This window comes from Leptospiraceae bacterium, assembly GCA_016708435.1.
Taxonomy (GTDB): Bacteria; Spirochaetota; Leptospiria; order Leptospirales; family Leptospiraceae; genus UBA2033.
Genome location: JADJFV010000014.1, coordinates 57,672 through 111,711 on the forward strand (window position 1 = coordinate 57,672; position 54,040 = coordinate 111,711).

The window sequence follows — 54,040 nt, forward strand, 5'->3', positions numbered from 1 at the left end:
AGACTGCGTCGAAATTTTACAGCAGCTCACTTTCCGATTGAGAAACAATTTGAAACTTTTGAATTCAATCGAATAAAAGGAATTTCTAAGATAGAGATTAACAATCTTTTAGATTGTGGATGGCTTGATAGAAAACAAAATATTCTTTTATTCGGTCCTCCTGGAATTGGAAAAACTCATATCGGTATCGCACTTGGATTCGTTGCTCTGAATAAAGGATACACTGTTTGCTTTGAGCGGGTAACGAGTCTTATGCACCTATTCAAAGTTTCTTCCATTCAAAAGCAAGCAGAACATAGAATTAAAAAAATCATGAAAGCAAATCTTATCATCATTGATGAAATCGGATACACCCCCATTGATAAAAAAGAAGCAAATCTCTTCTTTAATCTCATCTCAGAAGTCTATGAAAAATCTTCTATAATTCTCACCTCAAACAAGTCATTCGAAAACTGGGCGGAAATGCTTGGTGACACGACAATGACCGCAGCTTTACTTGATAGACTTTTACACCATGCGAAAATATTTAACTTACAAGGGATTCTTATCGCCTAAATAACAAAAATTTAAATAAGGAGGTCAATACTATTTCTTAAAATCTTCCCACCTTTTCTTTCCAACGAATGTCCGTTTCTGTTTTCCGAGCAATGGGTAATTCTACTTTCCATTCACAAGTTATTGTAAAACATTCAGTGCTTATGACAGCATTGAGTGCCTCTACCTAGGTTGAAGTTTTTTTAACACAAAGGGCACAAGGGTTTTCACAAAGAGCACAATGTTTACAATTTTTCTTTGTGATCCTTGTGTGTTTTTTAACTTAGTGTTCCTTGTGGTTAATTCTTTAATGAAAGAGAAAATCGATCAGAGTCTTAAATCTTATGACTTCTTGCTTAGACTCTATCCCTACTAAGATGTTAGATGCTCTATACTTGTCGATATACCAAGAATACTAAGTGGAATACTGTTAAGGATATTATCAAAGATACTCAATTTTCATTTTTCAGTATGTTTGATAGTATCATTGAGAGTATGTTTGATAGTATCTTTGAGCTATAGGATGCTTATAGGAATGTAAGGATTGGTGTTTTGTCTTGGGAATAAAAAGAGGTTTTTTACTAAAACTCTTCGTGCACTTCGTGTCCTTCGTGGTAAAATATCTTTTACCGAATGATGTTAAGCGATAATTGTTTTATAGAAAAAATATTTTCTCTAATCGAATCTTTAATTCTGTTTTTGTTTGGTTGAATAAATCCAAAAGAGGTAGGTTCTCATCTAGAGCTTTCATGAATACTTCTCTATTGATAATCGGGAGTTGAAATACTTTGATTAAAATCTTCGCGTCATTTGCAAATCTATCCGGAATCGTAAATTGACTTATAGACTCCGTGTAATTAGAAATTGTATTGGGGTAAAAGAGTATTATCTCCTGAATTTTAAATCGGATTGCATACGAGATCATTTGATACAAATCAGATTGGGAAACTCCCTTCTTGGGATTACTCTCTTCTGAAAAAATTATTTTATACTTTGTATCAGCTAGAATTTCTCTAGAGCCAATTTGTAGATGAATGTCGGGCTTAAGAGTAAAGGCATTCTCTTCATCTAAATATACAGAGGATATTTGCGATTTTGCGGTAATGCCTTTTATTTCTTTGTCTATAAAACCAAATACGAAATCTTCAAAGATAGATTCCATCGGCAATAAAAATGCAAATAGTTTTAGATTATTTTTATAATTAAAAGAAATACTATGATTCAAAAATAGATAACAATAATCCCTTACCGTTTCAAATTCTCCAAACATGGGATTGAATTTTACTTGCAGACAATCTTCTCGAGTGACAGCCACATCTTTTACTTCTTCTAAGATAAACAAAATCTCTCGCAGAAACTTCTTATTATCCGAATTTTCTGTAACATTCAAAAGTAGCTTTGCGACATACTTGATAATCCGATTAAACAAGTTATCAAATACAAAAGCATCGAAGGTGCAATTTAATTTATGCCAATTCCCCCGCGCAATATTTTCGTGGAGGTATTCATTTGTATTTAAACGACCTTTTATAAAGGGAAGCTCCTGGTTGATTTCCTCGTATTGTTGATAAACAGAATTTGACAAAAGCTCTCTTGTATACTTGGAAAATAAATAAATTAGGATTTCAAAGAAGTCACTCTTTTTTCCACCTAGAGAAGTTTGATAGTTTGGAAATTTAATCTTTCTACAGTAAGACAGCCACCATAGAATATGACTCTGCATTGCATTTATGTCATTTTCTGAATACTCACGATTATCCTCATAAAATATTTTTGGAAGTAGATTTATCTTTTCTCCCTCAAAATGAATTACACCTATATATTTATTGGATTTTATATGATTGGTTTTGCGTAAGAATTGAAGAAAGGGTTGAGCTTCTTGTTTAGAAGGTTCAGTGTCCGAATAAAAAGAATTCTTTTCTCTCCTACTCCAAATCACATCTAGAAATATTTCTAAATCAGTAAAAGAGCCATCAAAGGTTTCTTTGTTTTGGTATTCGAAGAGGTTTATCATGATTAACCTTCTATTTCTAAAGGCCAAATATCTTTCTTAACAACTAAGCCAGCTTTTGTTAGAATTTCTTTGACTTCTTTTTCATCATTCATGAAGTATTCTAATAGAGTGGAATTACTTTTCGATTCATTATCTCCGGTAAATCTTTGTTATCTCCCATGAAATAAGAATGTCCAATTTGAAAATCATGTCCCTTCCGATTCACAATCTCAGCATTTAGCTTCCTCAAAACTTCCTTGTGAAAGATTTCTTCTCCTACAATTTCATACAGCGGATACATGGCTTCAAATACAAAGCGTCTTCTAAGTGCTATATCCAAAAGAGCAATCGACTTATCTGCTGTATTCATCGCTCCAATGATAAATAAATTAGAAGGCACAATAAATTCTTCCCCAGAAGGCAATGTGCATTTAAGAGGAATCTTTCCATGTGATCGTTTATCAGGCTCGATTAAAGTAATCAACTCTCCAAAGACCCGAGAAATATTCGCCCGATTGATTTCATCAATGATGATAACATAACTTGGAACATCAAAAGATTTTACTTCCTTAAAATTTTCAAAATCTAAATTGGCTAATAATTTTTCTTTGTATCATAAGATACTTCCTCATCCACTTCATCAGCAAGTTCTATCTCAGGATTTTTTTTATAGGTATTATAGAATTGAATAAATTCACGCAAAGCCACCCAATACACAGTAGTATTACAACCACCAATTGCATCTCGAATATCTTCATGAACATTCTTAATCTTTTGCATAGTAGGGAAAATTTCAAAAGTTTTAAAAGCCTATTTCCAGAAACAGTATAACCTCGACTTCTATTTTCATGTTTAAATTCAATATTATCATTTTTTGTGAATGAACTTATAGTTATCACAGAACCGGTTGAAGTCTTAAACTCTTTTGACTTTAAAGATTTTAAATGTTCAACAAAGTCTAGGTAAATTTCATTTTCATCGAGTTTTTGTTCTTTGTCTTTCTTACTTGCGCTTTGTTTTTTTCGGACTTTATAATATTCAAATAAAGCGTTTACTGCAATCCTTTTAAACACTCCATCCTTTCTTTCAAAACTCAAATTACCTTCAGACTCTACGTTAGGTCTTAGCCCCTGTATAAAATCTTCATAGCCATAATTTTGATGAAAGGTAATAAACTCAATTCGATCTCCAAGATTTGCATTGAATATTCTTTGTGCTTCTTTATAATCAGAAATTTTTTTATTCTCAATGATCTCGGCTGCTCTCAGAATTGTATGATAGGTCTTGCCTGTTCCCGGTGGTCCGTAAAAGATTGTATTGAGTGATTGAGGTTTCATGTTGTTATCCTTTGCTTGGGTTGGGTTCATGTTTGTATTCATTTCGTATGAGGCATTTTCAAAATTAGTATCATGAAATCTTCGGAAACTAGATTTTGATGTTCGTTTTAATTCTTTATCAATGGCATCAAAGATTGTAGGTTTATAGGATTCAACCATACCAATATCATGAAAGCGATTGAAATAAGGTTGTGGTGGATTCCCATCAAATGGTTCAGAATGCTTAATTCCTATTATTTTTTCTGATGTGATTACTCCGTATTTGCCCCTTGAGTCTCCGTAAAAAAGAATCAATCCATATCTTTGAACAACGATAAAGCTTAAGCGATCTCGCTTGCAACTAAAAGAAAGTCTTTCATCACCTATCTTTAATTGAAAATGATTTAGGATTTCTTTTAAAAATTTAAAATAGAAATCGATATCTTCTTTTGGATAAATAGCAAGCGCTTTTGCAAAGGCATTTTTACCTTGTTCGATTAGATCAAGGATTGCAATATATTCGTCTTCTGTCGCAGAGAAATTGGTTCCTTGACTCCCGACGTTTAATTCTGATAATTCAGGATTGGAATCAATCTGTGCTTTTAAAATGGGAGAATCTACAAGATTGTGGGTTACTTGCAATTTGACTCTAGAAGAAATTTCATCACCACTTTTATCAGTATAGTATTTCGTTTGACTTCTTTCATCCCGTCCTTCATAGACAGTTGAGGTTACTTCTGCTAATGCGTAACATCCTTGGGAGGCGCCTGTAACCCAGAGAATTACTTTATCGTCTTTTTTAATTTCGGTCTTGTGTGCACTTACTCTCCAAGTTTCAATCTCATTGTTTTTAAGTGCATCCACTATATTAAAAATTTTTGGATTGCCTTGAAATATCCAATAGTTTGGTTTATCAGCTTTATTCATATACCCAATCCATGCTGTAAAACAGAAAGTCTCTTTTCACTTCCAAATTTATAAATATAGGAAAAAAAAGTAAATGGATCGATTTCAATTAAATCTATATCCTTTCCACTTGCATCTTTATCATTAAAATTTGTGATTCCAACTTTCTTTAAGAGATCAATCAATTCTTTCTGATTGTTTTGTTTCGTTGCTAAAAACTGAACTAACTCTTTATGAGTAGCCACCCATGAAAAACGAATTGGTTCATTGCTCATTTACAAAAAGCCTCTACCTTAGTTACTAAAGCACCACCATTAGTTACATAGAGTAAAGAGTCAAATAGAATAAATTTGCGGTCAGCCCTTCCGTCAAAAAAATCACAGTTCATACAATGATCCACAACCACAAAAGAATCAGCAAATCAGTTTTTGTTTTCATACTCCCCCGTTTTTTTATACGTTGTGTCTAATATACATTTGGCACATTTTACTTTTAATACTAGATATAGTAAAACAACAATAGACTTCGAAAAATAAAGCAAGTCTGTATAAAATAGCAATTGGAAGATTGATTTCTATGCAACAAGATATAGAGTTAAAACAGAATTAACCACAAGGTCACAATGGATGAAAATGATTTATCAAAATTAGTTTTTGATTTGGGATTAAAGATTCACAAAATTTTAGGTCCAGGTCTTTTAGAAAGTGCTTATGAAGAGTGCTTGTATTATGAAATAGTAAAGCAAGGCATTGAAGTTGAAAAACAGAAAAAGCTGCCTTTGATTTATGAAGAAGTTGAGTTAGAGGTTGGATATAGAGTTGATTTATTAGTTCAGAAAAAATTAATCATTGAAGTAAAAGCTGTCGAATCATTGAATAGCTTACATATGGCTCAACTATTGACTTACTTAAAACTCTCCGATTGCAAGCTAGGGCTATTAATCAATTTTAACACTACGCTATTTAAAAAAGGCGTCAAAAGAGTTATCAATGGATCTTTAGAATGATAATACCAAAACCCTTGTGCTCTTTGTGAAAACTTTGTGTCCTTTGTGGTAAAAAAAAGATTTAACACAAGGCTCACAAAGAAGGCACTAAGGACACTAGGAAAAGAATAAGAACAACAAACACAAATTACCCGCAACCACCATACCCTTGTGACCTTTGTGCGAACTTTGTGTCCTTTGTGGTAAAAAAAATGATTTAACACAAGGCTCACTAAGAAGGCACTAAGGACACAAAGGTTTTTTAAATAGAAAAGGATAACATTTTTTTCCTTTTCTAAAATCAAAGAGTAAATACAATGAATTAACAAAGGAATAATTATGATAATAGATAATATGCAAATTTATATAGCAGAGCTAAAAGGAAAGATTGCATTTGTAAATGAGAGCAACACTGCATTTAAAGAAATTAGTTATAGCACGGGAAGTTTTTTTTCGGATGGGGATACTATCATACAATCTGCTGTTCCTAGGTTTAGATTACAAGATATCCCCGCAAAGAGTCATGTTATTATTGAAGATGTGGATGTATTTGAAGATGGAAGAATCAGTTACACAAATGCAAAATTTGTTGAGACAAATGGAGAAGTTACAGAAGTAAGAAGTCTTAAAAAAAGAGAAATTCTTCATAGTGATCCCTTTCCTGGAAAACGAATCGAAAGAGAGCTAGAAGAAATAAGTTAATTTTTAATCTTAACCAAATCTATATTCTAGAATCATAAAAAAAACTCATCTCATATTGAAGCTTGCATAGCTTGGCTGCTGTTGAGTGCAGTGAAGGGGTGGAAGCGAAGTCGAAGTGCAATTGAATTATCCCCTTCCCTTTAGGGAAGGGGATAATTCGGAGTATCTGACACTGCTGTAGAATGTGGGGTTAGGTCAAAAGTCCGACAACAATCAATCCAAGTCCACAAGTCCCGTCTTCACAAGTCTATCTATTTTGAGTAAATTCGTGAGTAGCCTCTCCGTTTTACTTAGATAGAATTGAGTTGTAGAATCTGATTTTGCAGAAGGAGGATCGGGATGCACTTCCATGAATAGACCTTCGATACCTAGTGAGACTGCACCGGTCATTAGATCAGGGATAAATTCCCGTTGTCCGCCTGTTATATTTCCTGCTCCACCGGGGAGTTGAGCAGAATGAGTTCCATCAAAGATAACAGGAATATCCATACTGTGGAGAATGGGTATTACCCTTAAGTCAAAGACAAGGTTATTGTAACCAAAGCTTGCACCGCGCTCTGTCACTAAGTATTTTTCTGATCCACATTCACGGATTTTTTCTTTGATATGCTTACAGTCTGCCGGTGCTAAGAATTGACCCTTCTTTACGTTCACCCATTTACCTGTCTTTGCAGCTGCTTCTAGTAAGTCAGTTTGTCTGGATAAAAAGGCTGGTATCTGGTAAACGTCGATTACATCTTTAAGTGCATTGATTTGTTCTACTTCATGAACGTCGGTTAATACCGGTAAGCCGTATTTAGATTTGATAAACTCTAAATTCTTAATCCCTTCCTTAAGTCCCGGACCACGGTAAGAGTGGATGGAAGACCGATTCGCTTTATCAAAACTACTCTTAAAAATAAAGAAGATTCCCAGTCTTTTTGTAATATCTACCATCACAGCAGCTACTTGATCTAGAAGTTCTCTCGACTCCATCACACAAGGACCTGCAATTAAAAAGAAAGGCTTGTCACCTCCAATTGTAGTTCCATTTAAAAATTCTCTTTCCGTTGAACGTTTACTCATGATTAACCTCTTTTTATTTTGCTATCTTCACTGCTGCGCGAATAAATCCCGCGAAGAGTGGATGTGGATTGATTGGTTTTGATTTGAATTCAGGATGGTATTGCACACCGATAAACCAGGGATGATCTTTAATTTCAACAATCTCCATTAATTTCTCGTCAGGTGAGTATCCCGAAAAATCCATTCCCGCTTTCATAAACTGTTCTTTGTAGCGGAGGGTAAATTCAAACCTATGCCGATGACGCTCAGAAATTTTTTCTAGTTTGTATTCACTGAATGCAAGAGTTCCTTTCTTAACAATGCAAGGATATGCGCCTAACCGCATTGTGCCGCCCATTTGTTCAATCTCCATTTGCTCTTCAATGAGAGAAATCACAGGATGCTCGGTTGATGGATTAAACTCGGTGGAATGTGCACTTTTTAAACCTACTACATTTCTTCCGAATTCAATTACCGCACATTGCATTCCCAAACAAATTCCAAAGAAAGGAATCTTTTTGGTTCTTGCATAATTAATTGCGAGAACTTTTCCTTCGATTCCTCTTTCTCCGAATCCGCCGGGAACTAAAATTCCATGCACGTCTTTGAGTAATTCTTTTACATTGTCTTTGTTTAACTCTTCGGGGTTAATCTTTGTAAACTCCACGATTGCATCATTTGCAATTCCCCCATGAGAGAGAGATTCGTAAATGGAGCGATAGGCGTCTTGGAGGCTAATGTATTTACCCACAATTGCAATATTTACTTTCTTAGTAGCATTTAATATACGTTTGACCATCTTCTCCCATTCACCGAAGTTGGATTTACCAATTTCCATATTAAACATTTTTAGAACTACTTCATCTAGCTTTTCGTCTTTATACATCTTAGGAACTTCGTAAATAGAAGAAGTAATATCACTGGCTGAAATTACATTTTCTTCTTTCACATTACAAAAAAGAGAAATTTTAGATTTCATTTCTTTTGTCATCGGGTTTGCGATTCTACAAACTAAAATGTCCGGTTGAATTCCTAAGGCTAATAGCTCTTTAACGGAATGTTGCGTTGGTTTGGTCTTAGCCTCACCTGCTGCCGTAATCGTAGGCACTAGCGTCAAGTGGATAAACAATACTTGCCCTGCTCCGTGCTCATAACGCATTTGACGAATTGCTTCTAGAAATGGAACGGACTCTATATCGCCTACCGTTCCACCTATTTCCACAATTACAAAATCAGGCTCTTGCTCTTTAGCTAAGAGATGAATTCGATTGCGAATTTCATTAGTGATATGAGGAACTACTTGCACCGTGCGCCCGAGGTAATCTCCCTTGCGCTCTCTTTCAATCACAGAATAATAAATCTGCCCTGTAGTCACAGAATTTTTACGTGAGAATTGAGACGTGGTAAAACGCTCGTAATACCCTAGATCCAAGTCGGTCTCAGCTCCATCGTTTGTTACAAAGACTTCCCCATGCTGGTAAGGACTCATCGTTCCGGGATCAATATTGATATAGGGATCCATTTTTTGCAATGCCACTTTATAACCACGTGCTTCGAGTAAACACCCTAGCCCTGCAACCGTAACACCTTTACCAAGAGAAGAAGCAACTCCACCAGTTATAAAAATATATTTTGACTTAACCAAATCTTACACCTTTTTTAATTTGTATATTTTAAAGCTCTTTAAACTATAATTTAATGATGACTATTTAAGGTAAGAATTAATAAAGTCAATTTTGTAAAGGAAATCAGTTTTTTTGCAGACCTTATGAAAAAATATGAACCACTCACTTATATTCTAATGGGAGTTGCATTTGCACTCATCATGAGCTTCGTTTTTTTAAAAGGAGATCGCTACAAGTTTCAAAAAGAAGTCACTGATCCAAAAAAAATTGAACAGCTAAAAAAACTTGAAAAACTAGATACCACAACAGAGGAATCTATTGCCGAAGCATTTCTAAAAGAAGTAAAACGAAATCTAAAAGACCCACTCAGTGTTGTTCTGATTCAAGTAGTTGTCGTTTTATTATTCGCGCGTTTCTTCTCAATGATCTTTAAAAAACTAGGACAGCCCTCAGTCATAGGAGAAATATTTGCCGGTATTGCGCTCGGTCCTTCTTTTATTGGATTCTTTTTTCCTGAATTCTCCCAAATCTTATTTCCCAAAGAATCGATGGGTTATCTAAAAATTCTAAGTCAGATAGGTCTTGTGATTTTCATGTTCATCATCGGTATGGAATTAGACGTTGCAGTTTTAAAAAAGAAAGCGTCATCCGCCATATTCATCAGCCATACAAGTATAATTTTCCCTTATATACTTGGAGTCTTATTATCTCTATATCTATTCGATGAATTCGCTCCAGAAGGAATAAGCTTTCTTTCTTTTGGATTGTTTATGGGAATTGCTATGAGTATAACAGCCTTTCCTGTTCTCGCGAGAATCATCCAGGAGCGAGGCATCACAAAATCCCCATTGGGGGTAATGGCTATTACCTGTGCCGCTGTAGATGATATTAGTGCTTGGTGTATTCTTGCTATTATAATCGCCATTGTAAATGCTGGAACAGTTTACATTGCTGTAGTCACTCTAATTATTTCTCTCGTCTTTATTGCAATCATGATTTTACTCATTCAGCCACTACTCAATCGAATGAGTAAGATTTACATTACAAAGGAAATCATTGGCAAAGGTGTATTAACCGCTCTTCTTTTAATCGTCATTGCCTCAGCCATTTTCGCAGAAGGAATTGGAATCCATGCTTTATTCGGAGCTTTCCTGGCTGGCGTAGTAATGCCTACTAACACAAAACTGCGAAAAGTTTTAACTGAAAAATTTGAAGATTTCAGCACAATCTTTTTACTCCCTCTTTTCTTTGCCTTCACAGGACTCAGAACAAAGGTAGGACTACTCAATGATTTACACCTCTGGACTGTTTGCTTTCTTATCATTGCTGTGGCTACTATAGGTAAGCTGGTGGGAAGTATGCTCGCGTCTAGATTTACTGGCATGTCCTGGCGAGACTCCTTTTCTATTGGCGTTTTAATGAACACTCGCGGATTAATGGAATTAATCGTTCTAAACATTGGCTATGATCTAGGAATTATATCTCCCACTATTTTCGTAATGATGGTATTAATGGCGTTAATCACAACTTTCATTACAGGACCTTTACTAAAACTTTCCATCAAACCAGAAGAGGAAGGTAAAATGGAATTAGGCGTAAGTTCTACTTCTCCGATTTTAATTACCTTCGGACCAACTGCCGCCGGTGTATCGCTTTTGAAATTAGCCAGTGGAATCAGCGGAAAAAATGGAAGTATTGCCGCCTTACACCTATCACCCGTTCCAGAAAACATTTCCATCACGGAAACAAATCATAGTGTAAGTATCTTCGAGCCTTTGGAGGCTCTCGCAAAAGAAAGAAAGATTAAACTCAATACAATCTTTAAAGTCTCTGATGATGTTACGAAAGAAATTTCATCGACTGTAAGAAAAGAGCAATCTTCTTTAGTTTTAATGGGAGCCGCCAAACGCATATTTGGTGACAATGTCCTCGGCGGAAAAGTAGAAAGCGTTCTTTCTGAATTGGAATGCACAGTCGGTGTATTTTTGGATAAGCATTTGCATGACATCAAATCTGTGGCAGTATTCTATGAAGATCCAATAGAGGCTAATTCCTTGTTACACATTGCTTCTAACATATACAAGGCTTCTACTGAAAGAATTCATTTAATCAATGATACAGACCAGGAACCGGATAGAAGACTTATCAAAGAACACTTTGGAAAGGTAATACCGATTATCCCCTCATGGGAAATGAATCGTAAAAAATTAGGAACCTACTCTCTTGCTATCATTGGTTATAAACACTGGAATGATATTCAAAAAAATCCAGAAAAGAAATTACTCTTCGCAGGGGAAAGGCAAGATTTTCTACCAGATATCAATCTTCCCATTTTAATCTTGCGAGGTTAGAAATCAAAACTCAAGATGAATTTTCTTAAGCATACTTTACTGCTAACGCTTCTCGTTCTAACTATATACCTTAGAATTGAAAATTATATAATTACTTCAGCCAAGCCAAGACTCAATCTATATGATACGCAAAAACCAAATTCAATTTTAACTTCCTCGAAGGCGGGAAGTTATCTGGCGGCGGATAATGTCAGTTTCCGTTTCAAGGAAAATATAATTCTACTTCTTAAAAATGTAAATGCAGAAGTTATCCCTATCCAACCATTGAAAGTAATTAATCTAGATGATGTGAATGCATTTTTAATCAATGTTTCTAAGGCTGATGTGTTCATTGCAAGCTCTACTTTAAAGGTGATCATGAAGGATAATATTTTTAATTATCCAGGCTCCCCATTAAAAATAAAAGAATTAGAATTTCCAAATCCAAACTCCAATGAAATCAAACTAAGTGGAAGTTTAAACTTTGTTATATGGCTCGAATTCGAATTACTCGGGAAAATTTCCTTAGATGAAAAAAAAGAAAAGATTGTAATAACAGCCGAACAAATTACAGCACTTGGAAACCCTTACGCAAAATCTCTCTTAAGCGCTGTAGGATTAAACTTAGAAAAGCTTTTGCCTGTCCCGGATGGTCGAGGCATCAAAATCAAATCAAATCAAATCTTTGTTGAGCCTTTTTCTATATTTCCTCCGCCAAGACTTTCCGGCACACTCCAAGACCTTGCAATAGAAAATGGAAAACTTCACTTAAATCTAGATAACGGTAAATCAGTCTTAGTCCCAACTATGCCCTACCCTGCTTCTAAAAACTTTTTATACTTCTTCACGGGAGATTTAAAATTTGCAAAACTTTTTATGGTTGAAAGTTCTTTGCAAATCTATGATAAAGATGAATCAGACCCATTCGATTTCTTTATGGAAAAATATCTTTTAGTTTTAGCCAAAGCGGGAATCGTAACAGTAGCAGAAGATAGGGCTTTAAAAGTAGTCATGCCCGACTACGATGATGTTTTTAAATAAATTCTTCAAGAGGAAAAAATGTCCCTATTTACTACAATTAACAATTATGGAAAGATGGTTAAATTTTCACACACTCTCTTCGCTCTTCCTTTTGCAGGACTTGCAAGCGTTATTGCCATTTTAAAATCAAACTTAACACTAAATGAGCTTCTGTGGAAACTCCTGCTTATCCTCATTTGTATGTTTGCTGCCAGAAGTGCAGCAATGGGATTTAACCGATATGCAGATAGAGAATTTGACAGGGCAAATCCAAGAACGGCGAACAGGGAAATACCGTCAGGTGTGCTGTCTGAAAATTCAGTTCTCTGGTTTACGATTTTTTTCGGATTGCTTTTTCTGATAGCGAGTTTTCTATTAAGTCCACTTTGCTTTTATCTCTCCATTCCTGCTCTTGCGATTATTCTTTTTTATAGTTATAGCAAGCGGTTTACTTTATTTTGCCACTTTATCCTCGGACTTGGAATCGGTATTTCACCAAGTGGTGCCTGGATTGCAATTCAAAACAACTTAGAGCTAGTTCCAGCACTTTGGTCGTTTGGTCTCATGTTTCATATCGCAGGATTTGACATTCTATATTCTTCGCAAGACGTAGAGATTGATAAAAAATTAGGACTACATTCAATTCCAAGTAAGCTTGGACTTCCAATTGCGTTTTGGATTGCAAGACTCTCACATCTAATAGCATTTAGCCTATTCGTTTATGCTGGAATACTAGCAAACTTACAAATCTTTTATTTTATATTCTTAACTATCACAGGAGTTCTTTTTATCATAGAGCATTTCCTCGTTAGCCCCACAGATTTAAAGAAAATCCCAATCGCATTCTTTCACATCAACGCATCTATCAGTGTAATTTTATTTATAGGAATACTATTAGACAAATGGAAAGAATTATTGGTAAAATTAAGTGGATAATGGAATGAAACTAGTATTAGGCATTGCAGGGGCGAGTGGGTCAATTTACCCAGCTCGGTTTATTAAAAAGTTATTAGAATTAAACGGGGAAACCTTCTTAATTGTAAGCCCGGCGTCAATTCGAATCTTTCGCGAAGAGTATGAGACTAATGTGAATACTCCGCAAGAGATTCTTGACTTCATTATTAATAGGTGGCAAATCACGAATATCCAGAACAAGATTCACTTTCGTCCCTTTGCAGATATTGGAGCAGACATTGCCTCTGGTTCTAATACCTGGCAGGCAACAGTAATCCTCCCCTGCTCTATGAAAACAATTGCATCGATTAATGCGGGGCTCACCGAAAACTTAATCGAGCGTTGCGCTGATGTTACCTTAAAGGAAAGAAGACGGCTAATCGTTGTTCCCCGCGAAACTCCTTATAACCAGATTCACTTACGCAATATGCTTTCCTTAGATCAGGCAGGTGCTATTATTCTCCCTGCATCCCCTGGTTTTTACCAAATTCCTAGAACAATAGACGATTTAGGTGATTTTATTGCAGGTCGAATCTTTAATTTGCTAGGGGTAGACGCAGGGCTTTTTCCTAAGTGGATCGGCTAAGTGACTAACGCATTCTAATTCACAAATATAAATTGACAATAGAAATAATCATTCTATAAGTATTCTTTGAGGTAAATCCACATGGGAAAACTTTTAAGAGAATCAATACTTACACAAGCAAGTCAAAAAAAAATTAGCACTCGGAAAGCCTTATTCATTTTCTTTCTGACTCTGTTTTTTATTTTCACGCCACAATGCACCCAAAAGACAAAAACTTCAACGGCAGAGGCTCTTCTTTTGAATCGAATTAAATCTCGAGGGCTTCCTTCTATCCTGAGAACAACTAACGTTCCCTCGCGTATATCAATAAATTTACCTGCAAGTGTAAAAAGTGCCCGTAGCAATACAAGTGCTTCTATTCAAAATTCCAAAACCCAAAGAAGCGGCAATCCTTCATTTGCCACTCTTGCTGGCCCCAAAGCTGATGGTTACCTCACCATCAATTCAGCAGTAGAAAAATTTAGTAAGCTCGCAAATGATGTAGCGTTTGAAATGCTTTTAGTTGACTCTTCGATAACAGAAGCCAAGGTAACCCCGGAAGTTTGCATCAACGGTGGTCAGACTACAATCAAAGTTACGGACAGTATGATCGCTTTGGTAAAAGAGGCAATGCAAGAAACTGGAATGAGTGCCGAAGAGGCAGCAACAGAAATTGCATATCTACAAGAAGAAGGTGATCTTCCCTCAGTAGGCTCGTCCCTTCCTAGTCCAGCAATCCTTTACAAAAAACTCTCTGGCGATTTTGATCACCAAGTCCAATACTCATTTGCCTCTAATCTTATGGTTCATAAAAAATGTCCCTCTAGTGGCAAATTCAATAAGTCTCTCAAATACACTGCTGACTTTAAAAAAGTATCCTTTGGACATGAAGAAACAATGAAAGTCGGATTAGATATACTCATCATGGAAGGCAATGTCACACTAGAAACTTCTGAAACAGGCAAAAAGCGATTAACCTTTCTGAATAATTATAAAATTGATACAACAAGCCACACAAGTCTTTTGATTTTAGAAGAATGCACAAAGGGAGATACATCCGGTGATTGTATTTTAATGGATCAATTTTATCGAGAAGATGATTCCGCTGATCCGACTAGAGATGTAATTTTTAAAATTAAGGGAAGAATAAATGATAACGGAGGACTAGTAGAATTTACACAAAAATTTACTCATACCAGTGTGACAGAGGAAGAAAGAGAATTATTTGATAAAGACGGAACACTGACAGGCTACGAAATAAAAGTAAACGGCAACTGGGCGGCTAGTCCACTTTATCCGCACCTAGATATTGACCCTAGTTCAAATGCTTTTGACGATCATGGATTTGAATTTGATTTTCCTACTGTGAGTGTAACACTAAGTAATTGCTCAGAAATTTCGAATTATGATGTATTCGTTCTTGTTCAAGAAGGAGAGGATCCTGATATAGACCCAACTGCCATGAACGGGTCCGGATACAAAGATACAACTTTTGACATTGACTATTGGGGCTCTGCCTCAGAAATTACGACAACGCGTGTTTGGAAATACGACCATGCAAAGTCTAGTTTTATAGAAACGGCCAAGACCTGCAAAGTTGTAAAAATATAATCACCCATACATCTCCCAGAATTTTCCATTAGGCATTAACCCATCTTCGTCTTTGGAAAATTTTGGTTTAATACGAATACAATAACCGCAATTTTATTCTTTAAGACTTCGAATATCTAGAAGCTAAAATAAATCAAAAAAGACTTGCACTCTTTACAATCAGTGCATACAATTCAAGTAAAGGTAAAAATATGATTGCATTCGTGCTAGACATTCCAGAGTCCAGAATTGAAAGAAGCAGCAAAAGAGGAATCCGCTCTCCGTATATAGGTTTTGTTCCCAATCAAAAATGAAAGAATGGTTGGATAACGGCTGTTTGCTCGGTTGGCTTATTAATCTTGATGAGAATAATTTTTATATCTACCGTAATGCCAAACCACTAGAGTCATTAATTAGATTAAATCATATTCTATTCGGTGAGGATGTTTTACCCGATTTTTCATTGGACTTAAAAGAGATTGAATAAATTATATCCGAAGAATATCTAATATATTCTTCAATACTACAAAAAATGAATATGCCATTTTCAACGAATAAAAAATTATCGGAAGAATTAAAAGCAGTGACGCTCTCTATTCAAGAGAGACTAAATAAATCTCCTTTTTTCGAAGCTTTGACTAATAAGAATTTACCAATTGAAAGCTATGTAAATTACTTGCAGGCAATGGCCGGAGTAAGCGGAGTTTTAGAAAGAGAAATTCTTATCGCAAATCATTCAGTATTAAATTCCGTATGGAAAAATAATATGCTGAAATTGCCGGGTCTGCTTGCTGATCTGGAATCACTTAACTCAACTCAAGTAGAAGACATACCGCTCGCTATTGATGCAATGCTTGATACAATCAAATTAATCCGTCTATCCCGAATCGACAACCCTTTGTCCCTGATAGGAATCATGTATGTATTAGAAAGCTCTACTCTAGAAGGAGAGTTTAGAAAGCAATTGGTTCAGGCTAATTTTAATTTTCATAACAATGAAGGACTAATCTATTTAGATCACTACAAAGATAAAAAGCAAGAAAATTGGGAAGCATTTGAAACTAGAATCAATGCGTTGCCATTATCCGCTAGTGAATTTGATTCTATCATTGAGACAGCCGCCTTCTTTTTTAAAAAGATGGAAAGTATTTTCATATATCTATTTCCGATTCACAATACAATACCCTTCTATAATGTCTCAACAATTAATCCTGAAGCGGGTAAACACAATATACCGGAGGACAAATTAGAAATAGAAGCTGCCTTCCGAGCAGGAATTACTACATGGGAAGAATTTCCATACTACGCATGGAGATATGGTCTTCGCGGAAAGCAATACACTCGCAGTGACAGTGTCTGGCTTGTAACGTTATGCGAGCTAGAAGAAGAAGTTGTAATAGAGCAAGTCCATTGGCTTGGCAGAGTTTTAGCGTCAAGGGGAATGCCTCAGTGGCTACTCGCTGTTCATCTCAAGAACTTAGTTTATGAATTAGAAAAAGTTCATCCAGAAAAGAAACATGAGTATGATAAATTAAGCAAGGCAAGTGACTCAATTCACAGTATGTATAATCGAATATTCAAAGAGGATGACCGAAAGAGACTAATCTCGGAATTTGAAAGTCAAATCGGAGAGGAATGGAGTCATCGTCTTAAAAATATAGGTGGCTTACTCGTGTCAGCCGTTGCAGACGAGCGAAATGGCATTGATAAGGCGCTTTCAAGCATAGAAACCTGGGCAACAGATGAAAATAGATTTCCAAAAGTCTGGATTGAATCTGTGCGAAGTATAATTCAATCAGCAAAGGATCTAGTAAGGTCAGGCGTCTGATTGGATAAATTTTATTTTTATAGGGGAATAGTTTTTTATGGAAGATAAATCATCAGAGATTTCATCCTTCGGAGTAGAAACATTTATTGAGTTTTTGCTTGCAGGGGATCGCCAAAAGAGCTTCGATTATATAGAAGAATATTTGAAAGATAAGTCAGATTTTGTAAGAGTCTACGAAGAGATTATAAAAAAAGCTCTCTACGAAATAGGAGACCTTTGGGAGCATAACAAAATATCCGTTTCATCTGAACATCTTGCTACATCGATTGCAAACTCTCTATTGAATCATATTTACCAAACTGTTCCAACGCCAAATACGATCGGAAAAAAAATAGTCATTGGCAATACAGAGAATGAAATTCACCATGTTGGAATAAAAATGGTCGCCGATGTTTTCGAAAGTTATGGATGGGAGACTTTTTTTTACACCGGAGATATTTCTGTAAACGATCTTATAGAATTCATAAAAACTAAAGAGCCAAATATCTTAGCTCTATCTCTCAGCCTTCGCATGAATCTGCCTACATTCAAAAAATCCTTAGCTTTCATAACTGCGGCTTATCCTGATTTACCCATTATTCTTGGAGGGCAAGCTTTTTCGAAGAGAAATAATGATTTTCTCGACGCATTTAAAAATGTAACCTATATTCCAGACCTATATACCTTACAGTCTTTTATTCAAAATAAAATGAATACCTAAAAGCATGGACTCTGCTCTACCTTTCAACTTCTTGCAAAAATGGAATTCAGAAATTGAATTAGCTTTAGAAAAAAGCAATGTATTATGCTTAGCTATTTTTAATTTTGAAGGAGAATTAATATTTGCGAATCCAGCGTTCAAAATTCTATTAACGGACACTCCCAAAGAGAGTATATTAAATCCAACGTTTGATGCCTTATTAAAGAGTAACAAAAATAATCCGCTCGTTTTTGACGGAATTATCACAATTGGCAATGTGAGTCACACTGACAATGTATCGATTCAAGGAAAAGCATTTAGAAAAGACAAAGAACTTTTTATAATCGGTGAAATCGATATAAAAGAATTAATTTCAGTAAACAACAAATTGGTTACACTCAATAATGAAGTATTTGAATTACAAAGAAATATATTGAAAAGCAAAAAAGAAGCAGAAGCGGCTAACAATGCCAAGTCGGAATTTTTAATGAACATGAGTCACGAAATTCGAACACCTTTGAATGGTGTGATTGGCTTTACCGATCTATTAATGAAATCAAAATTGGAAGAAACTCAGAGTTTGTATTTGGACATTGTCAATAGATCAGCAAATTCATTACTGGAATTATTAAATGGCATACTTGACTTTTCAAACATTGAATCAGACAAAATAGAACTAAGTATTGAGAAAGTTGATTTATATTCATTATTAAAAGAAGTATCTGAGCTTATCAAGAATAAGCTTGAGGCGAAAAAATTAAAACTCATTATGAAAGTATATCCTAATTTACCTCCGTATATATTTTCAGATCCAATTCGATTGAGGCAAATATTAATTAACCTGATTGGAAATGCAATTAAATTTACAGAAAAAGGTGAAATAGAAATTGAAGTAAGATTAATCAGTGAAAATGAGTTGAGGCAGGAAGCTCAAATTTTTTTTTCTGTAAGAGATACTGGTATAGGAGTCTCGAAAGAGAATCAATCAAGAATCTTCGAGGCTTTTTCTCAAGCAGATTCTTCCATAAACCGCAAATACGGCGGAACAGGTTTAGGTCTGCCAATCGCGAATAAATTATTAGCACTCATGTCCTCTAAGCTAGAAATAAAAAGTGAATATGGAATAGGAAGCATTTTTTATTTTACAATCAATGTAAAATTGGAGAAACATACAATGACACAGGAAGAGAAGCCTTTCCTTGATTTATTAAAACCTAAAGACAGCAAATTAACATTTGCCGAAGGACTAAAAATTTTAATCGTCGATGATGATGAAATTAATCTATTTTTAACAAAGACCATGATAAATAAAATATTACCGAATGGAATTATTTTCGAGGCAACGAATGCCGAATCGGCTATTGAGCAATTTCAAGCTGAAAAGCCAAACATAATCTTTATGGATGTTCAAATGCCTGAAATGAATGGTCACGAAGCAACAATTGCCATTAGAAAGCTTGAAACTAATAGCAGAATCCCAATTATTGCGTTAACCGCAGGAGCTCGCGATGAGGAAATAAATAAATGCTTTCAATCTGGTATGGACGATTATGTAAGTAAGCCCGCAGTAGCAGATACAATCGAAATCACATTGGCGAAGTGGTTAAATGATAATTAGCCACTAAAAAATCCCCCTTATCCTTAAGGCTTAATTTATAAAGCTAACCTTTTCTTTTTTTCAAAAACTCGTATGCATCCTTAGCTTCAATGAATTTTTTATTCATAAGTTCATAGATTTCTGGTTTGGCATTATGAAATTTATCCGGGTGATACATAATAGCCATTTGCTTCCATGCTTTTTCCAATTCTTCTAAAGTATAAGTTTCTTTTAAGTTAAATAAGACGAGTGAATTTTTTAGTTTGGAACTATCTACATACTCGCGAGTATACGCTTGACCGGTATGACCGCTGGAGTTTTGATTTGTGCGAGCGTTTACATTGTATTGTGCGGTGCGTTTTATATTTTGCACATACGCACCGGGGAGAGAGAATTGAAAGCATAGTCGATTGAATAAATCTTCCTCTGCTTGCGTGACTCCCCCATCGGCAAGTGCTACTTCATATATCATCAAAAATAACATACTAGTTAATTCAATACGCGCTTCCCAGCCTGCTCCATTTAGATGTTGGAAATATAAATTCACAACTTCTACTAGAGACTGAAATATTTCTTCTTTTGAAAAATTTTGAATATGTCCTTTTGTATAGCCTACAATGCGTGCAATTAAATTTTCATCTACATTACCCTGAAACTCTCTCTGTATCGCCTGACGTATAACAAGAATCTCTTTTTCGGAAATGCGTCCATCTGATTTGGCAATATGAATACAAGCAGAGACAAGAATAGCCGCATACTGTTCAAGAATAGAATATCCACCTATTTCATTTCGAATTTTATAAACAAGCGCACTCAGATACTCGCGATTATCCGTAACTGTATCTACGCTAAATTCATCGAGCGTTCTTCTTACTGCAAGCACAACAAGAAACACTCCAAGTATAAAAAATAAAATTTCTTTGGAATTAATAATTAAAAAAAGTCCAAGGAGAGTGAGGAGAAGATTAATCATTTACAGTTGCATGCCTTCCCCATTATGTTTCGACCCAAGGAAGAAACATTGAGTTTCGTTTTCTATCGGAGGTCTCAAGAAATAGAGATTCCCGATATCGCTTGGCGGTGGCGGCGCAAGCGGGTGGAATTTCGGGAATGACAGTTGATAAGTCAATCTTAATAACATATTCTTCAAATGCTATAATACTTTCTATAAAAATAGAGCAATGGACGTTTAGATTCATCTGTATACGCATAATGCACTTTACCCACGAGTATTGAATGATCTCCACCTTCATACACATTTTCTAATGTGCAATCTAGATGACAGAGGGAATTTTTTAGAAGTGGTGACTTTGTTATTTGTTGGATAAATCCATTTTCATTTACAAGTGCATTTCTATCTGTATCCGATTTTGCAAATTGATTCGAAAGAGACTCTTGCTCTGAGGAAAGAATATTAACTGCAAATTCTTTGATCTGAAGAATCTTATCATGGCTCGCAGTTGTTTTTAGAACCGAAAATAAAATAAGAAATGGATCTACAGAAAGAGAAGTAAAACTAGATGCAGTAAGTCCGCTGTAAATTCCATTCTCCGAATAGGTAACGATTGTTACCCCCGAAGCCCAATGCCCCATTGCTTTCTTAAAATCGTCTTTTGTTATCGCCATATTGTTAATCCTAATCGCGTGAAAGATTAGTCAAATAAAAAATCTGAAGTTTTTGAGGAGACTTTTTCTGGAAATCAACTCTGTTACTAAACTATTTGCAATTTCACACTGCGACATACAACTAGTAGCCAACAAAATTGAATTCAATACAGAAAGAATAGATCATTTTTGTAAAGAAAATAGGTTCTTAACTCACCATACGCAAGTTGAGTGGCGTGCCCACTGCTGGTTTTTTTGGGCTACACCTAACGGTGGGTTCGCTGCATTCTATCATGAAAGAACCACGGTGTCAGTCTAAAATGAGTGAGGACACTTAAGAAAGCATTCTATTTTCAGAGGAAAAAAATAGTGTGTTTCGTATATTTCAGATATTTCTTCAATTGTCTTGCATTTAAAGTATATCCTTTTTTCTGTAGGAATTATGAGAATACTCATTGTGACTATAGTGCTTATTATCTTTTCGTGCTCAGCGGATAAGCAAATAAAACCGCCAGACGCTGTGAATGGAATTCTAGATTTAAGAGAATGGAATTTCGATTCAAAAAAAGACAGCATTGTAAGTCTAGTTGGTTTATGGGAATTTTATTGGAATACTTTCATCGAATCACCAGAAGAACAAAGAAATTTTTTTCTAGATAAAGATGCGGCTAATATTCATTATATTCCGATTCCCTCTGAATGGCAAGACTATAAAATTAATAATGCATCACTTCCATCCAAAGGCTATGCAATGTATAGGCTAAGAGTGCTTATGCCCAAAACCGATATTCCTCTTAGCTTTGCTATGACGGATATTTGTATGTCTTATAGGTTGTATGTAAACGGAGTATTACATCATACAAACGGCAAGGTAGGAACGTCAGAAGAAGATTCTATACCGTTTCAACGACATGGAATATTTCCTTTACATAAGAATGCAGAAGAGTTAGAAATTGTTTTTTTGATTTCTAACTTCTACCATTCAAGAGCAGGGCTCTGGAATAAAATTTCGATAGGATCTAGAGCACAAATAGAAAGTAATTATCAGAATAAAATAGCACTGACCTTCTTTACTTTTGGAATTCTTCTTATAATGAGTATTTACCACTTTGTATTTTATTTTTTAAGACGAAAAGATAAATCACCGTTATTTTTTGGAGTAATGTGCCTAGCACTAGCGTTACGAACCATTGGTATGGAAGAAAGAGTTATTCTAGATTTATTACCCTTTATTCCTTTCAAAGCCATCTATAAATTAGAATTTATTACTGCTTACGTAACTATCGCATTTTTTTTCCTATTCATTCGCAATCTTTTTCCGGAAGAATTTTCCAAGACTATATTACGTATCACTTTATTATTTTCTTTTATTGCCTGCCTAATACCGGTTCTTTTTATTCCATATTACTACGATTTACCGCTCTTTCGTTCTCTCCAGTTCTGGTTAATATTTAGTATCCTCTATTCAGGTTACGTATTAATTAAAGCTATTAATAAAAATAGAATGGGCTCTTCTGCTTTTTTAATTGGTGTTTCCATTTTCTTCCTTACAATTATCAATGATGTTCTTTATGGGGGCGCCATTATCTACACAGTAAATCTTTCCATCTATGGATTTTTATCTTTTGTGATAGCTCAATCAATTGTTCTTGCCATTCGATTTACGCATGCGTTTGCAATGGAGGAGCAATACAATATTGTGCAAAAAGAAATTGAAATAAGTAAACAAAGACTATTGGAAAGAGAGATTCAGTTAAAAGAAGCAGAGACTATAAAAAAGAAACTCGAACTAGGAATGCTAAAACAAACAATACAACCCCATTTTCTAATGAATTCTCTTTCTACACTCCTCGGGCTCATTCGAGAAAATCCCACACGAGCAGGCAAATTAGTAAACTCTCTTGGAGCAGAAGTTAGAACTATGCTAGATGTATCGAGTGAGACAATTATTCCCCTTTCAACGGAAATAGAAATTTGCAAATCACATCTAGACATAATGGCTATTCGCCTGGAAAGAAATTTCTTCTTAAAAACAGAAGGAATATCCGGTGAAGAGAAATTTCCCCCTCTCGTATTACAAACTCTTATAGAGAATGCATTTACTCATTCTGTGAAATACACAGGTAATATTGAATTCTTGATAAAGAAATTTTCCTTAGATTCCGAGAAGAATATAATTTTAGATAACGGTAAACAAGAAATATCCGCGTCTGAATTACAGTATGAATTTTACTGTATATTTGATGATTCTTTTGTGGTTAATACTAAATTGCCAGAAGGAAATAAAAAAGGAACTGGAACTCTGTATATTAAATCTCGTTTAGAAGAAAGCTACCCGAACAGATGGAGTTTTGATCAGGGTTGGGAAAATAAAACATGGGTAGTAAAAATTGGTATTAAGCAATGAGAATAATGATCGTAGAAGATGAACCGGTGACAGCTCGATATATAAAAAGTTTACTAGAAGAAATCTTTCAGGATAGAAGGCATTCGATTTCTATTCAATCCAATTTACTGAGTGCAGAATGTTTTATTTGGGAAAACCAAATTGATATACTCATCCTGGATTTGAATTTGAATGGGGAAAATGGATTTGAATTACTCGAACATGCTGTTGCTTCTACTTTTCACACAATTATTATATCAGGTAATATTGATAAGGCGCTCGTTGCGTTCGAGTATGGAGTTCTAGACTTTATTCCGAAACCTTTTGATGCAGATAGGTTACAATTGGCGATTAATCGACTGGAAGAAAATCGAAAGACTCGTTCTCAACTAAAAAGAATTTCCATTCGCAAAGATGACTCCATTTTTCTTTTACCAATTGAAGATATTGATTTTTTTGAAGCAGATGGAAAGCAAACAAAGGTTTATTTAAAAAATGGAAGCATTGAGCAATATAAAAAAAACCTAAATGCAATAGATCAATTTTTACCACCCAATTTTTATCGGGTTCATAAATCCTATATAGTATCTCTCGACAATATAAGAGAAATCAAGATTAAAAATGGAAATGTTTACCATGCTATTACGCATAACGCCCAAGAAGTGCCTGTAGGCAGAAAGGCTTTCAAAGAAATTCAAAGCAAATTTCATCTTCTAGACTCTTAACAAGTTCATTGTATGGGCTTATTTCCTGCCATTCAAGCCGATTTATAACCGTTCATGCCTGATTTCTTGACAAAGAATTTGTCTGGTCATAGGAATAAGAATAATAAGGAAACTAATCATGAAAGAAAATAATTTTGAAGATATAATTTCACTCGATGAGAGATTGCTTCATAAAATTTTACGTGGAGTGGACAGTAGAGATTTAGCTCTAGCGCTTAACGCTACATCTGAGCAAGTTCAAGAAAAGATTTTCAATACATTAACCGAACCTGTTGTGCCACTCTTAAAAGAATTAATGAGTCTATTACAAAATTCTCACTCTGAGGATAGCCGTCTAAGTCAAGAAAAAATCGTTTCCCTATGGCAAACGATGAATGAGACCGAAGATTAATTTAAAATCAAATGCATCAATGCACGATTCGTCTTCTTGAAATGCCATCGGCTTCTATTTTCTTGACTCGTTCTAGATTGCGAAGCGCATTAGAAATTTCATTTTCATTTCCGATGTTGACAATTTCTTCATATAAATTCTTAACGCGCTTGAAATTGCGATTATCCTCTTCAACTGCCGTTAGGCGAAAGAGCAAATTTGTTTTACGAATAGAATCGTAAACTGTTTTAATTGACTTCAATCGATAGACAGATTCTTCTAATTTTTCCTGCTCTGCTTTGTAACTAGTGAGAGATTCGGATGTAGATTTTCCAAGTAAATCTCTTTTAAGTAAATCAACATCACGTTTAGAATTTGAGACGGATGCTTCCTGCTCTTTCATCAAATTGTAAATTTCTTTGTAAGAATTATAAGCTCTTTCCAGAAAAAGCATTTCCGCATCCGGGTATTGCATCTGCTTATTGTAAACTGATATCGCATAAGAGGCAGTAAACTCAAAAGACAATCGTCTAACCGTTTCTTCTAAGGAAATTCCAAATTCCTTATCTACCTCGCGCTTTTCTTTTTCTTCCTTTCTTTTTTGATCTAACCAGACTAACCACTTCGTAAAGTATTCAGAACTCTTTTCATGATTTCCTAGACGATGGGAATAAAAATCTCCTAGCTGGTAATACAGATAGGGATCATCCTTCTTATCCGCAGTCATAATTTCTATCATCTTTTCATAATAGCTAGAAGCAACTACATACTGTTTTAACTCTATATATAGACCGGCAATATTTTTATATACATCATAGACAGGATACTTGTTATTATTCTCTGGAAGAGAAGCAAAGCGAATATATTTTAAATATAAATCTACAGCGTTTCTTTTTTTACCAGAAGATTTGTATTCATCAGCTAAAAGTAAAATTGCATCTACATTATTTGCATTTATCTTAATAGCATATTCTAATAGTTGAGAATAACCGGTGAAGTCCTGGTTTCGATTTGTGTCTGCTGCCACAAAGATTCCACGACCATAACTATCTGATTTATTCTCGACTTTTGCTCTTTCCTTGTTATCATTTTCTATTTGCTTAATGAGCTTTGCAAAATCAAGAACCGTATTGGAATCTTCTTTTGTTTTCTTAGAAACATAGTTTCCAAAATTATTTAATAGAGATTCAGAATATTCTGTTTCCTTCGCCTTTACATTATCACGCAGACTTGTGACTCTTTCTGCATTTTCTACAAGCGCTGAGTTTGCGTCTGCTTCGGATAATTCTGATTTGGCGTAGCGGGACTTAATTAAAGCAGAATTGTCCTCTGCTTTTTTGAGGCTTTGTTTTAACTCTTCAAAATCTGTTTTAATTTTTTTTATGAGCGAGTCGATTGTTTACTTCTTCTGGTCCGAGTTCTTCTAAAAGAGTAGGATTGTAAAATCTTTCTTCGGTATTTGAAAAATCTCTATATCTAAGACCGGATAGATAAAATTCTACAGCCTTGTGCTTCTCGCCTATTTTTTCATAAAGCTTTGCGATACGGAGATGCATGTTAAATAATAAATCAGAATCTCTAGCTAGATGAGACTCAGTGTTTTTAAATCTCGTTCCTGAAATGAAAAGACGAATGGAATTTATATCCGCATTTACCGGAATCATTCCAGAATTATTTTTATATTCATCCGTTACATTGTCTTTTCTATCTTTGTATCTTCCTGCTTTTTCCCGTGTATCTAAAATTCGTTTTTCTTCTACGAACTGCGCATAATATTCATTGAGCAAGGCTTTCCTTTTTTCAATCTGACTCGAAAGCTTATCGGGATTATCCTGAATGAATTTTTCCAATTCATTTTGCTTCTCGACTGTGATGACTTCAATAGGCGTCTTGTAAATTTTCTTTGCATCGTCTCTAAAATCATGTGCTACTAGTGAAATAGAAAAATGAATTGCTAGGAATAAATACAAGAGTATACGCATGGATTTATTATCGGTAGAAATGATTTAAAGATTACAACTGTCATTTCGAACATCGCTTGGCGAATAGATTTGTTACTAAGCAAATGAGCTGATGTGAGAAATCTATCAGGCAAAAAAACTATAAGGCTAATCTATTACTATGTTTGGGAAATAGACCTCTCATGATGAAGCTATTCGAGGTGACTGGAGGAATGCCCTTACCCTAATCTTTAAGAATTATTCATCGGTGGTAATCTTTTTACTTCGTAACTTCTGCCAATTCTTCGGAGGATAGAATTTTTTCTATGTCCATGATGATGATGAAGCGGTTTTCTTTCTTAGCCACTCCAATGATATAACGAGAAGACATTCCTCTTACAGAGGGTGGAGGCGGATCGATTTGTGTTGGAGCAAAGTGAACTACGTGGGAAACTTTGTCAACTATGACGCCTAACGACTTACCATCTATCTTGACGATAATGGCTCGATTCATCGCAGACTCACCTACTTTCTTGTTCATGATCTTTTTGCTGAGATCAATCATATTCACTACTTTACCGCGAATGTCCATTAGACCCACAAAATATGTCTGTGACTTCGGAACTTTAATCAGATTTGTGACTTTTACAATTTCTTCTACATTGATAATAGATATAGCATAATCCTCTTCTCCAATCGTAAAAGTTATATACTGCTCACTTAAATGATTATCATCTTTAGCCATCAATCCCCCTTAAAATCTAGTAAAGCCGGTATAGAAATAGTATCCACCAAAGGACAGAAAACTCATTACCTTTAAATAAAAGGGAGTTCTATTTCTTAAAATCCAATCTAATCCGCCAAATAAAATTCCCATAAACGCTAATGAGAATCCCAAAACAACATAATCAAAAAAATGCAAATAAATTGCAAGACAAACTGAGACTCCCAATATGGAATCATAAAGATCATCGAGAAATCGAAGCTTTAGCTCTACATAGGAAGCTTTAATTCGATCTGCAATCCTACCAACATAGGTTCTGCTTGTATTACTTACTACAGACTCAGATTCTATCGATATGGGAGATAATGCATCATCTTGTGTTCTTTTTCCAAGCGATACTTTAGAGATATCATAGACACCTCCAATCGAAGTAAGCACATCGTCATCCGGGATACAGGAAAACACATCCCTAAATGGAATGAATTTACGTTTTAAAGATGCATTCGTTGCATTGAATACATCTCGTTCTCTTATAATCGTTCCTTTCTTAATTGTTGTGGTATAGGTTCTACCCTTTTCGGAGGCGGGCTCTAAACTTAAACGAACTAAATTTTCGTGAAAATTATAATCTACAACAAAAACGTCGCCAATGGGAGAGACAGCCCTATAAGATTTAAAATAACCTCTTGCAGGACTTTTACTTCGCTTCCACCAGGATCTAAATCCTTCATAATCCGAATCGTATAGCATACGTTACTTATCGGAATTAAAACAAATAGCTAAAGATACATTCTTCAATGTCGTATAAAAATTAATATTTTTATGGGACTGTATAATGACCAAAGCATCACGCTAAGGCGCAAAGGGAAAAGTAATAAAACCAATACTCTTTGCGACTTTGCGTGACAAATATCTTTACACAGTCCCGACTTAGATTAATGCAAAATTCTATTTGCCTTTTTTCTTATGTCTGTTGGCTCTACGCTTTTTCTTTCTCTTGTGAGTAGCGATTTTTTTTCTTTTTCTTTTTTTACCAGACGGCATTCATAACTCCTTAATAATGTTAAAAAACTATTCCAAATACTTTTGTAAACTTCTATTTTTCTTTAACTCAGATAATAAAAGCTTTATATCTTTAATTCCCGATTTAGAGGAAATAAATAATACATCATCTTCTTCTACGACGATTAAATCCTCTACTCCCAAAAAGGTTACTAATTCCTTTTGAGTGGAAGATATATTTCCCTTTGCATGAAAATGAAACGAGCCTTTTCCTGTATGATGATTTCCATTAACATCCCCTTTGAGAACTCTCTCTAGAGAAAGCCAAGATCCTACATCATCCCAATCAAAGCTTGCCTTAACCATACGAATAAGAGAACTCTTCTCCATAATCGCAGTATCAATTGCCTCTGATGGCAAAAGCTTAAAGGCAGCACTTAATTCACCGAAATTCGCGAATGGAAATTTATTCTTGAGAGGTGTTAAAATATAGGGAGCATGTTTTGCAAACTCACTCAAAATAAAATCAGTCTTCCAAATAAAAATTCCGGGATTCCAATAAAAATTCTTTTTCTTTAAATACTTAACGGCTACTTTAAAGTCAGGCTTTTCAAAAAAACCTTTTACTTCCATTCCATGCTTGGTTGGCTTTCCAGTTGCAATATAACCATAACCAGTTTCAGGTCGAACAGGCTTAATTCCAAGTAAAACTAAGTTTTCTTCTGCTTCTTGGATCGCAAGCTTCATTGTTTTAGTAAATTCGTTAACAGGATTGATAAATGCATCTGCAGATAAGACTATCTGTGTAGGATTTCCAAACTTCTGCTTAAAATAAAGAGAAGCTAAGGCAACGATCGGAGCTGTGTTCTTTCCTTCTGGCTCTAAAATGAAATTCTTTTCCGGAAAACCTTTTTCAAGCTGTAAAATGGATTTCTTTAGAGCCGCATTTGTGCCAATAAAAATTCGATCTATACTAGTGAGTGTGAGTGCTCTATCAATCGTTTCTTTTAGAAGTGTTTTATTTGAATAAACCTTCTGCAATTGCTTAGGGGTCGAGGCTCTAGAGCGAGGCCAGAAGCGCTCTCCCTTACCACCTGCCATGATTAATACTACTGGTTTGTCTTTAACCGTCATGCTGACTCCAGTCAAATTAGGATTCTTTCATTTCTTCTGGAGCAAACTTAATCGGCTTTAGGGGAATAATGGTAGAAACCGCATGTTTATAAATTAACTGTTGCTTTCCGTCATTTTCGATAATGATTGTGAAATTATCAAAACTATATACCTTTCCTTTTAAAGGAACACCATTTAAAAGATAAATGGTTAAATCTATCTTATCTTTTCTAGCTGTATTCAGAATGTAATCTTGAATATTATTTTTTGTAGACATCCCTTTTACCATCTTATATATTTTTTATTTGCTCTAATGCAGTTTTCCAATCAGTCGCTTGTAAAATCGCTTCTTTCTTAAACCAAGTGACTTGCTTTTTCGCATAATTTCGATGCGATCGGGAAAACTCCTCTAAAAAGGATTCCATGCTTATTCTCCCCTTGATATAATCAAGTGCAAAATTATAACCTAGAGAATTTAAAGCCGGCGCCTCTTCCCCAAAATCTTTCAAAACTTCCTTAGTTTCTTCTAGAATCCCTGAATCGATCATCATTTTACAACGACGATTGATTCGATCATATAATTCACTTCGCTCTCTTTGAATGAAAATACCTGCAACTTCCAGTTTTCCTTTGGTCAGATAGCCGTCATTCTTATTTTCTTTTAATTCTGACCACTTTACTCCTCCTGACTGAAAGACCTCTAAGGCACGAACTACTCGATAATCGTCATTTGCATTGATGACAAGAGAAGTCTCTCTATCGACTTCTTGCAAAAGGTTCCATCTTTCTTCCCGCGAAAGTGCCTCAAGCCTAGTTCTTGTTTCAGGATTTACTTTCGGAACCGGATACATTCCATATAGGAATGCTTTCAGATAGAATCCAGTGCCACAGGTAAGAATTGGAATCTTTTCGCGCAAATAAATCTCCTCTACTGCTTGCTCTGCAAGGGCTGTAAAGGATGCTGCGTTTATGGTTTCGTTAGGTTCAAGGAAATCGACCAAATGATGCGTGATATGCTCAAGGACAGCCTTTTCTGGCTTAGCTGTGCCCACAGAGAGAACTTTGTAAACCTGTCTAGAATCAAAGGAGACAATTTCAAATCGGGAAGGATCTAGATAATTGCATAACTCTGTTTTGCCTCCCCCAGTAGGAGAGGCTAAAATAATCATTCTTCTGATATCAGGTATCTTCCTCGTCGAGTATTGGCTCTGGATCATCAATTTCCGAATCTGGCTCGAGTAGAATATCCTCTTCTGCACCCAACTCGGCAACTACATCTTCGTCTACTACATCGAATTCACTGAGCTTAGGGGAAGACTTAGGAAACTTGATTTTGACAGCCGGACGTGTATTTTGATCTGCTCCACACTTGGGACAGAGCTTTTCTTCTTTTCCCAGGTCATAAAACTTGGTATTACAGCTATAACAGGTATGTTTCTTCCCAAGACCTCCCGCTTCTGTAACGGGGGTCGGTTTCTTAGGAGATGCCTTAGTGACACGAGCGGGTGTCTCTGCTTTTTTGCTTACCTCGGCTTTTTTGGAAGGCTCAGCCTTCTTGGTCTCCGGTTTCTTGACTACTTTTTTCTGCAACTTCTTGGTCATAAAAAAGAAATTAAAAAATCCAAGATGAAAATAATGACAAGATAAATTTTATAAATTCACGGTTTTTAGATTTTTTTTTTCAAAATAGATAGACTGTAAGCAAGTAGTAGGTTTTTTACACCTAATATGCCAAGCCATTACGAAATAATCCCTTCCCTCGGACATAATATCAGTGTAAAAATCACAAATAACCAGAAGCAGGAATCGATTCTACTGTTACACGGCTTCAATGACAACAAAGAGACCTTTGTTTTTCTGGAAGAATTTCTAAGCCAGAGATTTAATATCTATAGCTTTGACTTTCGAGGGCATGGAGATTCCGACTGGAAAAAAGACTCTCTCTACAATTATAGCGAAAATCTAATCGATGTGCAAAATATAATAGACCGCTACTTCCAAAAACCGATTTTCCTATTAGGTCACTCCATGGGAGCAGGAATCGCCGCCCGTTACACCGGACTATTTCCGGAAAAAATCAAGTTACTTGTTTGCCTGGAAGGATTTAGCGGGCTTCAACCGCAAGAAGTAGAGAGAAAGAGAATGCGAGAATGGCTAACAACAACTAGCCGTAGAAATGAAAGAGCATCTAGCAATGCATCAGAGCGAAAAAAGAATATGACTCTAGAGGAAGCCAAGAACAAGCTCGCACTCATTTACGGTAAGCTTTCTAGAGACAAAATTGAAGCACTGATTCACGGTCTTGTCAGACAAACAGAGGATGGATTTTATAAATGGAAAAACGATCCTAACTTAAAGACATCCTCCCCTATTCCCTTTCCTCCTGAACTCTCCCGCAAACTCTGGAGCGAAATCACTAGTCCTGTCCTAATTTTTTTCGGAAAGCAAACACATATTCGCCCCAAGAACTTAGAAGAAATTCTTTCTCATTTTAAAAACGTAGAGCTACACGAAGTCGAGCACGCCGGTCATAATATGCACCACGACAAGCCTGAAGTATTAATTGAAGTCATGGATGAGTTCTTTAAGAAGAATGGTGGTTAACGTTTAGATTACCTTAACTCATCTTCGCTCTAGCTACGCTTATAGAACCGGTATACGTCCGCTCTAAAGTGCCCCTATGACCCGTGCTAGAGCGGCTCTATAACCGGAGCTGAACCGGACTTGAGTAAAGGACAACTTATCGGAAGTGATACACTGGTAGTTATTGTTATTGGAAATGGATTCGTTCTTTGAAAATTCTATTTGAAATTTCAGAAGAATATTTTCATGAATTTTTACATGGGCTGAGGGAACGCCCATGCGGAGAGTATTGCGCCCCGTTGGGGCTTTCGTTTATTTGAACAACCTTTTTGTTTTCTTTCTTGTTCCTGAATTTTTTATTTGTTGTAGAATAATTTGTAGTATCCGCTTTACGAAATGGAGAAGTGTAGCTAACTGTCGTTTATTCCTACTCAGCTAGAAAGACAATCCACTTTTGCTTTAAGCTTTTAATCCCTTTTGAGACTACTAGCTATTACACTCGCAATCTCGCTTTTGAGTTGTATGCCCTTATCTACCTTGATTTGTTTTAATAGTAACTTAGGATGAAAGAGCAAATTTAAACCAAAGCGAAATTCTCTGACCATTGATTTTAAGCTGTAAATAGAAGGGCGATATTCAACTAGAACTTGCTCTAAGGCTAATTCTTTTTTTAAATCTTCTACGGTTTCTAAGAAAGCTTGGTTCGAATCTACCATACTACTTGCTAGAAAACTTTTTCCTGTGAATACCCTACCCTGTGCAAGAGATTCTAATTCTTTTAAATCTTTTTTTCGAGAAAGCATGACTCTTTCGTAGAATTGTCCATTGACTCTTTTAATTTCTGCATTTAAAAATTCTTTAGACTCAAGGGATAATTGTCCGTATTCGGAAAATATTTCCCTAAGTGGATAAAATTCCAGTCTTTGTTTTGTGACTCCATATTTGTTATAGAGCTTTTTTAGATTGGGTCGAATCATTACAGTTCCAATAGAGCCGGTAATACAAAGAGGATTTGAAACAATTCGATCACATGCGGCTGCTATGTAGTAACCACCGGAAGCAGCGACGTTTTGAAAATAGGCATACACTTTTACTTTTTTCTTGAGCTTTAATATTTCCTGATAGATTAACTCAGAAGCAAAAGCAGAGCCACCGGAAGAGTCAATCTCTAGTATGACTCCCTTCACTGATTTGTCATCCCGTATACTTTTTAAAGCGGCTAATACTGGATAGGCGTGAATGGCATCTGATTTAATTTCGTCTTCTTCCTTTTTCCCCATTCCAATATTTCCCTTGAGAGGAAGGATTACTATTTTCTTTTTCTTAGGAGGAAAGAATCGAAAGATTTTTTTCTTATGAAAGAAATGAATATCGCCCAGGGTAGCTTCATCGTCTTCTACATTGCTTCCTGTCTTATCAGTCTCTTCGTAATTTTTATTACAGAAATTTTCAGTGAAGTTTTCTTCCTCTAAGTAAGCAGTTAAAAATCCAATTTCTAGTAAATACTTAGACGTAAGAATAGGACGCTTTAGAATTTTACTTTCTAATTTTGCATTGTCATAAAATGTATCTAAGATTTGCGTCTTGATAGAGCGGATAAGCATGGTTAGATTCTCTTTGGCGGGAATTGAAAAAGAATTTCGATTAAAGCTTTCTGCAAAAGATTTATACGGACCCGATGCAAAACTATCTACTTTCACACCTAGATTTTTAAGCAAATTCCCAAAGAAGAAACTTTCTACTGCAGGAAGTAAAACCATGAACTCTCCTGATGGAGCAGAGTATTTTTTATGCATAAAAGAAAGCAAATACAAAGACTTAATGTCGCCACTTGCCGCGAACCCGGCGGTTTCAATTCCTTTCGATTTTATTTTCTCAATTTGATAAGAAAGATTCGAAAGCTCAGCCATTCCGAACTCAAGCTCTGAGCTTATATGAAAGGAAACTTTTTTGATTCTGCTACTCTTCGCAATTAAATCCAAATCATTTAAAAAATCTAGAAATAGAACCTCTGCATCTTTTCCAGTTACCCACTCTACAAGGGACGTCTTACGGTAAGAAGCAAACTTACTCGGAATTTCAATGAGGACATGATCCCCCGAGTGAAAAAATCCAAAGAGAGATAAGTAAAGAAAACGGAAAATTCGAAACGGTAAAAATAGGGCTAATAATATATAATACAAGTATTTATCCTTTAAAGTTTATGATTTTTAACCATTGAGATTTTGAAACTGTTATTTATGTCATTTACCATCCCTTTATTTTAACAGGAATTAATTTTGTATTTAAAAAATTTATTGAATGATTTTGTGCGCAAAGGAAAACTTACTGTAACGGGAAAGGTGTGAAAGAATGAAGAACAAATTAACTGCAAATACAATCTTAGAAGGAATCGTGGACGGCAAGACAATCGCCATGAATTGTTTCACCCTAACCGATAACTTTGTTAAGAATCTAGAAACTGTCCTTCGTAACATTCTAAATCATTATGGGAAGACAGAATTACTTCCTGCCATTTTTGGAACAGCGCAAGAGCTAGTCAATTGGACCTGCCTTTCCAATATGCGATACATTTACTACAAGCAAAACGAATTGGACTTAAACGACGAAAAGGTCTTCAAAGACACTGAATCTAGATTCTTAGCAAGTATCAATAAAATGAATTCATCTAACTATAGAGATTATCTAAAGGCTAATAACATGTATGTGCATGTGGTGTTTCAGCATGACGTCACAGGTCTTAATGTAAAGGTGCATAACGTTTCCGCAAACACTTTAGACCAGGAAAAATATCTTCGCTCTTATTTGAAACAAGCAATGAATTACGCAAATGTTTTAGATTATTTTAAAGATCATCCAGAAGACCCACAGGGAAAAAACCTAGGACTTGCCTTCTCTATTATCATTTTGAAAGAATCGGGATTAAGACCGGATCTTCTAAGAATTAGTAAAGCGGGTAGTGGTGCTTATTCTCGAATCGAAATTCCATTCGGAAACGAATACCATAGCATTCGGGATAAAATCCTAAAAGACGAACAGATAGTTCCGTTTGAAAGAAAAAGTCTAGTCCCTCCTGAATTTCAAGCCGAACTAGACAAAAGAATTAAATCTATGGATATTGACTCATTAGAGTTTATTCACAATTAGTCGCCGGTCTTAAGAACGGCGAGAAATGCTTCCTGTGGAATCTCCACGGAACCAAATTGTTTCATTCTCTTCTTTCCTTCTTTTTGCTTTTCTAGTAACTTGCGTTTACGCGAAATATCCCCACCATAACACTTAGCCGTGACATTCTTTCTAACAGCAGAAATATTTTCACGCGCTACGATACGCGCTCCAATACTTGCCTGTAGTGCAATTAAGAATTGTTGACGCGGAATTAATTCTCTTAGTTTAGAAATCACAGCACGACCACGAGCTTCTGCACGTGTCTTATGAACGATAGTCGAAAGAGCATCGACAGGCTCAGCATTTACTAAAATATCTAACTTCACAAGATTGGATTCTCTATATTCGGCAGGCTCGTAGTCTAACGATGCGTAGCCTTTTGTGTAAGATTTTAATTTATCATAGAACTCAAAGATTAATTCAGCGAGTGGAATTTCATACATCATCTGGACTTTGTCTTCATCTAAATAAACCGTATCTAAATGCACTCCTCTTTTTTCAATCACTAGAGACATGATATTACCCACATATTCATTGGGTGTAAAGATGGTTGCCTTTACAAAAGGTTCTTCCATCATCTCAATTGATTGAGGCTCCGGAAATTTAGAAGGATTGTCTATTTCAAAAACTTCTCCACGAGTATTTGTGATTCGATACTTTACAGAAGGAGCAGTCGTGATTAATTCAAGATTAAATTCACGCTCGAGTCTTTCTTGCACAATCTCCATATGCAGTAAACCAAGATAACCCACACGAAACCCAAAGCCAAGAGCAAGTGAATTTTCTCTTTCATAAACTAAAGCTGCGTCATTTAATTTTAGCTTCTCGATTGCTTCTACTAGTTCATCAAACTGTTCTCCATAAATTGGAAAGAGTCCAGAAAACACCATCGGCTTTGCTTCTTTATAGCCGATCACCACCTCAGTGGCCCTTCTATCAAAATGAGTAACCGTATCTCCCGATCTTGCATCGGCTACTCTTTTGATACCTGCAACAATATATCCAACATCCCCTGCCCCTAAGAAGTCTTGTGATAAAAGGTTAATACGATTTATCCCCACATCGGTCACGATAAAATCAGTTCCACCACTCATTAGAAAAATACGATCGCCTTTCTTTACAGTTCCATCTACAATACGGACTTTGATTACGACACCCATATAGGTATCAAAATAGGAATCATAGATCAAAGCCTTGAGCGGTTTCTGGTCATCTCCCACAGGAGGAGGAATTAATTTACAAATGGATTCTAATACTTCAATTACATTCTGTCCAGTCTTTGCAGAAATAGAAATTGCCTCAGCAGAATCAAGTCCGAGGCTATCTTCGATTAGCTTCATACACTTGGGAATATCCGCACTTGGTAAATCTATTTTATTAATAACAGGAATGATTTTTAATTCGGCTTCCATCGCGAGGTAGAGGTTCGCGAGAGTCTGTGCTTCGACACCTTGACTCGCATCTACAATCAGTAATACGCCTTCACAGGCTTTGAGGGAGCGTGAGACTTCATAATTAAAATCTACGTGCCCTGGAGTATCGATTAGATTTAGATAATAGGTATTACCATCCCTAGAATGAAATTCGAGAGAGGCATTGTTTGCCTTAATCGTGATTCCACGCTCTCGCTCAATATCCATAGTATCGAGAATTTGATTTTTTTTAGTTCTCTCATCGGTAACAAGAGTAAGTTCGAGAAGTCTATCTGCGAGAGTAGACTTCCCATGGTCAATATGCGCTATAATGGAAAAATTTCGTGTAAATTTCTGTTTGTCTGACATGCTGTATTTTAAAATTACAGAGACGTCCTATTTAGCAAGTCATTTTGTCTTAGGCGTTATCAGCGAGGCGAATATCTTCTTCTGTCACAACACTTCGCGTATATCGAATATAATCAACGTCTTTGATTGTAATCACACCCTGTGGCATGGTAGAATCTAGCATTCTGACAATCTCTTCAACCCGCGACTCGGATTCGATTACGTTCATCACAATAGTAGAATCTTTGTTCCAGAGACTTGCAATCGACTCATCAGGATACTTTACCTTTAAATCAGTTCCATAGCCAGATGTGGATTTTAGAACAGTGCAGCCTGTGATTCCCATAGCAATAAATCGATCTATCAAAGTTTTATAGAGAGGAACATTGTCTCTCTCCTCTTTGCTATTGATATAAATGGTCAGTTCTTTTTTTTTATCTCTAATTTTCATTAAGATGCCTCGTTGTTTTTGAAATGTTATTTACTATGATTTGACTGTAAAGAGTAATCTTGACGTTAATATTAAAAAAATATGACAGATTACAACGCACAAAGACTAGAATAGACTGTTCTAAAAAAACTTGCCATATATATTTCTTCGTAACGCATATCAAAAAAACAAGGTCTCTCAGACATACAAGCATTAGCCTTTTAACAAAAATGGATTAGCTTTCCAGCTTTACTTTTTCCATTACATTCCCTGTCATTTTTTTTAAATCATGAAACAATACAGAAAATCAAATACTTGACTAAAAATAAATGAAATATTTGAAGCAAACTAGACTATAATTTTTTAAATTTTTCTCTAGCCATAAATATATCCTTATTAAACTAGAAACGTGAGGGTTGCACATATGAGTAAGAAAGATATAGAACAGGTTATTAAGGGTTTTGAAAAATTGAATCTCCACTTCAAAACTCCTAACCAAACTGAAGAACAAATCCATGAGATGGAAAAAAAAATTGGTTGTAGCTTACCACCGGACTTTAAGAAGACTCTTCTTGCCGGATATATTGACAAGGGAACGTTTCATTTTCTTCCGCTGACAAGGTATGAAAAAGATGAACGTTATTTAGTTTTTGGGCAATGGAATGATGACACATTTCTATTTGATACAAAAGCAAAAGTAAAGTTAAAAGACTATCCAGTCTTTGTAATTGCTGGTCGAAGCGAGCCAGAAAAATGCTTCGACAATTTTCATGACTGGTTAAAAACAGTTTTAAACGCAGTAAACAGAGCAAACTTTCCGGGGTAAGAGTAATTAACCGCTTAGAGAGGTTAATTACCCCAGTCACCTCGAACATGCGAAGGCATTGGGCGCGACCAAGCGCAGGGAGGAAAAATCGTGAGAGGTCTATCTAGCTTAATACTATCGTTGTATTGCCAAATAGATTTCTCACGGTGCAACTAAAAAGTAAAATCTTTCTGTATGTTACAAATCCAACACCTAAGCACAGTTCGAAATGACTCTTATTAACGAAACGCTTCTGCTCTTTTTAATAATTCTTCAAGCCCTGGCTCTTTCGGATTACGCGGCTTACCCGGATGAATCACGGATACCTGACAGTTCTCAGCCGCTTCCACCAATTGCGCATAGGTTCCTGCATTTACATCTGCGATATAAGCCTGCCTGTTATTATCATAAGCGAACATTTTATTATTGAGTGTCACACACTCGTTGCAAGTAGAGCAGCGAGGCGAATCAATATATGCCTCATCGCGAGACCTCTCTGTCTCGGCTTCCACAACAGCACTCGAAGAAGTAACAGTCGCAACTGCTTCGGTTTGCTTATCTGCTTCTATTTGCATTCTTTCTTCCCAGGCTTTCTTCTCTCTTGCGAGTAAGATTTCTGCATGAGAATTGTGAATCCCACCTAGTTCTTGAAGGCTACGCCACATTTCCCGAGAGCGCCTTGCTTCTCTTAGCATTCTCTCATCTACAATTACTTTTTGGAGTATATTGTCATTATCCACCATATAGATAAAAGGAATTTTATCGGGAAATCCTTTCTTTTCTCTCGTTAGCGATTCGTCTACTGCAAGTAAACTATCATCCCATTTAGATTCAGAAACACGCGCAAAATGCCTTGCATACCGCGTATCGCAGGAAATAAAATCAAGATAAGTAAATGCAATCTCTTCTTTCTTACGCAGAAGAGAAGCGCCTTCATATTGAAAGCTATGTATATTCCAATCCAAATCGATTTGTGAATTAGCCTGTAAATTAAAGCGAGATGCCCAATTGCTACCATGAGAAGGATCATACACAAAAGCAGGAAAGGCTCTAGACTCCATTGCAGCTGCTGATAACAAATAGGGGGATACATTTGATTTACCGCTAGCACCGGAGTAAATACTAAATAAAGAAGATCCACTAAAGTGTAGACCATCTAAGATTTGTTCTCTAAATTTATATAGATTCGAATTACTAGACTGCAAAACATAAACATCATTGAGTCCCATAGCCATACTTGCTAATTGCTTACTTCCCATTCCAGAAATAAAGTTTCCGTTATTAGACTTTGTCTCTTCTAAAATATCATCTGTCTGCAATAAAACTTTGATTGGAAGTTCAGAGGAGAGAATCTCGAGTAGCCGCGCATATTCACTCGCCGGAAAACGATGCGTATTCACACAGACTAAATAATCAGGAAAGAGGGAAAGTTCAGTCGGATCAAGACCATTTGCTCCAAAGTCTTCAAATAAAATATCATGCTTTGCAGGATTGTATTGACCTTCTATTTCTAATTCTGCAATTGCAATCGCACGGGCAAGCTCGATCATCTTTTGATATCTCGCTAAATAGGTTTCCAATGCATCACTACAACTTTCAAAGATAAAGGTGTAAGTATTTCCCCGTGTTTCACTCTCTACTCTCTCCAGAGAAAAAAACTTCTGTGATTTCAAGACATCTAGTAAATCACTGATTCGCTTTTTTCTACTCTCAGGAAATCCTTCTTTTGGAATTGTCTTAGAAAGAAATTTGGACATCACAGTAAAATCAAATAAATCACCGTGAACACTTCCAATTGATTTTTCTAAATGCTCCTTACTTCTACCCTTCTCTGATTTTTCAAAATCTGATTTTAGAATGTCTGAGAGTTTTACTATTAACCGCTCCAAGTTTTTACTAAACAACTCTGCCTTTTTTTTCTGTGCAGTTTCCCAGAGATGCTTCACTAAACGCACTGGAAATTTTTCATCACAGTCTACCACTTCTCCGTCTATTTTGATAGAAGCTTTGAAGTCTTCCATTTTTTCCTGAAAAGCTTTATCTACTTGAGACAAATAGGAATTTGCCGCCTTATTCCATAGAGAGGAGAAATTACCTTTTACTCCATTTGTAAGAAGACAGCGAATTTCTTTTTCTATTTGGAGAGCATTCTTCTTGATTCGGTCTCCTTCTATTCCTGTCTTTACTTCTAATAAAGCTTTATCGATTACACTCGAAAGAGATTCTACCATAGACTTACCCAATTTATCCTCGGAGAGAATTACCGGATAATCATACCTAACCTCTGTCATATTTTTAAATCTTGCAAAGAGTGCAGGCTTTAGATTGAGTTTATCAATTCCATTCAGATGATCACTGAACTGTCTTCCCGTTAAATAAAATGCGATATGCGCATGAGCACCAGCTACTTCCATATACCCTCCCTAAACTTCCTCAGGCCAAACAGTAAATTTATCCAACTCTGCATTTAACCCATTTCGCGTAACTTCCGGAGTTCTAAGGAGAGTCGAATAACGCAAATCTTCATAGCAGGGAATTTCTGGATTTTGATAGATAATTCCTACCGGTATTGGATCTGTCGTAAATGCTATGTCCGTTGCTTCTTTAAAGTTCATCGGGTCGTGGTGCATTTGGTTTTTATAAACTTTAGAAAGACCTGAACTCAAATTAATTCCATTTTCATGATGAAGCATTAACACTCTCTGTGGATCATGTAACCATGGCTCTAAAGATTGTGGTAGCCATTCCGGACAACGCTGCACAATTCGCACAAACGATAGACCTTTATGATGATAGGCAGCTTTCACAATATCAAATAAAACTTCTGGAATCCAATCTACCGCTTGTGCTAGAAAAGAACAATTCTGAACTCCGAGGGTAACGGATAACGGGTTCAGTGCATCTAAATAACTTCCGCGCGGAGTAGTATTACTCTTAGTTCCAATCGGCGAAGTAGGAGAAGCCTGTTTTTTTGTAAGACCGTAGATTTGATTGTCATGTAAAAAAACAGTGATGTTCATATTGTATCGAATCGCATGAATCCAATGCCCCGCTCCAATACTACAACAGTCTCCGTCACCCTTATTTACAAATACAGTTAGATCCGGACGAGCCATCTTTACACCTTCCGCAATCGGAAGAGCCCTTCCATGAATTCCGTGAAATCCGTATGTCTTCATATAATGAGGAAAACGACTCGAACAACCAATCCCAGAAATAAAAACAGTTTTCTCGGGACGAAGTCCTTCATCTCTACAGAGTCTCTGGACTGCGGCAAGTATTGCGTTATCCCCACAGCCAGTGCACCAACGGGGAACACCACTTTGATAATCTTCGAGAGCATGAAGCTCATCGGACATTTGTAATAAACATTCAGTTGCGGATAATGACATATTTCCCTCCATTAGTTTTTCATCCTATCAGAAATTACTTTATACACAGTGCTTGGTTTAATAGGCTGACCTCTACTCTCACTCCAACAATCTATATCAATCAAATATCTAGAGCGAAGAAGTATCGCCATAGACGAATAACGTCTATTTGCCTCATCGATGATTTCATCTTCTACTCGGTCACTCCAATTGTTTTCAATGGTCATGACTTTTTTAAACTTCTGCATGATTTCTTTGATTCCAGAAGGAAGTGGTTGTAAAAATTGTAAATGAAGAGAAGACACTTTTTTTCCTTCTTTTTGTAATTCTTCTACTGCTTCTTCAATCGCTCCCTTTGTGCTTCCCCAACCTACTATCAGTAAATCACCAGTATCCGCTCCGAATACCGGCGGAGTCTTTAGAGTCTTTTGTAAAGCAGCTAGCTTTAAACTGCGAGCATGAAGCGATTTCTGGTTAGTGTCTGCGTCATACGCCACATGGCTATCACTATCATGAGCAAGCCCTGTTACTGTATGCATTCCACCCGGCTGACCTGGAATAAAGCGACGGGCAAGTCCTGTTGTCTCATCCCAATCATAGGGCTTTGCTCCATTTGCAATTGCGCTTTGATCAATGGGAGGTGCAATCCAGGACTCACTGAATTCGGGACGCTTAAATGGTTGTTGGGATGTGGCGAGTGTCGCATCCGATAAAACAATCACTACCATATTAAATGTTTCTGCAATTTTACGTGCTGTGATAATAGAATAAAAACAATCTTCAATCGTGCTTACCGCCATTACAACTTTGGGAGCATCTCCATGACTTCCGTAAATGGCAGACATCAAATCTCCTTGCTCTGTCTTTGTAGGTTGACCCGTGCTCGGTCCACCTCTTTGCACATTTACAACGACTAACGGAATTTCTCCCATCACTGCTAGTCCTAATGCTTCTTGCTTTAAAGAAAAACCGGGACCGGAAGTAATGGTTACTGCGCATTTGCCGGCATAAGAAGCGCCGATGGCAAAAGCACAGGCGGCAATTTCATCTTCTGCTTGGTGCACAATCCCGCCTACTTTTTCGAATACATCACTCAAATAATGAGAAGCAGAAGTCGCGGGGGTAATGGGATACATAGCGCAAACTTCCATTCCCGATGCAAGCACTCCGAGTGCGATCGCTGTATTTCCATTGACTACGATTTGTGCTTCTTTTGATTTTACAGCGGGAATTTTATATTTGAATTCTAAATTTTCCTCCGCCCATTTATGACCTGCATCTAATAGCTTTTCATTGGAATCAATAATACTTTGTGCTTTTTTTCCGAAAGTCTGTGCAATTTGGTCACGAGCAAGTTTTAAGTCAAAACTGTATATACCGCAAAGCATTCCGAGCGCAAACATGTTCTTACCCTTTCTCGCATCAGAGACTATCGTCTTACATACTTGCTCCATCGGAACTTCATGCACATCAAATCCAGCATCGATGAGTCGATTGTAAGTTTCTACATAAGCAGAAACAATTCTAGAATCAGGATGAATTCTCCACATACTCTCTAAAAGAATTGTGCAGCCTTCTTTTAATTCGCGGGCACGCACACGACCTAATAAAACTTGTTCATTAAAGGCAACTACTAAATCAGTTTGATTGCCTCCATTGGTAACGCGGTTGCTACCAATTCGAATTCGGTTTCCACTCGCTCCTGCAATACTGCGAGCAGGAGGACGAATCTCGGCGGGGATAATCTCTGTTGTCCAGATACCATTTCCCATTTGGGCGGCAATCGATCCAAGAGACTGTCCGCATTTCTGCGCTCCTTCTCCGGAATCACTTATGATTTCAACAATATGCTCTTTTAGTTGAATGATTCCTTTCTTGCCATTAGCAAGCGGTGTATTCGAATTAGCCACCGTAGAATTTTTATCTGTCGCTTCTTTATTCATTTAATTATCCTTTTCTATTTTCATACTTTGCCTGCCATCACTCGAACGCGGGCAAAGTTTTGTTCCCTTAAATTAATTCCAAATAGAGTAGAAGAATTTTCTTTCAGATAAGGAATATTATCTTCATGAATGCCAAGATACGCCTTCATACTCTTAGCCGCTTTACGACCGGCTCCCATCGCCTTAATCACAGTAGCCGCACCTGTGACAATATCACCACCGGCAAAGACACCCGCAATCGAAGTAGCCAGAGTCTCATCGGTATCAATATAGCCCCATTTATTTAGTTTAATTTTGGAAGTTTGACCCATGATAGGATTTGCGTTAGTTCCAATAGCATATACAATTACATCTACTTCAAAGTCAAACTCGCTCCCAGCTATGGCAACTGGTCTTCTTCTTCCTGAATCATCTGGCTCGCCTAATTCCATTCGCACACAGCGCATTCCACGCACTCCGCCTTTTCCATCATCTAAAATAGAAACAGGATTTGTAAGCCAATGAAACTCTACTCCTTCTTGTTCTGCGTGGTGCAATTCTTCTACCCTTGCAGGAGCTTCCGAGCGAGACCTTCTATAAATGCAAAATACTTTTTCGGAGCCTAGTCTCAGGCTAACACGCATTGCATCCATCGCAGTATTCCCGGCACCTACTACAGCCACACGACGACCAATCGGAAGAGGTGTATCAAAATTGGGAAATTCTTTTCCCTGCATTAGATTGCAACGGGTTAATAGCTCGTTAGCCGATAAAACTCCATTGAGTGAATCCCCGGGAATTCCAAGCATAGTAGGATAACCAGCCCCTACTCCTACAAATACAGAATGAAAACCCATTTCTTCTATCATCTGCTCAATCGTAAACAGTCTACCGACTAACGTATTGCATTCAAACTTAACGCCCAGTTTTTTTAACTTTTCAATCTCTGCATCGATGATTGTATTGGGCAAACGAAAATCAGGAATTCCATAACGTAAAACTCCACCTGGAACATGAAAGGCTTCATACACTGTAACATCACACCCCGCCTTCGCCATATCAGCCGCACAAGCCATACCAGCAGGACCCGAGCCAATGATTCCCACTTTAAAACGATTTGGCTCAATGTATGGAATATTCACCCAGCCTTCTTTGATAGCAGTGTCTCCGACAAAACGTTCGAGTCTACCAATGGCAACAGGCTCTAAAGACTCACCTACCGTGCAGACTCCTTCACATTGATTCTCCTGTGGACAGACTCTTCCACAGACTGCGGGTAATAGATTAGTATCCGTTAGAATCTCGTAAGCGCCGCGCAAATTCTTTTCGTTTATTTTTTGAATGAAGCCGGGGATATCAATTCCTACAGGACAGCCAGAAACACAGGGCTGGTCGGGACAATCTAAACAACGCTCGGATTCTCTCGCAGCGTCAAAAGAAGAGTAGCCGCAAGCGACTTCTTCAAAGTTCTTCGCTCTTACAAGCGGGTCTTGCTCTTTCATGGGAGTTCTTGTTTGGGGAATAGAACGAATTGTTTTTTTCTTTGCCATAATAATTCCTACTTGGGTAAATCAGAATTTGCCGCAATAGAGTCAATTTGCTTTCTCATATTGCAAGTCTTATCGTAATGATCCATCGCCATGCGCTCTTCTTTGGTGTATTTTTTTAAACGAATCATTAGATCATCAAAGTCAACTAGATGACCATCAAAGTCAGGTCCGTCAACACAGGCAAATTTTACTTCGTTGCCTATTTTAACACGACAGCCGCCACACATTCCCGTTCCATCTACCATGAGTGGATTAAGGCTCACCATTGTTTTGATTCCGTGAGGTCTTGTTGCCTCTGCACAGCCTTTCATCATGGTAGGCGGACCTATCGCTATGACTTCATCAATATCAGAATGTCTCGCAATCGCTTCTTTAATTCCTTCTGTGACAAATCCCTGTTTGCCTACAGAGCCATCATCCGAGCAGATGATAAATTCATCACACCAGGCTCTAAATTTATCTTCCCAGAAAACTAAACTTTTATTTCTAAATCCAATTACACCAATTACATAAGCCCCTGCTTCTTTAAATCCACGTGCCTGCGGAAATATCGGAGCCACGCCTAAACCACCGCCAACGCATACTACCTTTTTGGCGTGACTGATAGGACTTGGAATTCCCATCGGACCTACCATACCATAAAGCGTAGTTCCAACTTTACATTCGTTTTGCATTTGCTTGGTTGTTTTTCCGACTGCTTGGATGACTAAAGTAATCGTTCCCTTTGTTCTATCAAAGTCTGCGATGGTGAGAGGAATTCTTTCGCTGTGCTCGTTTAACATCACGATCACAAATTGCCCGGGCTTAGCAGCCTTCGCCATGAGTGGATGAAGAATTTCCAGTAAATAGGTTACCTCTGAAAAATCTTCTCGAGTTATAATTTCAAAATTGGACATTACTACCCTCCGATTACTTTATGCGTGTAATCTGATATTGAATTCGAAAAATACTGAATGCTTTGTTTTAATATATTATACTGATTTCCATTTTTCTAGCTTTTAAAATAAAAATTAAGAATTGGCAGGATGATATTTATCATATTGTATTTATTCTTTTCTTTTACAATTTAGCTAATCTGAATTGGATTAGATTTCGAGTCGATATGTGCTCATTGCTGTATAGGATCAGGCAAAAAAGGAAAGGGTAAACAACGCAGAAAGGGAAATGAATTCTTGTCTAGCGGCTAATGCCAATCACTCTGTGGTTAATTGGAATTAGCTGTGTGTTACGGCAACTAAGTCTTCCCTAGCAAGATTTCTTTTTATAAGTATAAAAATATATACCAAATCAAAGAAAGCAATCAGACTTCCTAGAACAAGTATGAAAAGATTAGGAGCACCAAAAGCTTCCAATCCAACTACCCCAACTAAGATTGTCGGAGTAAGTGTGCCGATGAATTTATTGACTGCGATATTTAAACTTTGTCCTTCAGCTCCCCGTCTTTGCACATACATACCAATAAACAATAAGGACATTGCTAAGTTTTGTAAAAAGGCTGAATAAGAACCACCTTTAACCAAACCAAATTCTACGACAAAAAAGTATTGAATGATGTAGGAAGTAATTAATACCAAGACACTCCAGATTATAAATATCTTCCTAGATAAGAAATCTGGAAAATTTTTTTGACCATTTTTACTTGATGGAAGCTGATCCATTCGTTGTTCGCATCTTTCAGCGCCTCTTAAGCTAAATTTTTATACTATCATATCAGAAATCAAACAAATACGCATTAACAAATGTTAATTTTTTTGTTCCCAAACTCGTTTTCGAATTCGACTAAGTGACACTGGAGAAATTCCCAAATAAGAAGCAATATAATGCTGTGGAATCCTATTTGGAATACGAGGTTCCATTTTTATCAAAGCACGATAACGATCTTCGGGACTTTCTTTAATTCGAGATAAAAATAGATGGGTATATCTAGATAGCCTCTGAAACAGAAACTCAATCAAGTGGTCTTTTGTATCTGGAAATTTAATAAATATCGACATCAAATCTTGCTTATTAATTTTTAATAACTTTACAGGCTCGATTGTTTCTAAAGTAAAAAGACTGGGAATACCAAAGCGGAAACTTTCAAAGGAAGTTACAATCTCATTTTCAAAGAAAAACTGGAAAGTTATATCTTTTCCTTTATCATTAAACCATAATCTCAAACATCCTTCCTTCACAAAATAAAGGTATTGAGACACATCGCCTTCGTTCAGTAAATTAGTTTTTGATGGGTAGGATACTTCAAAAAATAAATTCTCGATCTCCTTCCATTGCTTTTCCAAATTAGGAATTCTTTCTTTAAGTTCATTAATTAATGGTGGTAATTGCATTTGTTTGCCTAAAAGAATATATCGTTTAAATTGCGCCTAACGTTTAGAGTATCCGACGAGAACAACATCCAAACATAGTTCACTCTCTTAGCGGCTACTCTTTGTGTTATGCGGTGTTTTAGGTGCGCATACTCCTAAGAAGCCTTAACGAAAGCTTTTAGCAATTACCAGCCTCGACACGATAGCTCCAGCGTCGAGTGTAATACTTACTCCATTACTCAATACGATTCTTTTTATATTTCGGGTTTGCAAAGTTGCTTGTCAATTCTATTCTGCAGCAATTTCCGCAAATCCAACGTTAGGCGCGTTATAAAAAATTACTTATTTATCTTACTAGTGAAGAGGCTAATTTGAATCCAAAATCTCCCATAAATTCTCTTCCACAAATTAAAAGCTTAAAGCAAAAATGTATTGTCTTTCTCACATAAAGAGATCTTTTGAACTAAACGGAGTAAAATTTTAAGGATTAGTCAGGACGGAAGATACATTGCCTACCGAGCACATCTTGCGGACTTGCAGTCTTCTAAACGTTCTCCGATTCAAAGAAGGAGTAATACTGTATGATGAAGTGGCTAATATCATTATTCTCAACTAATAAGGAAAAGCAATTACTTCCGTCCGATCTGCATTATGCGTGTGGAGAAGAAGGAAGCATTGAGACTTTAGCAAAACTCTTAGAATCAAAACCAGACTTAGAAAAAAAAGATGCTCAGAGAAAAACTCCCCTCTTCTGGGCAATTGAAAACGGAAGACTGGACTGCTTCGAACTTCTTTTACAATCCGGAGCAAATCCAAATGCTCAGGATGAAGACGGAGTGACCTGTCTTAATATTGCTCTATCGTCTAACGGTCTCTCTGAATTCTCAGATGCTCTTAAGCGATTCAATGTAGACCCTACTATCAAGGATAAGCATGGTAAGCTTTACTTGATGTAAAGCTTTGGGGACGAGACAGTATTTTCTCATCAACTCTAATCTTACGAAGTAGGCAAAGTTTCTCGTTCTAGAAATTTGCATTCAACTTCTCCCATAATTCTCTCCCATTCTATCCTACAAATTAAAAGCTTAAAACAAAATTGGACTTTCGTCTCTCTCATAAAAAGATGTTATGAACTAAGACAAGAACGAACTTGCCTGAAATAAAACGTTATTCTTTCCTAACTTTCTAATGCTTCTCATTTCTGGCAATAGGAATTATGCAGCCGAATTCGATTTTTTCTCAATTCCAATTCTAAATAATATAAAACATAAAATGGCTGTGATCGGTGTGCCTAATAGTGTTTCTACCATGGTTTTGGCGACCAAGTTGCCTATCGTATTGATAAAAAATACAACACAAAGAATCCAAATCAATGATTCTACAATTAAATTACTTTGCGTAGTTTGAATATGTTTTCTTTTTAATACTATAACCCAATAACATAATAACTGAACTACCAAGGAAATTATTTCAAAGACTAATAGCTCTTCTTTAGTCTGCATCCTCCCACCCCATAAATATTCGAGAGGCACAATATTAAACGCCACAATTCCTAGGATAACTGCAAAATGGAATAAAGAAAAAATTCCAAATAATACAAGGCATATTCTTATGGCTAATTCAAAGTTAACCGCACTTCTAATTTTTTCCAATATACTTTTCATTGATTCTCCTTAATATGAATTTTCTTTCTAGTAATTTGCATCCAACTTCTCCCATAATTCTAACCCATTTTTTCCTACGAATTAAAAGTTTAAAGTAAAAATAGATTGTGTCTCTTTTAGAATGCTTTGAAATTAAAGGAGATAAATTTTTATACATTTAAATTCCTCTGTAAGAATTTCGAAACACGGAAGTCGAGAAACCTACTACTAAAATATCCTAGTGTTTGTTCCTACTCCAAACATGCCCGCACCTAAAATGCCGCATAACGTTAAGAGTATCCGACGTGACTTTGAAACTCGAAAGTGCGGTAGCACCTTTTGAGTTTCAAAGTCATGTCTCCAAGCCGAACTAATACTAGCAAGTCCCGTGATTTCAAATTTTTTCCCTAAGAAAAAGTTTTGGGGCATAGCGGGCGGACGAAGGCACTGGACTTGCGTAAGTTCAACAAAAATACTACAAAGTTTGACTAATATGAATATGCCGGCTTGGAGCAAGGTGACGGACAGCATCCGATATAGTCCGTTACCGCAGTGGATACTCGCAGTTAGGCGAAGGTTTGCAGAACTTTTTACTTATAGTCCTCTGGCCAACATTCAGGGTATTCCTTGATTTTTTTTAAAACTTTACTATGAACCGCTAATGTAAAAGCTAATGAAGTATAATGACCGTTTTCCTTAGTCTTTTCTATATCAAAAACATCTGCTAGGAAATATTCCTTTAATTTACCCCTTAATATTCCTTCTATTTCTTTTCCTTTAATTTTTCTAGTTAAAATTTTTCTTTGATATTTTCCCTTTTTGGTTCTAGGAGATTCTGCTTCAACGCAGACTAACTTATACTTTTGTTTTTTTTTATCTTGGTATCCGTAATGGATAAAAGTATCACCGGATAGAACTTCTATAACTTTTCCTTTCTGAATCCAATCGGGGAGAATTGGACTTAGAAAGCAAAACAAATAAAGGAGCAATACTAGGTTGCTTTTATTATCCACGGACTGTAAGTCTCTTCAAATTTATACTCGTAATTTGCGCCATACCAAGTATCATCTGTCAATATAACTTTTTCTATGTTACCCGTATTATCTTTAATTTCTTTTATACCTGTTGCTACAACATAATGTCCGGTATCTTTTTTTGTATAAATTCTAACTACATAACCTGCTGAAAGATATTTTTCAATATCATCTTTCTTAATGGAAACGGCTACGAAGTCTTTACCTCTCATTCCTGTATGAAGAGCATAATCAGAGACTTCAGAAATTTTTTTGGCAACGACTGCAAATCCTCCGGGACTAAGTTCAATTTGCCCCTTACTAAGTTTATACATCCCTCTTAAACTATCATTGAAGGTATTTGGAATTCGATATTTACTTTTTTTCAGAGATTTTTTATACTCAGACGGAGCATCGCTTGCTAAATGTAGATTTGTATATGTTAATTCAAAACGTCTTCTGCTCATATTCGGCTCAATTATTCCAAGTGATTTAAAGATATTAACTACACTTGCGGCATAACACTCAAGTCCAAAAGCATGCTTTGCTTGTAAGAAGCCTAAGTAATTAAACTTTCCACTTTCTTTTTGATTGGTTGCGAAAGGATTTCCGCCAAATTCAGCTTTATTAAAAAACGGATTGTATTTTAAATTTTCTTTAACTATTGTATTACTATCAATTGACTGTGCTTGAGTCTCTTCCTTTTTACTTAGATATAAAAAAGCAAGAGCACCAATTCCAGTCCAAAATAATAGACCTGCGTATGGATTTTTTCTATTTTTCATATTTTACCTAGGCTACGCAATATGTCCCATGTAAATAAAATGTCAATAATATTTCTCCAAGCCTAAACATCCTAAATAATATTACTATGTCACATTCTCTATTTAAAGATTTTCTGCAAACTTTCGCATAACGTTCAAGAGTAGCTGACGTTGAAAAAATGACAAGAAAATTCCCCAAGAATTTTTCTTGTCATTTTTTCAATGTCTCCAAGCCGACCAACTACTAGCAATGTCCTGTGACTGAACGGATGGCACGCAAACTTGCTCTTTTCTGCAAGTTTCGTGACAGTAGTGAAGGCACTGGACTTGCGTAAGTTCAACATAAAAACTGCAAGATGTGGCTAATACAACTAAGCCGGCTTGGAGCAAGAGAGTGAACAGCATCCGAACATAGTTCACTCTCTTAGCGGATACTCGCAGTTAGATGCCGTTTGCTTAATATATTAACATTACATTTGCTATATAGGAAAATACTCTCGCTTAATGTTAATGTCTACCCCAAAATTCTTATGCCTAAGAAATAAGTTCCTTCCCATAGTATTCAATATGTATTATTGCTCCATGGGTAAGTTATTGGATAGACTTAAATTTATTCCTTTAGGATATTTAGAAAACTCTGCCACGCATTATACTCAAAATTTCTAAATTTATTTCTAAAAAATTGATTTTTACTTAGAGTAACATTGGCAAGTTCATTCAAGCATTCGTCTATTAGCTGAGTTAACCCCAGACCCGAATGATGGATTTCAAACCACCCTAGTTTCTTAAGAATTTTATCGATCTGGTTGTTTTCATCATCATTCATTATATGATTGAGTAATTCAAATTTAAGTTTTATTTCGTCATTTATTTTTTTATAAAAATTAAATTGGTAAACATCACCGTAATTGTCATCAGTGTATTCTAATTTATAATTAGATTTTAATAGCTCATGGTTTTGAACAAGGCACTCTATGAATTGAATAAATGTTTTTTGCCTATCTAACTTCTTTAATAAATCTCTTATTTTTTTATCCATTTGCATGACTAACCGATTTCACCCTCAGAATGTCCATTCTGTTATATAGGAAAATACTCTCGATTAAAGTTAATGTCTACCCAAAAATTCTTATGCCTAAGAAAAAATATTTCCATAGGTTTCTAGAAAACTTTTACTATATATTTCATGGAAATCCAACCAATGATTTTGCCAAATTGAATTTTAAAGTCATGTCTCCGAGCCACTGGACTTGCGTTAGCTTTCCAAATAAACTAAAAAATTTCACTTAAACAACCAGCCGGCTCGGAGCAAGAGAGTGAACAGCATCCAAACATAGTTCACTCTATTAGCGGATACTCGCAGTTGTGCGGTGTTAAATACTTCTTAATATTTTTGAAGCAATTCAATAAATTTTGGATTTTCTAAAAAAGATTTTATGATTATTTGAATTAAGAAATATAGGTTTTCAATTATTTTTTCAAAATATCCTTCTGAATCTTCAGGATCTTTATTTAACTTCTTTTTAAGGTTTTCTTTATATTTCATTACACCTTTAAAATCACCATGTGCTATCATTGATCGCAATTTATAAATTTCTTTCAGCTTTATTTCCCAATATTCTAGGTTACAATTTTTACTCTCGTAGTTCAATAAAATAAGCATTTTTAAAACAAACTGTTTATTAATAGAATCTTCAATATTAAATCTATTAAAATCAGGATTATGAGTTAATAACATTTCTATGATACTTACCAATGTTATTATGACGTAATTTGGATCTTGAATTTCATTGAGGGATGTATTTAGAAGGCTACCAATATAATTAATTTTATCTGGATAATCCTTGTAAACTGTACCAATGAGGTTGGAAATTAATTTAATGTTTGAAAGATGCTTCGGAAAAGAAAGCCATAGTGCAATACTTGAAGCTTCATTCTTTTCTTCGTTTGAATATTGTCCCATATAGAATATGGTAAAATTTAAAGCTACTTGAGAATTTATTTTTCTGGATGGAATATCTTGATCGCTGGTTAAAAGTAGCATACTCGATCCATTATATCCATCGAAATTAGATACTAAAAGTAGTGATAGACAATGTAAATAATTAACAACAGAATTTACTTTCTCTAAATAAGGATGGTCATCGTCAAGTAATACAAATGGCAGACTACCGGTTGATTCAAATATTTCATCTCCTTCTTCTTGAATACTTTTATTAAAGCCATCATCATCAAATCTAACTATAACACATAAACCAGCAATAATTATAAATGGATTTTCGATTCCGCTATTTTTTTTGAAATAATTTCCTATTTCTCCTTCTATTTCTGATAATTCCTTAACAATATGTCTGGCTTTTTTTATATTTACAGACCAAGCAGATTCAACACTAAAATTTGCTTCTAAAAACTCAGCAAGAATAACTGTTTCCGACTGATTTGGATTTTCTAATTTTATTTTCAAAGTTTTGCATAATTCTATTGGTTCGTGTATAGGATAGAAAAATCTTGTTAATAATATATTCATTATATTCTGTTTCTCAAAGTATTTAATGCCGCCTAACGTTAAGCGTGTCTGACATGACTTTGAAACTCGAAAGTGCGGTAGCACCTTTTGAGTTCAAAAGTCATGTCTCTGAGCCAACAACTACTAGCAATGTCCTGTGACTGAACGGATGGCACGCAAACTTGCTCTTTTCTGCAAGTTTCGTGACAGGAGTGAAGGCGCTGGACTTGCATAAATCTGACAAATATACTAAAAATTTTCACTTTCACAACTAAGTCGGCTTGGAGCAAGAAGCCACATCTTCTCGTGGCTTCGCAGTGGATACTCTTTGTTATACGCAGAAAGCGCGCTACAATAAAGCTATTTTAATAGTTCCTTTAATTTATCTTGTAATATCTTTTTTCTTTCAGTAATAAATTCTTTGAAGTTATTTAATTCAAGATTTACATCCGGTATCAAATGTTCTTCAAGAAATCTCCTTTTTTCATAATTCTTTGTTTGGTTCGTAACCCATAAAATTAAATCGGAAGAATTTTTTTGACATATTTTCATTTGCATCAAGCATTTTGAAGATTTAAAATAGAATTATATACTCCCCAGCCAAACTCTTGTTTATCATTATCCGATAAATCATCATATTTTGCGGCTGGGTGCATATGATCAAATGAAATTATTATTCTTATAAT

At 36.0% G+C, this 54,040-nt stretch carries 50 protein-coding genes and 1 pseudogene (1 of these 51 running past the window's edge); 18 read left to right on the top strand and 33 right to left on the bottom strand.

What is annotated here, in order from left to right; all coding sequences use genetic code 11:
* Positions 1-596: pseudogene (locus IPH52_16465) on the top strand (ATP-binding protein) (it extends 165 nt beyond the left edge of the window).
* A 593-nt stretch (positions 597-1,189) separates the two neighbouring features.
* Here the strand turns inward: IPH52_16465 and IPH52_16470 are convergent.
* The 4 genes from IPH52_16470 to IPH52_16485 form a co-directional block, all read right to left on the bottom strand.
* Entirely contained in the window at positions 1,190-2,548 is a 1,359-nt protein-coding gene (locus tag IPH52_16470) for a hypothetical protein (protein MBK7056604.1), read from the bottom strand.
* A 100-nt stretch (positions 2,549-2,648) separates the two neighbouring features.
* Positions 2,649-3,062, bottom strand: a complete 414-nt coding sequence (locus IPH52_16475) for an AAA family ATPase (GenBank protein ID MBK7056605.1) — start codon at positions 3,060-3,062, stop codon at positions 2,649-2,651.
* A gap of 115 nt (positions 3,063-3,177) precedes the next feature.
* Complete coding sequence (locus IPH52_16480; protein ID MBK7056606.1) at positions 3,178-4,770, bottom strand: EVE domain-containing protein; 1,593 nt, start codon at positions 4,768-4,770, stop codon at positions 3,178-3,180.
* On the bottom strand, positions 4,767-5,024 hold the full coding sequence (locus IPH52_16485) for a hypothetical protein (GenBank protein ID MBK7056607.1): 258 nt from the start codon (positions 5,022-5,024) through the stop codon (positions 4,767-4,769). Before IPH52_16485 ends, IPH52_16480 begins: the two co-directional genes overlap by 4 nt.
* 347 nt (positions 5,025-5,371) lie before the next feature.
* On the opposite strand from IPH52_16485, the gene IPH52_16490 reads away from it, so the two are divergent.
* Both IPH52_16490 and IPH52_16495 read left to right on the top strand, forming a co-directional pair.
* Positions 5,372-5,755 carry a GxxExxY protein gene (locus IPH52_16490; protein MBK7056608.1) on the top strand — a complete coding sequence of 128 codons (384 nt, stop codon included), beginning with the start codon at positions 5,372-5,374 and terminating at the stop codon, positions 5,753-5,755.
* A 318-nt stretch (positions 5,756-6,073) separates the two neighbouring features.
* Positions 6,074-6,436: a hypothetical protein gene (locus IPH52_16495; GenBank protein MBK7056609.1), complete on the top strand. Its 363-nt coding sequence runs from the start codon at positions 6,074-6,076 to the stop codon at positions 6,434-6,436.
* A gap of 213 nt (positions 6,437-6,649) precedes the next feature.
* Here the strand turns inward: IPH52_16495 and kdsA are convergent, their stop codons facing one another.
* Complete coding sequence (gene kdsA, locus IPH52_16500; protein ID MBK7056610.1) at positions 6,650-7,501, bottom strand: 3-deoxy-8-phosphooctulonate synthase; 852 nt, start codon at positions 7,499-7,501, stop codon at positions 6,650-6,652.
* A gap of 13 nt (positions 7,502-7,514) precedes the next feature.
* Positions 7,515-9,125 carry a CTP synthase gene (locus IPH52_16505; GenBank protein ID MBK7056611.1) on the bottom strand — a complete coding sequence of 537 codons (1,611 nt, stop codon included), beginning with the start codon at positions 9,123-9,125 and terminating at the stop codon, positions 7,515-7,517.
* Positions 9,126-9,248: 123 nt separating this feature from the next.
* Here IPH52_16505 and IPH52_16510 point away from each other — a divergent pair, with 123 nt between their 5' ends.
* The 8 genes from IPH52_16510 to IPH52_16545 all read left to right on the top strand — a co-directional run bounded on the left by IPH52_16510 (position 9,249) and on the right by IPH52_16545 (position 19,689).
* The gene (locus IPH52_16510) at positions 9,249-11,456 is read left to right on the top strand and encodes a cation:proton antiporter (protein ID MBK7056612.1); all 2,208 of its coding nucleotides are present in this window, start codon (positions 9,249-9,251) and stop codon (positions 11,454-11,456) included.
* A gap of 15 nt (positions 11,457-11,471) precedes the next feature.
* Positions 11,472-12,476: a hypothetical protein gene (locus tag IPH52_16515; GenBank protein ID MBK7056613.1), complete on the top strand. Its 1,005-nt coding sequence runs from the start codon at positions 11,472-11,474 to the stop codon at positions 12,474-12,476.
* A gap of 18 nt (positions 12,477-12,494) precedes the next feature.
* Positions 12,495-13,391 (top strand): UbiA family prenyltransferase, encoded by an 897-nt coding sequence (locus tag IPH52_16520; GenBank protein MBK7056614.1) that lies wholly within the window; start codon positions 12,495-12,497, stop codon positions 13,389-13,391.
* Positions 13,392-13,395: 4 nt separating this feature from the next.
* On the top strand, positions 13,396-13,995 hold the full coding sequence (locus tag IPH52_16525; GenBank protein ID MBK7056615.1) for a UbiX family flavin prenyltransferase: 600 nt from the start codon (positions 13,396-13,398) through the stop codon (positions 13,993-13,995).
* 81 nt (positions 13,996-14,076) lie between these two features.
* Positions 14,077-15,585 carry a hypothetical protein gene (locus IPH52_16530; protein MBK7056616.1) on the top strand — a complete coding sequence of 503 codons (1,509 nt, stop codon included), beginning with the start codon at positions 14,077-14,079 and terminating at the stop codon, positions 15,583-15,585.
* A gap of 517 nt (positions 15,586-16,102) precedes the next feature.
* Positions 16,103-17,392 carry a biliverdin-producing heme oxygenase gene (locus IPH52_16535; GenBank protein MBK7056617.1) on the top strand — a complete coding sequence of 430 codons (1,290 nt, stop codon included), beginning with the start codon at positions 16,103-16,105 and terminating at the stop codon, positions 17,390-17,392.
* A 37-nt stretch (positions 17,393-17,429) separates the two neighbouring features.
* Positions 17,430-18,092 (top strand): cobalamin-dependent protein, encoded by a 663-nt coding sequence (locus IPH52_16540; protein ID MBK7056618.1) that lies wholly within the window; start codon positions 17,430-17,432, stop codon positions 18,090-18,092.
* A 4-nt stretch (positions 18,093-18,096) separates the two neighbouring features.
* On the top strand, positions 18,097-19,689 hold the full coding sequence (locus tag IPH52_16545) for a response regulator (protein ID MBK7056619.1): 1,593 nt from the start codon (positions 18,097-18,099) through the stop codon (positions 19,687-19,689).
* A gap of 43 nt (positions 19,690-19,732) precedes the next feature.
* On the opposite strand, the gene IPH52_16550 is transcribed toward IPH52_16545, so the two are convergent.
* Positions 19,733-20,641 (bottom strand): DnaJ domain-containing protein, encoded by a 909-nt coding sequence (locus IPH52_16550; GenBank protein MBK7056620.1) that lies wholly within the window; start codon positions 20,639-20,641, stop codon positions 19,733-19,735.
* Positions 20,642-20,814: 173 nt separating this feature from the next.
* On the bottom strand, positions 20,815-21,294 hold the full coding sequence (locus IPH52_16555; GenBank protein MBK7056621.1) for a flavin reductase family protein: 480 nt from the start codon (positions 21,292-21,294) through the stop codon (positions 20,815-20,817).
* A gap of 421 nt (positions 21,295-21,715) precedes the next feature.
* Here IPH52_16555 and IPH52_16560 point away from each other — a divergent pair, with 421 nt between their 5' ends.
* From IPH52_16560 to IPH52_16570, 3 genes are all read left to right on the top strand, one after another.
* Positions 21,716-23,680 carry a histidine kinase gene (locus IPH52_16560; protein MBK7056622.1) on the top strand — a complete coding sequence of 655 codons (1,965 nt, stop codon included), beginning with the start codon at positions 21,716-21,718 and terminating at the stop codon, positions 23,678-23,680.
* Positions 23,677-24,384, top strand: coding sequence for a response regulator transcription factor (locus IPH52_16565; protein MBK7056623.1), 708 nt, complete (start codon positions 23,677-23,679; stop codon positions 24,382-24,384). The genes IPH52_16560 and IPH52_16565 overlap by 4 nt, the downstream gene beginning before the upstream one ends.
* Before the next feature lie 118 nt (positions 24,385-24,502).
* Positions 24,503-24,775 (top strand): hypothetical protein, encoded by a 273-nt coding sequence (locus IPH52_16570; protein MBK7056624.1) that lies wholly within the window; start codon positions 24,503-24,505, stop codon positions 24,773-24,775.
* A gap of 16 nt (positions 24,776-24,791) precedes the next feature.
* Here IPH52_16570 and IPH52_16575 read toward each other — a convergent pair whose 3' ends face one another.
* The 8 genes from IPH52_16575 to IPH52_16610 form a co-directional block, all read right to left on the bottom strand.
* Positions 24,792-25,781: a hypothetical protein gene (locus IPH52_16575; protein MBK7056625.1), complete on the bottom strand. Its 990-nt coding sequence runs from the start codon at positions 25,779-25,781 to the stop codon at positions 24,792-24,794.
* A gap of 343 nt (positions 25,782-26,124) precedes the next feature.
* Positions 26,125-26,736 (bottom strand): hypothetical protein, encoded by a 612-nt coding sequence (locus IPH52_16580; GenBank protein MBK7056626.1) that lies wholly within the window; start codon positions 26,734-26,736, stop codon positions 26,125-26,127.
* Between the two features lie 238 nt (positions 26,737-26,974).
* Positions 26,975-27,439 carry a purine-binding chemotaxis protein CheW gene (locus tag IPH52_16585; protein ID MBK7056627.1) on the bottom strand — a complete coding sequence of 155 codons (465 nt, stop codon included), beginning with the start codon at positions 27,437-27,439 and terminating at the stop codon, positions 26,975-26,977.
* 9 nt (positions 27,440-27,448) lie between these two features.
* Positions 27,449-28,168 (bottom strand): hypothetical protein, encoded by a 720-nt coding sequence (locus IPH52_16590; protein ID MBK7056628.1) that lies wholly within the window; start codon positions 28,166-28,168, stop codon positions 27,449-27,451.
* Between the two features lie 321 nt (positions 28,169-28,489).
* Positions 28,490-29,521 (bottom strand): mannose-1-phosphate guanylyltransferase, encoded by a 1,032-nt coding sequence (locus tag IPH52_16595; protein MBK7056629.1) that lies wholly within the window; start codon positions 29,519-29,521, stop codon positions 28,490-28,492.
* Positions 29,522-29,570: 49 nt separating this feature from the next.
* Positions 29,571-29,810 (bottom strand): RNA chaperone Hfq, encoded by a 240-nt coding sequence (gene hfq, locus IPH52_16600; GenBank protein ID MBK7056630.1) that lies wholly within the window; start codon positions 29,808-29,810, stop codon positions 29,571-29,573.
* Positions 29,811-29,823: 13 nt separating this feature from the next.
* On the bottom strand, positions 29,824-30,702 hold the full coding sequence (gene miaA, locus IPH52_16605; GenBank protein ID MBK7056631.1) for a tRNA (adenosine(37)-N6)-dimethylallyltransferase MiaA: 879 nt from the start codon (positions 30,700-30,702) through the stop codon (positions 29,824-29,826).
* Positions 30,703-30,712: 10 nt separating this feature from the next.
* Positions 30,713-31,135 (bottom strand): FYDLN acid domain-containing protein, encoded by a 423-nt coding sequence (locus IPH52_16610; GenBank protein ID MBK7056632.1) that lies wholly within the window; start codon positions 31,133-31,135, stop codon positions 30,713-30,715.
* A 126-nt stretch (positions 31,136-31,261) separates the two neighbouring features.
* Between IPH52_16610 and IPH52_16615 the strand changes: the two genes are divergently transcribed.
* Complete coding sequence (locus tag IPH52_16615; protein ID MBK7056633.1) at positions 31,262-32,137, top strand: alpha/beta hydrolase; 876 nt, start codon at positions 31,262-31,264, stop codon at positions 32,135-32,137.
* A gap of 446 nt (positions 32,138-32,583) precedes the next feature.
* Here the strand turns inward: IPH52_16615 and sppA are convergent, their stop codons facing one another.
* The gene (gene sppA / locus IPH52_16620; protein MBK7056634.1) at positions 32,584-34,299 is read right to left on the bottom strand and encodes a signal peptide peptidase SppA; all 1,716 of its coding nucleotides are present in this window, start codon (positions 34,297-34,299) and stop codon (positions 32,584-32,586) included.
* A 169-nt stretch (positions 34,300-34,468) separates the two neighbouring features.
* Between sppA and IPH52_16625 the strand changes: the two genes are divergently transcribed.
* Complete coding sequence (locus IPH52_16625) at positions 34,469-35,263, top strand: hypothetical protein (GenBank protein ID MBK7056635.1); 795 nt, start codon at positions 34,469-34,471, stop codon at positions 35,261-35,263.
* Here IPH52_16625 and lepA read toward each other — a convergent pair.
* On the bottom strand, positions 35,260-37,065 hold the full coding sequence (gene lepA / locus IPH52_16630; GenBank protein MBK7056636.1) for an elongation factor 4: 1,806 nt from the start codon (positions 37,063-37,065) through the stop codon (positions 35,260-35,262). The two genes, IPH52_16625 and lepA, sit on opposite strands and share 4 nt — an antisense overlap.
* Before the next feature lie 49 nt (positions 37,066-37,114).
* A complete protein-coding gene (locus tag IPH52_16635; protein ID MBK7056637.1) occupies positions 37,115-37,495 on the bottom strand; it encodes a DUF190 domain-containing protein in 381 nt (126 codons plus the stop codon).
* A 403-nt stretch (positions 37,496-37,898) separates the two neighbouring features.
* On the opposite strand from IPH52_16635, the gene IPH52_16640 reads away from it, so the two are divergent.
* Positions 37,899-38,300 (top strand): hypothetical protein, encoded by a 402-nt coding sequence (locus IPH52_16640; GenBank protein ID MBK7056638.1) that lies wholly within the window; start codon positions 37,899-37,901, stop codon positions 38,298-38,300.
* A 218-nt stretch (positions 38,301-38,518) separates the two neighbouring features.
* Here the strand turns inward: IPH52_16640 and IPH52_16645 are convergent, their stop codons facing one another.
* The 7 genes from IPH52_16645 to IPH52_16675 all read right to left on the bottom strand — a co-directional run bounded on the left by IPH52_16645 (position 38,519) and on the right by IPH52_16675 (position 47,449).
* Positions 38,519-40,693 (bottom strand): ferredoxin, encoded by a 2,175-nt coding sequence (locus IPH52_16645; GenBank protein ID MBK7056639.1) that lies wholly within the window; start codon positions 40,691-40,693, stop codon positions 38,519-38,521.
* Positions 40,694-40,702: 9 nt separating this feature from the next.
* Entirely contained in the window at positions 40,703-41,671 is a 969-nt protein-coding gene (locus tag IPH52_16650) for a 2-oxoglutarate oxidoreductase (GenBank protein MBK7056640.1), read from the bottom strand.
* Positions 41,672-41,682: 11 nt separating this feature from the next.
* The gene (locus IPH52_16655; GenBank protein ID MBK7056641.1) at positions 41,683-43,593 is read right to left on the bottom strand and encodes a 2-oxoacid:acceptor oxidoreductase subunit alpha; all 1,911 of its coding nucleotides are present in this window, start codon (positions 43,591-43,593) and stop codon (positions 41,683-41,685) included.
* 20 nt (positions 43,594-43,613) lie between these two features.
* Positions 43,614-45,122: an NADPH-dependent glutamate synthase gene (gene gltA / locus IPH52_16660; protein MBK7056642.1), complete on the bottom strand. Its 1,509-nt coding sequence runs from the start codon at positions 45,120-45,122 to the stop codon at positions 43,614-43,616.
* Between the two features lie 8 nt (positions 45,123-45,130).
* Entirely contained in the window at positions 45,131-46,018 is an 888-nt protein-coding gene (locus IPH52_16665; GenBank protein ID MBK7056643.1) for a sulfide/dihydroorotate dehydrogenase-like FAD/NAD-binding protein, read from the bottom strand.
* 318 nt (positions 46,019-46,336) lie between these two features.
* The gene (locus tag IPH52_16670) at positions 46,337-46,696 is read right to left on the bottom strand and encodes a hypothetical protein (protein MBK7056644.1); all 360 of its coding nucleotides are present in this window, start codon (positions 46,694-46,696) and stop codon (positions 46,337-46,339) included.
* Positions 46,697-46,864: 168 nt separating this feature from the next.
* Positions 46,865-47,449 (bottom strand): Crp/Fnr family transcriptional regulator, encoded by a 585-nt coding sequence (locus tag IPH52_16675; GenBank protein ID MBK7056645.1) that lies wholly within the window; start codon positions 47,447-47,449, stop codon positions 46,865-46,867.
* A 560-nt stretch (positions 47,450-48,009) separates the two neighbouring features.
* Here IPH52_16675 and IPH52_16680 point away from each other — a divergent pair.
* Positions 48,010-48,384 (top strand): ankyrin repeat domain-containing protein, encoded by a 375-nt coding sequence (locus IPH52_16680; protein MBK7056646.1) that lies wholly within the window; start codon positions 48,010-48,012, stop codon positions 48,382-48,384.
* 258 nt (positions 48,385-48,642) lie between these two features.
* Here IPH52_16680 and IPH52_16685 read toward each other — a convergent pair whose 3' ends face one another.
* The 7 genes from IPH52_16685 to IPH52_16715 all read right to left on the bottom strand — a co-directional run bounded on the left by IPH52_16685 (position 48,643) and on the right by IPH52_16715 (position 53,906).
* Positions 48,643-49,092, bottom strand: a complete 450-nt coding sequence (locus tag IPH52_16685) for a hypothetical protein (protein ID MBK7056647.1) — start codon at positions 49,090-49,092, stop codon at positions 48,643-48,645.
* Positions 49,067-49,249, bottom strand: a complete 183-nt coding sequence (locus tag IPH52_16690; GenBank protein MBK7056648.1) for a hypothetical protein — start codon at positions 49,247-49,249, stop codon at positions 49,067-49,069. The genes IPH52_16685 and IPH52_16690 overlap by 26 nt, the downstream gene beginning before the upstream one ends.
* A 412-nt stretch (positions 49,250-49,661) precedes the next feature.
* Positions 49,662-50,084, bottom strand: coding sequence for a hypothetical protein (locus IPH52_16695; protein ID MBK7056649.1), 423 nt, complete (start codon positions 50,082-50,084; stop codon positions 49,662-49,664).
* A complete protein-coding gene (locus tag IPH52_16700; protein MBK7056650.1) occupies positions 50,063-50,869 on the bottom strand; it encodes a hypothetical protein in 807 nt (268 codons plus the stop codon). Before IPH52_16700 ends, IPH52_16695 begins: the two co-directional genes overlap by 22 nt.
* 589 nt (positions 50,870-51,458) lie before the next feature.
* Positions 51,459-51,887 (bottom strand): hypothetical protein, encoded by a 429-nt coding sequence (locus tag IPH52_16705; GenBank protein ID MBK7056651.1) that lies wholly within the window; start codon positions 51,885-51,887, stop codon positions 51,459-51,461.
* Positions 51,888-52,232: 345 nt separating this feature from the next.
* Complete coding sequence (locus IPH52_16710) at positions 52,233-53,375, bottom strand: hypothetical protein (protein ID MBK7056652.1); 1,143 nt, start codon at positions 53,373-53,375, stop codon at positions 52,233-52,235.
* A 339-nt stretch (positions 53,376-53,714) separates the two neighbouring features.
* The gene (locus IPH52_16715; GenBank protein ID MBK7056653.1) at positions 53,715-53,906 is read right to left on the bottom strand and encodes a hypothetical protein; all 192 of its coding nucleotides are present in this window, start codon (positions 53,904-53,906) and stop codon (positions 53,715-53,717) included.
* Positions 53,907-54,040 lie beyond the last annotated feature (134 nt).

Coding starts and splice junctions, on each gene's coding strand:
- IPH52_16470 (MBK7056604.1), bottom strand. CDS start 2,548: ATGATAAACCTCTTCGAATACCAAAACAAAGAAACCTTTGATGGCTCT.
- IPH52_16480 (MBK7056606.1), bottom strand. CDS start 4,770: ATGAATAAAGCTGATAAACCAAACTATTGGATATTTCAAGGCAATCCA.
- IPH52_16485 (MBK7056607.1), bottom strand. CDS start 5,024: ATGAGCAATGAACCAATTCGTTTTTCATGGGTGGCTACTCATAAAGAG.
- IPH52_16490 (MBK7056608.1), top strand. CDS start 5,372: ATGGATGAAAATGATTTATCAAAATTAGTTTTTGATTTGGGATTAAAG.
- IPH52_16495 (MBK7056609.1), top strand. CDS start 6,074: ATGATAATAGATAATATGCAAATTTATATAGCAGAGCTAAAAGGAAAG.
- kdsA (MBK7056610.1), bottom strand. CDS start 7,501: ATGAGTAAACGTTCAACGGAAAGAGAATTTTTAAATGGAACTACAATT.
- IPH52_16510 (MBK7056612.1), top strand. CDS start 9,249: ATGAAAAAATATGAACCACTCACTTATATTCTAATGGGAGTTGCATTT.
- IPH52_16515 (MBK7056613.1), top strand. CDS start 11,472: ATGAATTTTCTTAAGCATACTTTACTGCTAACGCTTCTCGTTCTAACT.
- IPH52_16520 (MBK7056614.1), top strand. CDS start 12,495: ATGTCCCTATTTACTACAATTAACAATTATGGAAAGATGGTTAAATTT.
- IPH52_16525 (MBK7056615.1), top strand. CDS start 13,396: ATGAAACTAGTATTAGGCATTGCAGGGGCGAGTGGGTCAATTTACCCA.
- IPH52_16530 (MBK7056616.1), top strand. CDS start 14,077: ATGGGAAAACTTTTAAGAGAATCAATACTTACACAAGCAAGTCAAAAA.
- IPH52_16535 (MBK7056617.1), top strand. CDS start 16,103: ATGCCATTTTCAACGAATAAAAAATTATCGGAAGAATTAAAAGCAGTG.
- IPH52_16540 (MBK7056618.1), top strand. CDS start 17,430: ATGGAAGATAAATCATCAGAGATTTCATCCTTCGGAGTAGAAACATTT.
- IPH52_16545 (MBK7056619.1), top strand. CDS start 18,097: ATGGACTCTGCTCTACCTTTCAACTTCTTGCAAAAATGGAATTCAGAA.
- IPH52_16550 (MBK7056620.1), bottom strand. CDS start 20,641: ATGATTAATCTTCTCCTCACTCTCCTTGGACTTTTTTTAATTATTAAT.
- IPH52_16555 (MBK7056621.1), bottom strand. CDS start 21,294: ATGGCGATAACAAAAGACGATTTTAAGAAAGCAATGGGGCATTGGGCT.
- IPH52_16560 (MBK7056622.1), top strand. CDS start 21,716: ATGAGAATACTCATTGTGACTATAGTGCTTATTATCTTTTCGTGCTCA.
- IPH52_16565 (MBK7056623.1), top strand. CDS start 23,677: ATGAGAATAATGATCGTAGAAGATGAACCGGTGACAGCTCGATATATA.
- IPH52_16570 (MBK7056624.1), top strand. CDS start 24,503: ATGAAAGAAAATAATTTTGAAGATATAATTTCACTCGATGAGAGATTG.
- IPH52_16580 (MBK7056626.1), bottom strand. CDS start 26,736: ATGCGTATACTCTTGTATTTATTCCTAGCAATTCATTTTTCTATTTCA.
- IPH52_16585 (MBK7056627.1), bottom strand. CDS start 27,439: ATGGCTAAAGATGATAATCATTTAAGTGAGCAGTATATAACTTTTACG.
- IPH52_16590 (MBK7056628.1), bottom strand. CDS start 28,168: ATGCTATACGATTCGGATTATGAAGGATTTAGATCCTGGTGGAAGCGA.
- IPH52_16595 (MBK7056629.1), bottom strand. CDS start 29,521: ATGGCAGGTGGTAAGGGAGAGCGCTTCTGGCCTCGCTCTAGAGCCTCG.
- hfq (MBK7056630.1), bottom strand. CDS start 29,810: ATGTCTACAAAAAATAATATTCAAGATTACATTCTGAATACAGCTAGA.
- miaA (MBK7056631.1), bottom strand. CDS start 30,702: ATGATTATTTTAGCCTCTCCTACTGGGGGAGGCAAAACAGAGTTATGC.
- IPH52_16610 (MBK7056632.1), bottom strand. CDS start 31,135: ATGACCAAGAAGTTGCAGAAAAAAGTAGTCAAGAAACCGGAGACCAAG.
- IPH52_16615 (MBK7056633.1), top strand. CDS start 31,262: ATGCCAAGCCATTACGAAATAATCCCTTCCCTCGGACATAATATCAGT.
- IPH52_16625 (MBK7056635.1), top strand. CDS start 34,469: ATGAAGAACAAATTAACTGCAAATACAATCTTAGAAGGAATCGTGGAC.
- lepA (MBK7056636.1), bottom strand. CDS start 37,065: ATGTCAGACAAACAGAAATTTACACGAAATTTTTCCATTATAGCGCAT.
- IPH52_16635 (MBK7056637.1), bottom strand. CDS start 37,495: ATGAAAATTAGAGATAAAAAAAAAGAACTGACCATTTATATCAATAGC.
- IPH52_16640 (MBK7056638.1), top strand. CDS start 37,899: ATGAGTAAGAAAGATATAGAACAGGTTATTAAGGGTTTTGAAAAATTG.
- IPH52_16645 (MBK7056639.1), bottom strand. CDS start 40,693: ATGGAAGTAGCTGGTGCTCATGCGCATATCGCATTTTATTTAACGGGA.
- IPH52_16650 (MBK7056640.1), bottom strand. CDS start 41,671: ATGTCATTATCCGCAACTGAATGTTTATTACAAATGTCCGATGAGCTT.
- IPH52_16655 (MBK7056641.1), bottom strand. CDS start 43,593: ATGAATAAAGAAGCGACAGATAAAAATTCTACGGTGGCTAATTCGAAT.
- gltA (MBK7056642.1), bottom strand. CDS start 45,122: ATGGCAAAGAAAAAAACAATTCGTTCTATTCCCCAAACAAGAACTCCC.
- IPH52_16665 (MBK7056643.1), bottom strand. CDS start 46,018: ATGTCCAATTTTGAAATTATAACTCGAGAAGATTTTTCAGAGGTAACC.
- IPH52_16675 (MBK7056645.1), bottom strand. CDS start 47,449: ATGCAATTACCACCATTAATTAATGAACTTAAAGAAAGAATTCCTAAT.
- IPH52_16680 (MBK7056646.1), top strand. CDS start 48,010: ATGATGAAGTGGCTAATATCATTATTCTCAACTAATAAGGAAAAGCAA.
- IPH52_16685 (MBK7056647.1), bottom strand. CDS start 49,092: ATGAAAAGTATATTGGAAAAAATTAGAAGTGCGGTTAACTTTGAATTA.
- IPH52_16690 (MBK7056648.1), bottom strand. CDS start 49,249: ATGTATAAAAATTTATCTCCTTTAATTTCAAAGCATTCTAAAAGAGAC.
- IPH52_16700 (MBK7056650.1), bottom strand. CDS start 50,869: ATGAAAAATAGAAAAAATCCATACGCAGGTCTATTATTTTGGACTGGA.
- IPH52_16705 (MBK7056651.1), bottom strand. CDS start 51,887: ATGGATAAAAAAATAAGAGATTTATTAAAGAAGTTAGATAGGCAAAAA.
- IPH52_16710 (MBK7056652.1), bottom strand. CDS start 53,375: ATGAATATATTATTAACAAGATTTTTCTATCCTATACACGAACCAATA.
- IPH52_16715 (MBK7056653.1), bottom strand. CDS start 53,906: ATGAAAATATGTCAAAAAAATTCTTCCGATTTAATTTTATGGGTTACG.